This is a genomic window from Microcoleus sp. A003_D6, assembly GCF_036702825.1.
In the GTDB taxonomy this organism is placed as follows: Bacteria; Cyanobacteriota; Cyanobacteriia; order Cyanobacteriales; family Microcoleaceae; genus Microcoleus.
The window spans coordinates 1-40,820 of the sequence record NZ_JAUBWA010000064.1 but is presented as its reverse complement, the minus strand read 5'-3'; the positions used below and the strand labels follow the sequence as shown (position 1 = coordinate 40,820).

The window sequence follows — 40,820 nt, the reverse complement described above, 5'->3', positions numbered from 1 at the left end:
AGGGGAGAGGGGGAGAGGATTTGACGATTTTCGATCGGGACTCGAAATATACAATTTAAATGCACAACAGCTTATCACCCTCGGCACGATCGCACGATCGCCCAAATCTCAGTTTTGGGCCCAAAATCGAGTAAATGTTGAGCATAATTGCTGATTGACAAATGCTTTCTTAGCTTAACTTGTTACCAATGCAAAGAGCCTGATGAGTGGTCAATTACTTGTATTTTATTTGCTCCAAATGCTCCCCAACAGAATCCCGTTGAAGATATTTGGTTACAAGCTAAAAAATTTTTAAGAAAGTATTGGTATTTATGTAGATATTTTAATATTGTTAAATTTTTGTTGGAATTTTTTACTAACGAACATAAATTTGATTTCCCCAAAATACGTCAATATACTTACACAGAGAAAATCATTTAGGATTGCTCTAGATATAGAAAATCATTTAGGATTGCTATAGCAGAAGGAAGAAGGAAGATTAATGCCCAATGCCCCATTCCCAATGCCCCATTCCCAATGCCCCATTCCCAATTCCCATTTTTACTTTTTTTCTAGCAACCAATAAGTCATCATATTCCCCTTACCTTTTACCGGAATCACGCCTCGCCTCTCAAACAAATACTTATCTTTCAAAAGCTCATAAGTAACATCAGTAACTTGAATTCTGCCGGCATTCCCCGTAGCTTCCATCCTCGCCGCTACATTCACCGTATCTCCCCACAAATCATAGGTGAACTTGCTCACACCAATTACTCCCGCAACAACAGGCCCGGAATTGATGCCGACGCGAATTGCCAGTTTTTCCCCTGTGTCGGCGCACAACTTTGCTATTTTTGCCTGCATTCCCAGGGCCATTTGGGCGATCGCCTCGGCGTGGTCATTTCTCGGCGTAGGCAATCCCCCGACTACCATGTAAGCATCACCAATAGTCTTAATTTTCTCCACACCGTACTTTTCCGCTAACTGGTCGAAGTGGGAAAAAATTACGTTCAATCGCTTTACCAACTCCGTGGGAGACATTCTCGCCGACAACTCAGTAAAGCCAACAATATCAGCAAATAAAACACTTACTTCGGCAAAACTGTCCGCAATTGTAGTTTGCTGGGCCTTCAAGCGTTCTGCTATTGGTTTGGGTAAAATATTTAACAGCAACTTCTCGCTTTGTTCCTGTTGAATTTTCAGCTCTTCCTGCGCTAATTTCCGCTCTGTAATGTCAGAAACAGTACCCTCATAGTACATTAACGCACCTTTTGAATTCCGAACAGCCCGAACATTTTCTGATATCCAAATCCGGCATCCGTCTTTGCGTAATACCATAGATTCAAACCCCAAAACGGCATTGTCAGCATCCATAGCAGCCACGAATTCGAGGCGGCGTTCCGGGTCAACGTACAGTTGCTGAGAAATATTTTTAATGTCCGACATCAGTTCTTCTGGCGAGTCGTAACCGTATAATTTTGCCAAAGCTGGATTAGCGCTGAGGTAGCCTCCTGAAGGCGTGCTTTGAAAAATGCCTTCCATCGCATTTTCTACAATGCTGTGATATTTTTCTTGAGCAATGCGCAGCAATTCTTCTGCTTGTTTGCGCTGAATTAAAGAACCTAATTGAGTGCCGACCGCATTAAAAACGTCTATAAATCTGGCGTCTTTCCGAGAAGACGAAATTTTAAAGAAAACTAGCACTGCCAATACTTCATCGCCTACCAAAATCGGTACGCCAAAACCAACTTTGAATCCGAGTTCTAGTGCTATTTGACTTCGGAAAAAATGCGGGCAGCCCCTGGAAACATCTTCTACCCATTCCGGTTCCTTCGATGCCCAAACTCGTCCCGGTAGCCCTATATTCCGGGCAAATGTCAGTTGTTCGCTTTGGCTGCGGAACGATTCCAGGCTGGCGTTGCTGGCATACCAGCCCCGGGCAGATTGCAGGACAGTTCCTTCTGCATCGGGAATCCAAGCTTCTCCTACATCCCATCCGATTGTTTCGCCAACTTGGTGCAGAATTACTTCTAAAGCTGAGTGAAAGTCTACAGCTTCGCCGATCGCCCGCGTAGTTTCGAGCAAAAACCGGATTGACTCTTGGGCCCGCTGCCGTTCTGCGATTTCTTCCTCCAATCTAGAATTGCGATCGTGCAGTTCCCGGGCTTGCTGTTGCAGTTTCGATTGCAGCGAACGAAGGGAAAGTTGGTTTTCGACGCGGGCCAAAACTTCTTCTACTTGAAACGGCTTCGTAATATAATCTACTCCTCCTACTTGAAAAGCTTTAACTTTTTCCAGCACGTCATCTAGCGCACTAATAAAAATTACCGGAATATCTTTAGTTTTTTCACTTAATTTTAAGTTTTCACAAACTTCATATCCGTTCATTTTCGGCATATTAATATCTAGTAAGATTAGATCGGGAGGAGATGTTTGGGCCCCTTGCAGAGCCAGTTTTCCGTTAATAGCCTTCCTGACTTGATACCCGTAAGATGTTAGCATAGTGGATAAAAGTCGCAAATTGTCTGGCATATCGTCAACGATCAGAATGTCTCTAGGAGTCGCTGGTAATGGCTGGTCGTTCATCATAATATAATTGAGTTAAATCGATAATGATATCTATCCGAAAATTATCGACTAAATCTGTTAAAGCGTTAGCGAGATTTGCCTCAGTTTCGGGAATTTGCTCGATGAGTTCGAGGATGCGCTTGTCGTCAACGCAAAGTGCTGCTCGGTACAAATCGACCAGCCAGTCTGTGGGCATTACACTCAAATCCTCGGTGGTCAAACTTTTAAGCAGTGTCGGTGCTGACAAAGAAGTAGATGAGTTTTCTTCCTCATAAATATAACGCAGTTTCAGGTGATGTGCTATCTTTTCAAAGAGTACCTCTTCCCGAAACGGTTTACAGATCAAATCGTTACAACCAGCCGACAAAATTATTGGCCGCTGCTCGTCAAAAGCACTGGCAGTCAGGGCAATAATTATTGTTTCTCTACCTTCTGCGGTTTGCTTAATCAGTCTTGTCGCTTCGTACCCGTCCATCACTGGCATCAGCATATCCATTAAGATCAAGTGCGGCTTCCAAGTTGAGTGCAAAGCAACTCCTTCTTGACCGTTAGTTGCTTCGCGGACTTCAAATCCCAGCGGTACGAGGAGCTTGACCAGCAGTTGACGATTTTCCGCTACATCTTCAACTATTAATATCCGATAAGGTGGCTGTCCGGCTTCTAAAGCAATAACTTGTGTAACCGATGATGCTTCTTGTTCGTCACTTTCTGTTACTAAGTGAACGTGGATATTAAAGCTGAAAGTTGTGCCTCGATCGACTTCACTCTCAACAGCAATATCACCTCCCATAATTCGGACAAACTGTTGGCTGATAGGCAATCCCAGCCCGGTTCCCTGCATGGATTTTCGCCCTGTTTCCGTTTGTACGAATGGCTGGAATAATGAGTAAATTTCCGAGGGAGAAATGCCTGAACCAGTGTCGGCAATTTCAAAATACAATTGGGATTTGTTTTCTGCGGGGCTGCTGACGCGCAAAGTAACGGTTCCCTGTTGAGTAAATTTAATCGCATTGCCGAGCAGGTTAATTAAAACTTGCCGCAATTTTGCTTCGTCTGTTTGAATGTACTGCGGCAAATCGCCGATATTTTCAAAGATTAGGCGCAAGCCTTTTGAGTTGGCTTTTAGTTGCAGCATTTCTCTGAGGCTGTTGAGAAAGTTGTAAAGGTTGAAGCGGCTTTCAGTGATGGTAATTTGACCTGCTTCTATTTTGGACATTGACAAAACATCATTGATAAGTTCCAGCAAATGTTCGCCGCTGCGGTTGATAATTTCTATGTATTCTTTTTGTTCTTCCGTGATAGAACTGTTGCGAGCCATGACTTGGGAAAAACCGAGAATCGCGTTGAGAGGCGTGCGCAGTTCGTGGCTCATGGAAGCGAGAAATTGGCTTTTGGCGCGGTTGGCAACTTCGGCGTTTTCTTTTGATTTAAGCAGTTCCATTGACTGCCTTTGAGTGCGGGCGAGCAATTCGGCCTGCTGCAATGCTACTCCTAGCTGAGTGCCTACATGAACGGCAACGTTGATTTCAGCTTCGCTCCACTGGCGGGGAGCTGAATTTTGATAGGATGCTAGCAGTCCCCAGAGTTTTTCGCCGCAGAAGATGGGGACGGTAATGTAAGATTTGGCTTGAAATCTTTCTAAGAGTTGGATGTAACAATTATCGAAGCCTTGCTTGTAAATGTCTGGGACACAAAGGTAAGTTGTACCTCGGCTGTACGCTCCGCCTTCGGTTTCTTGCAAATAGGTATCGCGTACTTTTTGTGAGGTGCTATCGATTTTTTGGACGAGGCAATTTTCGCGGTCTAAAGCGCTTTCAGTAAAGTTAGCATCGATCTCCTGTACTTGAATGAAAGAAACCCACTTGCTATCCACGGATTCCGCTACAAATTCGCCGCTCCAGTCGGGATTGAAACGGTAAAGGGCGACTCGATCGCATTTCATGGTTTGGCGCAATTCTCTGGTTGTGGCGTGAAAAATTTCTCTGATATCTAAAGTCTGCCGCATTCTTTCAATGATGCGGGCGATCGCCCTTTGCAGCAAAGCACTTTCTTGCAGTTCTGTTTCTGCTTGCTTGCGTTCGGTAATATCTACAGCCATTAAAGCGATGCCGATCGCTCTACCGTTTTCATTAATTAGCGGAGTATTATACCATTCGCAAACGATACTTCTACCATCTTTTGTAAGAGTTTTGTACGTGGTGCAACTGGCAACAGACTCGGCATTAATTTTGTTGCTTAAAATTTGAAATATTTGGTAGTAGCAGTTGTGTGGAACGATAAAATCCGGGACATTCTGGCCGATAACTTCTTCTTTGCTGTAGCCAAAAAGTTTTTCGGTAGCCGGATTCCAAGTAATAACTTCTAAATTGAGATTTAATTCAATAATTGCGATCGGCGTTTGCTGCAATAAAAATGAGATTCTTTGCTGCGATTCTAGCAGTTTTTCGGCGGCTAATTTGCGGTCTGTGATGTCATTAGCCGTGCCGAGAATGTGTTTGGGTTTACCGTCAGTTGTTCTGAGAAATACTGTATCCCAACTGTGCATCCACCGCCATTTACCGTTTTTGTGTTTCATTCGGTATTGACATTCAATGACTTCGCCATCTTTGGCTCGCTCCACTTTTTGGACGCTTTCCAAAAACTCTGGCAAATCGTCGGGGTTGAGCAGATTTGACATCATTGCTGTACCCATATCTTTTATTTCTTGGGCGGTGTAGCCGAGCATCACCGCAATTTGGCGGTTGCTGTAAACATTCCGCTGTTCAATTACATCGTAAACGTACAATAGGTTGGGATTGGAATCGGCGATCGCCTGAATGAAGTGCTGGCTTTCTCGGAGTGCAGATTCTGCTAGTTTGCGATCGCTAATATCTCGCGCTACGATAATCACTGATTCTGGAGAAAGCGGAGAAACTTTAGCGTCGAGGCAAACTTCTCGCTCTCCAACTGTATAGCTATATTCAACATTGATGCTTTGCTGCGTTTTCAAAACTTGTTGGATGGCATTTAATACCAAATCTGCCACAGGTTCCGGCAAGACTTCGTGGGCAGTTCTGTTAATCATTTCGCTTGCAGGTTTCACCAAATTTGCCGTTCCTGTCGGGGCGATTTTGATGCAGCGCCCTTCTGCATTTCTCACTAAAACTGTGTCAGTCATGGCGGCAAAAATCGCCCGCAATTCTGCTTCAGATTCTTGCAGAGCTTGCTCAGCGCAGATGCGGGTGCGAATTTCTGCTTGCAGCAGTTTATTTTGCCGATCGAGCTGCACAAGCCGATTTTTTTCTCGATCTATCAGTTTACCTTGAGCGATCGCGATCCCTAGTTGAGCCGCCACAGCTTCTAACAAGTCGATTTCATCTTTCGTCCATTCCCGTTCGCGATCGCACTGGTGCAAGAAGATAGCGCCGTTTGCCCTGCCTTGGTAGGAAGTGCGAATTGCCAGCATTGATTTCAACCCAACCTTGTGGCAAATCGGTTGAACAGCTTGCAAAAGAGGATCTGAGTAAACATTGTTGGAGGCGATCGCCCGATCTTGTATCATCATTTGTACGACGTGAGGATTGCCCCAAATTGGAACGAGTACGTTCCCAATAGATTCGCATTCGGGTTCGAGATACTCGGCCACCAGAGGAATATCGACTTGAGGGCTAGTAACGTAAGTATGAATCAAACAGCGATTGACGCAGAATGCCTTACCGATTTGGGTTGCGGCTGTTTGAAATATTTGTTCGGGCTGCAAGCTCGATCGAATTTCTTGAGTTATTTTTGCAATCAGCAATTCTCCCTGAACTTGCCGTTCTAAAGCAGCTTTAGTCCTGGTCATTTCTATTTCTGCTTGCTTGCGATCGCTGATATCAAAAAGTACACCATACCAAACAATATCGCCCTTCTCGCGCATTTCTGGTCTAGAATTAGATTGCAGCCATTTGAGTTTACCCGACGGCGTAACAATCCGCCATTCAAAAGCAAAAGCTTCTAAACTTCTAGCGCTAGAAGAAATTTTTTCTACCAGATATTGCCCGTCATCTGGATGATTTTGAGCGAAGCACAATTCAGGATCTTTTAATATCTCCTCACTCTCTACTTCGTAAATTTCCCGACAAGCATAACTGATATATTCAAATTTGAAACTTCCATCGGGCTTTTTTATAAATTGATAAATAACTCCCGGTATATTGACCGCCAATTTCTGCAACAGCGCTTTGCTTTCTCGGAGTGCTTGTTCTGTTCGCTTGCGAAATTCTACCTCTCGTTGCAGTTGGGCATTTTGCTGTTTTAATTGTTTCGATAGCTGTTGTATAGTCAGTTGACTTTCGATCCGCACTAAAACTTCTTCCAATTGAAAAGGCTTAGTAATGTAGTCAACACCGCCGACTTCAAAAGCTTTGACTTTGTGAAAAGTTTCATTATAAACGCTCAAGAAAATCACCGGAATTTCCCGAGTATTTTCGTTAGCTTTCAGTCTTTCGCAGACTTCGTAGCCGTTCATTCTGGGCATGGCAATATCTAGCAAAATCAAGTCGGGGAGAACGGTAAATTTAGCATTGATCGCCATTTCTCCCGAAATCGCCCGCTGAACTTTATACCCCTCTTTCGTCAAGATATTGGATAAGAACCGGAGGTTGTTGGGCTGGTCATCAATAATTAAAATCTGAATACTATCTTTGTGTATCGCCATCTTTTGTCTAGCCATTTTAAAGTTAATAGTGTTAGCAGCAGATTAATATTTCAATGAATCGAGCGATTGTCTTCCAGCAAAACTCATTCATCAAACCTTTTCAACCTCAGCAAACAGAGGATTGTTTTTAAATATTGATTCATCGACTAACGCAGATTTTATTCGTTTCAAATTTTTTGCTGCTTGTCTTAAATTCGCAACTCAACTAAACCGCATTTTTGCCATATTTTATTGCAAAAACAAATCCCATTATTCGGTGGAAATATTAAATCTGCAAAAAAAATCATGACTCAGGCACTCCAGACCAAAGAAACCGGGGAGGATGGCGCAAGCTTCTTGACATTCTGCTGCCACCTTCAAAGGGTTTTAGCAGAGATACAGGTTTCGACGCACCCCGACACGAAGAAACGGGGGTTTTTATTCTTGCGATCGGGCTGTAACGCATCTTGCTGCGAATAAACCAAGGTGATGACGCACCCGCGCGCAAGTCTTCAGATATTTATAGGTAACTAAGAGTATAGATCGACGGGCCCGCACCCAAGGCCTGCCGTATAAACTCTTTTCTCGGTCTTTTCTAGGCAAGCAATTCCTTAAGTTTAGCAATATTTTCATTGCTGAGGGAGATTTTAATTTCAAGTTCTCGGTCAGCCTCCCACAGCAGCAGCATATTATCTTCGCCCAAGGCGATTTCGGGATTGTTTAATTCAAGTGTTTGATATTTAACTTCGGGAAATCCAATGCGAATTACCAATTCGGATTCCAACTGAGGATAGATGTACAATTGCTGTTGCAGGTTGTCTAGTTCTAGTTTGTGAACAGTGTTGTTACGTTGCACAGGAAAATCGGCTTTGTACCAATAGAGAGTTTCCTCGCGAATTTCGGGATTGACTATCACAAATGTTTCGTCAAAACGCTGGGGATGCCAGTGAATTTCGCTCAAACCGCCGATTTGCGGAATCAGTCGCTGTACCCAGCTAATTTCTTTGCCGTTGAGGTTTCCCCACCACTGACTGATATTATCGAGATTGTCAGCATTGTCGGGGTCGGTGCTGTCGGACTGCCAGACTGTTTTTAGTTGTTGCATATACAGATTCTCCATCGAATTTAAATTTGAGATTGCAGGCTTTCAATTTAAGATTCAATCGTTCTACAATCATCTTAATGGACTTACCAATTATCTACCACGAAGATTACGTTGCACCCCTGCCGCCGGATCACCGCTTCCCGATGGCAAAGTTTCGGATGCTTTACCAGATGCTGCTCGCGGACGGGGTAGCAGATAAATCCCAATTTCACGCTCCCGAACTTCCCCCTCAAGAATGGATTGAATTAGTCCACGACCACCGCTACGTTCAAGCTTACTGCAACGGGACGCTCGATCGCAAAGCGACTCGGCGAATAGGTCTGCCTTGGAGTCGGGCCCTTGCTAACCGTACTTGCACTGCGGTTGCAGGGACGGTACTAACTGCCAAGCTCGCTTTAGAGTGCGGTTTGGCTTGCAATACTGCGGGCGGAACTCATCACGCCTTCCCTGCTTTTGGGTCTGGTTTTTGTATTTTTAATGATTTGGCGATCGCCTCTCGCGTTTTGCAAAAAATTGGTTTAGTTCGCAAAGTTTTAATTGTCGATTTAGACGTGCACCAAGGAGACGGAACCGCCGTAATTTTCCAAGATGACAGCAGCGTTTTTACTTTCTCGATGCACTGCGAGGTGAATTTTCCCGGTACTAAACAAAAGGGCGATTTAGATGTACCTTTGCCTGTCGGTATGGAGGACGACGAATATTTACAAACCTTGGATAAATTCTTACCAGATTTGCTGTCAAATGTCAAGCCAGATTTAGTTTTGTACGATGCTGGAGTAGACCCTCATCAGGGTGACAAACTGGGAAAATTAGCTTTAACTGATACGGGTTTGTTTCGCCGGGAAATGCAAGTTTTGACGGCCTGTTTGGCTGGCGGCTATCCAGTTGCCTGCGTGATTGGCGGTGGCTATTCCGACGACATGAATGGGTTAGTTTACCGACATTCGCTGCTGCACCGAGCCGCAAGTCAAGCATACAGGCAATATAAACTTTGAGATTTGTAAATTTTGCGACAAAAATCTATATAAATTTAGTTAAGATCGCATAAATGAACGGCAGACAGCGCGAGCGATCGCAAAAATTTGGGAGCCATAGAATTTATATTTTATTATAGACTAAGCTGTTCGGCATTTAAAAGACGATTGTAGGGTGCGTCAGATAAGAAAGCGTTTCCCATGTCTAGTCAGTGTTCTAGCTGACGCACCCTACCTGGATCGTTAGTGGTTTAAATGCTCCACAGCTTAGAGTTTAATCAATAAATAGGATGTCGCGTATGCAAGTTAATTCAAACAACTCTGAACAACTAGGAAAAACACAGGATTTAGAGTTTCTAGAACCTATTACCAAGCGTTATTTGATGGTCATTAACGTCAGCTCCACCTGCGATGAAAAAGGTGACAGGTATATCCATCCGCTGTGGGCAAAAGACCTAACGGAACACTTCAGGTATCTTAAAAACTTCACCTTAGCAACTCCCTGCAAACAAGAAACATCCCCAGAAAATGCAATTGTCGTCACCCGCGAACCATCGTTTTCTAACGTTGAATTCATCGACCTTCCCTCCCCAAACAGCTACCGCGAGGCAATATTGACTCTGCCTGCTACAGTTGCTAAACTTTGGGGTGCGATCGGCAAAGCAGATATTGTACACAGTTGCGTATCAGGCTGGCCGATTCCTATGGGGTGGTTAGTGACACCAATAGCCCTGATTCAGGGAAAATTCTACGTACTCGTAGTCGAGTCCGCACCGTGGCGTCTGGAACCAGGCACAACCATAAAAATCAAAGACAGAATCATCGCTTACGTATCGGAAATAGTGAACCGCTGGTGCGTAAATAATGCTAACCTGACAATCTTCACACAATCGGAATACTTGCAGAGTTTACTGACAAAGCGACAAGAACGAGGTCACGTCATCCACGCTTCCTGGATAGATGAAGAAAATATAATTTCTGAAGCCGATGCAGCGGAAATATGGCACAAAAAGTTATCCCCATCAACCCAAAAACTCAAACTTCTATTTGCTGGCAGAGTGGAGTCCAGTAAAGGCGTGTTAGTTCTCTTAGAAGCGATGAAAATTTTGGATCGGAAAAACATTGCTGTCAATCTCGATATACTCGGGGATGGCACCTTGTTAAGCGAATGCAAAATACTTAGCAATCAACTGCAAAAATCGGTTAAAATCCAATTTTTGGGTACGGTTGCTTACGGCAAAGAATTCTTTCGGCTGCTGCAAGAATATCACGCTATTGTAGTTCCCAGTCTTTCAGATGAGCAGCCCCGGATTGTTTACGATGCTTATTCCCAAGCAGTACCGATACTCGCAAGTAACACAGACGGACTGCGCGACTGCATCCAAAACCATAAAACTGGTGTAATTGTTAATTCTAACGACCCTGTAGCCTTAGCAGATTCGATCGAATGGTCGGGGCAAAACTTGCCTCAGCTTCAAAGTATGGGCAAGGCATCTCTCCAGCAGGCTCACAGCATGACGCACCAAGAAATGCACCGTTCGCGGTGGCAGCTTTTATTGAAGATGTTGCAGTCATCCAAAGTTTGAATTTAGCTCGTGGCTTTGGGGAGTGCAACTTTTAATTGGAGTTGTTGTCTTTTACTCTCGGATTGGTTCGTGGCGGGGCGTTCCACTCCCCCGCCGAGAGTTTCGATTTGAAACTGCAAAATTTACTGTACGTCCCTTTACTGGTGGTAAAGTAGGAGGCAGATCCAATGTCGGGCGATCGCCCGACACTTGCAAAAAAAAATAAGCTGAGTTAGAAAAGTCAATAAAGAGTATTGCGCTTATGTCGAATGCCAGTGCGTCTAGTCAGCCGTACTCATTACTCGTAGTCATTGTTAATTACAGGACGCCCCGTCTGACAATCGACTGCTTGCACTCTCTAGTCGGTGAAATTCGATCGCTCCCAAATACCCGCGTTGCAATTGCCGACAATGCTTCAGGCGACAGTTCCGCCGAACAAATAGCAGCCGCCATCGAAGCAGAAGGCTGGAGCGAATGGGCATCCTTCGTGCCCCTAGACCGCAACGGCGGATTTGCTTTCGGCAACAACGCCCTCATCCGTCCCGTCCTGGAATCCACAAATCCCCCCCCTTACTTCCTACTGCTCAACCCAGACACGGTAGTTCGCCCCGGTGCCCTCAAAGCCCTCGTCGATTTCATGGATGCTCATCCCGAAGCAGGAATCGCTGGCAGCCGCTTGGAAAACCCCGATGGCACGCCCCAGGAGTCAGCGTTTCGGTTTCACAACGTTTTCACCGAACTCGATTTCGGCTGGCGTCTGGGCCCGGTGTCCAAGTTATTGAAAAACAAGGTCGCCGTACCTCCGATTTCCCAAGAAATCTGCCAGACTGATTGGGTAGCTGGAGCTAGTATGATTGTCCGTCGCGAAGTATTTGAAAAGGTGGGCTTGATTGATGAAGCTTATTTCATGTACTGCGAAGAAATGGACTTTTGCCTGCAAGCAAACAAAGCTGGCTGGAGTTGCTGGTACGTACCCGAAAGTCGCGTTGTCCACTTAGTAGGGCAAAGCTCGGGCGTCACAGACACCAAAGCAGTCCGCAAGCGGATGCCCCAGTATTGGTTTGATTCCCGGCGGCGCTACTTTATCAAAAACTATGGCTTTCTCTACGCAGCCTTAACTGATGTTTGCTGGGCTTCCGGTTTTGCTGCGTTCAAGGTGCGCCGGGCCATCCAAGGCAAGCCAGACAGCGACCCGCCAAACTACCTCCAGGATTTCTTGCTCAATAGTGTATTTTTTAAAGGAGGTGCGATCGAAGAATCTAAAAATATTTAAATGGTTTTTGTAAACAAGTCTAAGCTTGCTCAATCGTGTTAACGATCGCCAGTAAAACATTATCTAACAGACGGAAAAATGGTTAGGATTGTCAAGAAAGTAAACTTGGTACATTCTTGATTGAAAATTCTAAAAAGAGCAGATGTTTGTCAGAATGAGAGACAGATAAAATCAGACAGAGTGTTGAATAAATCTTATGGTAACGCAGACAGACTTAATTGCAAGTGAAAATCAAGTAGAAGCTCCTGCACTAGGGTTGTGGCAGCAGATTAAAGAAGATTGGATAGCTCACGGTCGTGATTGGACTAAGCCGGGATTTCGGGCCGTAGCAGTTCAACGCTTTGGTGTCTGGAGAATGCAGGTTGAACCTAAATTATTGCGTGCTCCTTTGAGCATTATCTATCGATCGCTCTACCGAAAAGTCCGCAATACCTACGGTATAGATTTGCCTTTCACTGTGAAGCTCGGTCGTCGCGTGGTGATCGAACATCAAGGTGCGATTATTATTCACGGATATTGTACGATCGGCGACGATTGCATTATCCGCCAAGGCGTAACTATGGGAAACCGATATTTGGACAAGCCGCTAGAATCGCCTCAATTGGGCGATCGGGTTAACGTCGGCGCAGGCGCAAAAATCCTCGGAAAAGTAAACCTGGGAGACGACGTAAATATCGGGGCAAACGCCGTAGTTTTATCAGACATTCCTGCCGGCAAAACAGCAGTGGGTATACCTGCCAAGATTCTTCAATCTACCAAAAACCAGGAAAATGCTTAGATCGACATTAGACCTCTTGCAAAAGTCCTTTTAATCAAATTTTGGAACGGGCTCTGGGGCCCATTCCACAAGAAAAAAACTTTTTGTGGGATGGGCATCTTGCCCGTCCCAGCTATTTTTGCAAGAGGTCTAATATAAAGATATTGTGAAGTTACTGTGAGTGTCACTAAAATATTAATATAACAGCTTGCAACTCGAATTTAAGAGGTAGTAGAAATTGAAACAAATTGGATTGGTGGCGATCGGACGCAATGAAGGCGAAAGGCTCGGATCGTGCTTGCGATCGGCGATCGGAAAAATAGCTTTGGTGGTTTATGTCGATTCCGGCTCAACAGACGGTAGCTTGGAATTAGCCCGATCGCTCGGAGCCGATACAGTTGAACTCGACCTATCTACACCTTTTACCGCAGCACGCGCCAGAAATGAAGGCTTTGCCCGTTTGCTGCAATTAGTTCCAGACATCGAATTTGTCCAATTTGTAGACGGTGACTGCGAAATTGTTGACGGCTGGCTCGAACTCGCCCAGCAAGAACTTGCAGCCAAACCAGAATTAGCTGTAGTGTGCGGACGCCGCCGCGAAAAATTCCCCGAAGCCACAGCATACAACCGACTCTGCGACATCGAGTGGGACACGCCTGTCGGCGAAGCCAAAGCCTGCGGAGGCGACTCCATGATGCGCGTCTGGGCGTTCGAGCAAGTCGGCGGTTTCAACCCCGCACTAATAGCCGGCGAAGAACCCGAACTGTGCGTCAGGCTGCGCCAAAACGGTTGGAAAATCGAGCGCTTAGATGCGGAAATGACCCTGCACGACGCCCAAATGACGGGTTTTGACCAGTGGTGGAAGCGCTCTCAAAGAGCAGGTCACGCCTACGCCGAAGGTTCCTGGCTGCACGGGAACACCCCCGAACGCCACTGGGTCAAAGACACGCTCCGCATCTGGTTCTGGGGATTTGTTTTGCCAGTGCTAGCATTGGGTACAGCCTGGTTCACAAATGGGTGGAGCCTGTTGTTGCTTTTCGGCTACCCGATACTTACCTACCGCATCTATCGCCGGATGCAACAAAACTTAAAATCAAAGGATGCAGCCCTCTACGCCGTATCTTGCGTGCTGGGGAGATTTCCTCAATTGCAAGGTCAGATGCTGTTTCACAAACGTCGATTGCTGGGACAGCGGATCAATTTGATTGAATACAAGACAGCAAACCCCATTAACTCAGCCAGTTCCAATTAGTGCTAATAGCTGGTAAGGCGTTGCTGAGTTAGAGTATGAATAGGAGGAATAATTTATGCAAAGCAAGCGAATGTAAATCAACCCATATCCGTAAAAATGGCAAGAAAAAAGGAAAACAGAACCACATTTGCGTGCAATGCGGTCGTCAATTCATCAATAGACCTCTTGCAAAAATCCTTTTAATCAAATTCTGGAACGGGCTCTGGGGCCCGTTCCACAAGAAAAAAAATTTTGTGGGATGGGCCCCAGAGCCCGTCCTAGTTATTTTTGCAAGAGGTCTAATACTTGAAATTTGACGATATTCCCATTCCTGGGGCATCCATACCTTGATTCAGCAACGCCATGAAATTATGGCAACTATGGATGGTGCCAGTTGGGTTTTCGATAAGATTGCTCAACCAACAATCGTGCAACAAAAAGCTTTGGATTTACTCGGCGTTTCTCTGATTTGTACTCAGTAAAACCGGAGCCAAAAATCTTTCAAAGGTAAGCTGTACATACTCAGAAGCCTTTATCAATGGGGGGACTTCAGTTTAGAGACTTTTTATTAGAAGTAAATGGTGATAAAGAGCCTGATGATTGGTCAATTACTTGTATTTTATTTGCTCCAAATGCCCCCCAACAGAATCCCGTTGAAGATATTTGGTTGCAAGCTAAAACTTTTTAAGAAAGTATTGGTATTTATGTAGGTCTTTTAAGATTGTCAAATTTTTGGAGAGAGTTTTTTACTAACGAACATAAATTTGATTTCCCCAAAATACGTCAATATACTTACACAGACAAAATAATTTAGGATTGCTCTAGATATAGAAAATAATTTAGGATTGCTATATAATGAAAGTAGTTAACGAAACTTTACATAATAACCGTGACAGCACAACAATTAGTATCTGCAACCAGCTTTGAAAAATTAATTTGGACTTGGAAAGGTCACAAAATCCAATATACCGTCCAAGGAACCGGCCGCCCTCTGATCTTGATTCACGGATTTGGGGCTTCGATCGGACATTGGCGGCAAAATATCCCCGCACTCGCGGCCGGCGGCTATCGCGTATTTGCGCTGGACTTGCTGGGATTCGGCGCTTCCGCCAAACCGGCCCTCGATTACACTCTGGAATTGTGGGAAGAATTGCTGACTGATTTCTGGGCGGATCTGGTACAAGAACCGGCGGTATTTGTCGGGAATTCGATCGGCGCTTTGCTGAGTTTGATGGTAGTCGCCAACCATCCAGAAATATCAGCAGGCGCAGTCTTAATCAACTGTGCCGGCGGGCTCAACCACCGACCCGAAGAACTTAGTTTTCCCCTGGGATTAGTCATGGGGACTTTTGCTAAATTAGTTCGATCGCCCATCATCGGCCCGTTTGTCTTCAACAACATCCGCCAAAAACACCGCATCCGCAACACCCTGCGCCAAGTCTACGGGAACCGCGAAGCCATCACCGACGAACTCGTAGAACTCCTCCACGCCCCCTCCTGCGAACCCGGAGCTCAACAGGTATTTGCCTCGATTCTCACGGCCCCAGCAGGCCCTCAGCCGTCAGAATTGCTGCCAAAGGTCGATCGTCCGTTATTGGTACTTTGGGGCGCAGACGACCCCTGGACGCCGATCGCCGGCAGCCAGATTTATCAAGAATTGGCCGCCAACGATAAACCCGTGAAATTTGTCTCAATTCCCAACACGGGCCACTGTCCCCACGACGAGCGGCCGAGTGCAGTCAACGCTCTGATTTTGGACTGGCTGGTGGAAGTGAAGTAAAATTTTTATGGTGAATGCAATTCTGGGGCGATCGGCTAAACCCCTGTATTACAAAGGTTATACCTCGCTCCACCGCAGCCGCATCCGAGCTTCGGCCGACTCCAAAAAAAACTTTTGTGAAAACCATTGACACAATCTACTGAGTCAGCTATATTGATGGACGTGTGAGGAGCGAACCAGAAAAAGCACCGAGACGAAACACGGCCAGTCGTCGGTGCTTTTTCTGTTGAAAGGCATTTTTAAAATCGGAATTATACTGTAAATAAGACGGCGGTTGAAACCGCGCCTACACAAACGAAGTCCGCACAACGCGAGACTGAAGAGAATAACTGCCCGGTCTTCAACCCGCGGAGGCGGGTTTGGCTTGTATAGACGCGGTTTCAACCGCCCAGTCTTCTGCGGAGCGAGCGAGACGCTCGCATTCGGAAAATTATTATTTCTACAAATATCAACGATCGCCCAAAACAAATTGTTCGATCGCAGCAGCCACCCCATCATCCTCCACATCCGGCGCCACCCAATTAGCAACAGCCTTCACGCCATCAGGAGCATTCCCCATCGCCACGCCCACACCCGCGTAGGAAATCATTTCTAGATCGTTAAAATTGTCGCCGATCGCCATCACATTCGCCGCCTGTAAACCCAAAATTTCCTCGGCTAAATACTGCACCGCATCTCCCTTATTCGCCGAAGGATGCGTAGCTTCAAAAAAAGTAGAAACCGATCGAGTTAAATAAAGTTCCGCAGGCGTGTAGCGCTCTCGCATACTGATGTGCAAGCCGTCGAGTACCGCCGGATTCTTGCACAAAGCCAAAATTTTCGTCGGTTCCCCCGGAATATCTCGCCGCAAATCTTTAATCGCGATCGGTTCAATGCCCGATCGTTCGGCATAAATTCGGGTAGCTGCGGTAATTTCCGGGACATAAAGTTTGTCGTCAATGTAGAAATGGATCGAAAGGAGCGGTCGCAAATCCGGTTCTTCAAAATAATCTAACAGTTGCAGAGCGGTTTGTTTCGACAGCGGCAAGTGACGCAGCCGCTTTTGAGCTGCTATGTCTTGAATCCACGCGCCCTGGTAGCAAATCAGCGGCAAAGTTGAGCCGATGTCCGAGTGAAAACGCAAAGCCGATCGGTACATCCTGCCCGTAGCCACGGCCACTTTCACCCCCCGCAACTCGGCTGCCAAAATTGCCTGCTTGACGGGTTCTCGGATGTCATTTGACAAACCTGCGATCGTGCCGTCGATATCCAGTACCAGTAGTTTAATCTCTGCGGTGCCCAAAGCGCGATCGGTCGCAGTCGCTGGATTTGAGGCCGTTATATTCTGCATGGTTTTTTGATTTTAGCTGTTGATTTGCACGCACCAGTTTATTTTGGCACTGCCCGGATAGCAAAGTGCGGCTTCTGATTTTTTGAATACAATATAGATAAGTGAGGAAACAAAAAAAAGTATCGAGCATCAGCCTTGGCGGGTTTGGCTAAGCTATATAATAAGCAGCCAATTTATTGCGGTAATAACCGCCTTATACCTGCGATCTTTATTTCCACTTACTTAATTAGGACTTACGCATGGGAGCCCAGAAACAGGTTTTTTTTACGAAAAGACGCGTTGCAGCCCGCAGATCGGTAACAAACCCAGTTTCTTTGGTCTGAATGCGTAAGTCCGGTTAATAATATGCGTTTAAAAAAAAATAATTCTGTAGGCCCGCAATCGAAACTCTTAGGCGATCGTTCATTCCCACTTCTTCAATCTCAAATATAAAATTTAAAATCTAAAATTGTATAACCTCACCTTTAAAACACCCCCAAACATCATGATTGCCATTCCGGGATACCGCATTGACGAAGAAATTTATACAAACCCTCACACAGTTATTTATCGAGGGATGCAGCTTGAGGAACAAAAACCAGTTATCCTCAAAACTCTCACGCCAACCTACCCTACCCCAGCCCAAATAGCGCAACTCCTGCACGAATGTGAAATTATTAAAAAATTAAATTTCCCTGGAATAGTCAAGTTTTACAAACTAGAAAACTACAATCACTTTCCTGTTTTAATTTTAGAAGATTTTGGCGGTATTTCCCTCAAAGAATATCTCAGCAACGGCCCGCTAGAGTTACAACAATTTCTGCAAATTGCCATAAAATTAGCAGAAACTATCGGGCAACTCCACGAACATCACATCATCCACAAAGATATTAAACCGAGCAATATTATTGTCAATAGTTCGACAGGGGATGTCAAAATTGCTGATTTTGCGATCGCCTCCCTGCTACCGGGCGAAAACCCCGCCCTGGGCCATCCCAATTTACTCGAAGGAACCCTCGCCTATATGTCTCCCGAACAAACGGGACGCATGAATCGGGCGATCGATTACCTGAGCGATTTTTATTCTTTAGGCGTCACCTTTTATGAAATGCTCTGCGGCGAATTGCCTTTTAATGCCACCGATCCGATGGAATTAGTACACTGCCATATTGCCAAAACCCCAGTTTCTCCTTGTGAAAATAGAAAGCAGAAAATAGAAAGCAGAATCAATCAAGCAGAAAGCGAGGAGATTCCTCAAGTCGTTTCCGACCTCGTGATGAAACTATTAGCAAAAACCGCCGAAGACAGGTATCAAAGTGCTTTCGGACTTTTGTACGACTTAGAAAAATGTCTCGCTCAACTGCAAACAACAGGCAAAATTTCTCACATCACCCTCGGTCAGCAAGATCGGTCAAGTCACCTGCAAATTTCCCAAAAAATTTACGGGCGAGAAGCCGAAGTTAAGATGCTTCTGGGTACGTTCGATCGGATGAGGCGGGGCAATACAGAAATCGCGATCGTTTCCGGTTGTGTCGGTCTGGGAAAATCGTGGTTAGTCTATAAAATTTACAAGCCGATTCGGCGTGAAAACGGGTATTTTATTGACAGCAAATGCGAGCAATTTAAGCGCGATATTCCCTACAGTTTTTTGCTCCAAGCTTTTCAAGAGTTGTTGCGGGAAATCCTCACAGAAACAGCCGCCCAAGTCCAAGTTTGGAGACAAAAAATCTTAAAGGCCCTCGGCGGCAACTGCCAAGTAATTATTGAAGTTATTCCCGAAGTAGAACTGATTGTCGGGCCGCAGCCCCCTGTGCCAGATTTAGGAGCAAGTGAATCTCAAAATCGCTTTAACTTAGTATTTCAAAAATTCATCCGCGTCTTTACTGAAAAAGAACACCCGCTGGTAATTTTCCTCGACGACTTGCAGTGGATCGATTCAGCATCGCTCAAGTTAATACAACTGCTAGCAACAGATATAGAAAGTCAATACTTATTAATAATTGGAGCATATCAAGAACAAGAAGTAGATGCCAATCATCCCGTAATGCTCGCGGCCAAAGCAATTAGAAAAGCAGGCGGGACTGTGAGCGCGATCGCCCTTTCACCTTTCGATATCAACAGCGTCAATCAATTCGTTGCTGATACTCTCAACTGCGCACCAGAAAAATCGCTAAATTTAGCACAATTACTTTTTCAAAAAACCGCAGGAAATCCATTTTTTTTAACTCAATTGTTGAAGTATCTTTACTCAAAAAAATTATTAGAATTTAAATTTGAACCGTCAGAAACTTCGGTCGAGCCGGCCGAACCTCCCCTTTCTGACTTTGCCAGACAAATCCCAGAGCGAGTTGTGAAAAAAAGCCAAATCACAGGCGAGTGGCAGTGGGATATCGAGCAAATACAACAAATGGAAATAACTGACAATGTTGTAGAATTAATGATAGACAACATTCAGAAACTTTCCGAGAATACGCAGGAACTGCTCAAATTAGCCGCTTGTATCGGCAACAGATTTGATTTGGGAATTCTCTCGATCATCGGCGAAAAACCTCTGGCGTTCGCAGCAACCGACCTCTGGGAAGCACTTCAGTCTGGTCTGATTGTGCCCGTGAATAGCGCCTGCAAAATTCCGATCGCGCTAGCAGCAACCACAGAAGTAACAGACAAAATATCTACAGACTTTACAGATGAATTTTCCCTACCAGTTGCTGATGCTGCTAGCACGAATTACAAATTTTTGCACGAGCGAGTACAGCAAGCAGCTTATGCTTTAATATCCGCATCTCAGAAACAAGAAACCCATCTCAAAATTGGCAGATATCTGCTGCAACACGCACATCCCGAGCAATCAGAAGAGCATATCTTTGATACAGTCAACCAACTAAATGCAGCCCAACAAATCATTAGCAGCGAATTAGAAAAATTTCAATTATGCCAATTAAATTTAATTGCAGGTCGCAAAGCAAAAGCAAGTGCAGCTTACGAACTCGCCGTCAAATATTTCACCGCAGGTATTGAACTGCTTCCCCCCGAAAGTTGGCAAACTGACTACGACTTGACTCTTGCACTCTACGAGTCAGCCGCAGAAGCAGCTTACCTCAATACCGAGTTTGAACTAATGGAAAAATGGGCCGAAGTTGTCCTGCAACACGCAAAAAATGAACTAGACAAAATCAAAGTTTTTGAAATCAGAATCACAGCTTGTGCGATGCAAACCAAACTCCAAGAATCGGTAAAAATTGGTCGGGAAGCACTAAAAATGTTAGGAATCAACTTCCCAGAAGCGCCGATTCCCCTCCACATTCAGCAAGCACTGGCTAAAACCGCAGCTTATTTAACCGGAAAAAAAATAGAAGATTTAATTAACTTGCCGGTGATGACAAATCCGCGAAAATTAGCAACTATGCGCGTGCTTTCCAGTATGTTTTCAGCTACGTTTATAGTCGAACCTGTGCTGCAACCGTTGATTGTGTGCGAGCAAGTTCATTTATCTATAAACTACGGAAATTCGGCTTTTTCGGCTTTCGGTTATGCTAATTACGGAGCAATTTTAAAAGGAATAGTTAGAGATATTGAATCCGGCGACCGCTTCGGTCAATTAGCTTTAAATTTGATCGCTAAACTCGATGCTTTAGAATTTAAAAGCAAGACGCTTAATTTAGTAGCATTCATTTTGATGCACGGAAAGCATCACGTTAAAGACACTTTACCGCTGTTAGAGGAAGCCTATCAAAGCGCGCTAGAGAATGGTGATTTAGAATGTGTCGGATATTCGACTGTAAATATTTGTCAATCTTTGTATTTCATCGGTCAAGAATTGCCACAACTGGAACGAAAGATGGCAAATTACAACCATTTGCTGTTCCAACTCAAGCAAGAAACGGTATTGAGTTGGAATCAAATATATCGGCAAACAGTTTTGCACTTGATGGGAAACTTGCCAAGTTCCGACATTTTATTAGGTGAAGCTTACAGCGAAGAAAAATTGCTGCCTCTGCTGTTAAAAGCTAACGATCGGGTGGGACTCCAGCACTTTTATTTGCAAAAATTAATATTATCGTATTTATTTGGAGATATCGAGCGAGCGCTAGAAAATGCAGCGCAAGCCGAAGTTTATTTAGACGGAGTTGCGGGCTTTATTAATGTTCCTGAATACCATTTTTACGATGCCCTCGCCCGACTAGCAGCATATCCATCTGCAACAAAAGAGGAACAAGAAGAGCATCTTTATTCCGCAACCAGCAACCGAAAAAAGCTGCAAAAAAAAGCGCTTTCTGCGCCAATGAATTTTCAACATCAATGCGACTTAATTACCGCAGAAAAAGCGCGAGTTTTAGGCAATATTGTGAGAGCAATGGAATATTACGACTGGGCAATTCAAGGAGCACAACAAAACGGATACATACAGGTACAAGCACTCGCGGCCGAATTGGCAGGAGCATTTTATTTATCCATAGGACGAGAAAAAATTGCTAAAACTTACTTGACAGAAGCGCGTTATTGCTATCAGCGTTGGGGAGCAAAAGCCAAAGCAGCGCATTTAGAATCAAAATACTCGCACTTGCTAGCTTCAGCCTCGATTTCAACTAATATCGAAACTCACAAATCTATCAGCAATGCTTCCACTACGAGCGACAGTGCAGGCGTGCTAGATTTGACAACAGCAGTCAAAGCATCGCACACATTAGCCGGCGAAATAGTTCTAGACAAACTGCTGGCAAAAATGATGAAAATTGTCATTGAAAATGCCGGGGGGCAAATAGGGTTTTTAATACTAGAAAAAGACGGTCAATGGGTGATTGAAGCATCAGGATCTGTAGATGTCGATCGCGTTGCTGTCATGCAATCAATTCCCATAGATTTTGTAGCAGACGATCGAGAAGTAACTTTGCTGGCAGTTGCAGTTGTCAACTATGTCGCCCGCACCCAAGAAAGCGTAGTTTTAAACGATGCCGCCCGCGAAGGACAATTTACTCGCACACCCTATATAATTGCCGTTCAACCTAAATCAATTCTTTGCACTCCTTTAATCAATCAAGGCCAACTCTGCGGCATTCTATATTTAGAAAACAATCTGACTACAGGCGCTTTTACGCCAGACAGGTTAGAAATATTAAAACTGCTGTCTTCTCAAATTTCTATCTCAATCAAAAACGCCCAACTTTACGCCAATTTGCACGAATTCAATCACAATCTCGAAAATTTAGTACAGCAGCGTACCTCCGAGCTCTCCCAAACTTTAGAAGATTTAAAATCTGCCCAAAATAAACTGGTAGAATCGGAAAAAATGGCTGCCCTCGGAGGGTTGGTTGCAGGTGTTGCCCATGAAATTAATACTCCCATCGGTATCGGCATCACCGCCGCTTCTCTGCTCGCTGAAAAAGCCACAAAATTTTTTGAGCTTTACACCAACGGCAAAATTAAACGCTCCGAGTTAGAAAAGTTTCTGGATACCGCCATGCAAAGCAGTAATATTATCTTATCCAACCTCACGCGGGCGGCGGAGTTGATTCACAGTTTTAAAGAAGTAGCAGTAGATCAGTCGAGCGAATTAAAACGCACGTTTAACTTGAAAAACTATCTAGAGGAAATTTTGACATCCTTAACTGTTAAACTCAAAAGAACTAAACACAAAATAGAGATTAAGTGCGATGAAAATATTGTACTGAACAGTTACCCCGGCGTGCTGTGTCAAATTGTGACAAATCTGGTGTTGAATTCCCTAATTCACGCTTACGATAGAGAAGACGAAGGAATTCTGACCTTTGATTTCAAACTAGAGGACGATCGCCTAATATTTGAATATGCCGATAACGGCAAAGGAATTGCCCCAGAAAATCTCAGTAAAATTTTTGAACCGTTTTTTACCACCAAAAGAGGTCAGGGCGGCACCGGATTGGGACTGCATATTATTTACAACCTCGTCACTCAAAAACTAAAAGGTACAATTTGCTGCGAAAGTCAAGTAGAAAAAGGCACAAAATTTATGATTGAATTTCCCGCTAAATTTACCAATTAGTTATTAGGCCGCCACTTTTAATAAAATTCTATTTAGGAGAACGATAAATGTCAGAAGCTAGTAAAAACCTGTTCGCTGCGGGCGATGACGAATTAATAGCGACGGGCGATGACGAATTAATATTTGCCGAAGAAGACGAGGCGGAAGAAAAACCCATAGAAGCCAGTTGGAAAATATTAATTGTAGATGATGAAATTGAGATTCACAATATTACCAAACTCGCCTTAAATGATTTTACTTTTGAAAATAAACTCATCACATTTATCAGCGCTTTCTCAGGCAAAGAAGCCAAAGAAATGATCCAAGCTCATCCAGATATAGCCTTGATTTTACTCGATGTAGTGATGGAAACAGAAGAGGCAGGCTTGGAAGTAGTAAAATACATCCGCGATATTTTAGACAATAAAATAGTGCGGATTATTTTGCGCACCGGACAGCCGGGACAAGTGCCAGAAGATGTAGTAATTGTCAGCTACGATATTAACGATTACAAAACTAAAACAGAACTGACAAACAAAAAGTTATTTACCACGGTAGTCACAGCACTGAGAGCATTTCGCGCACTCACTCAAATCGAAGCCAGCAAAAGCGAACTAGAAAAAATTGCAACAGCTTCCGCCCGCTTTGTCCCCCGCGAATTTTTAAGATTTCTCAAAATTGAAAGCATTGTTGATGCTAGATTGGGAGACTCTGTACAGGCAGAAATGACGATTATGTTTGCCGACATTCGCTTATTTACAAGTTTGTCAGAAACTATGTCTCCCCGAGAAAATTTTGAATTTCTAAACTCTTATTTAAGCCGAGTTGGTCCAGTTATCCGCCAGTACAATGGTTTTATAGATAAATACATAGGTGACGGGATTATGGCTTTGTTTCCTAACAGGGCTGAAGATGCCGTGCAAGCAGCAATTGAGATGCAGCAGCAAGTTAAAATTTATAACAGACACAGGCAAAATAGCGGTTATCAACCTATTTCGATAGGGATTGGTTTGCATACGGGAACTTTAATGTTGGGTACTATTGGCGAAGCGGAACGGATGGAAAGTACGGTAATTTCGGATGCTGTGAATTTAGCCGCCCGCGTGGAAGGATTGACAAAGCTTTACGGAGTTGGTATTCTAGCTAGCGTTCAAACCCTTTGCCGAATCGATGACCCCCAACATTACAAGTGCAGGTTTCTCGATCGCGTTCAAGTAAAAGGAAAACAAACACCTGTTGCTGTATTTGAAATTTACGACGGCGACTCGGATACAATGATCGAACTAAAAGCACAAACGCAAACTTATTTTGAACAGGGAATTTTTTTTCACTACCAGCAGCAATTCGCGCAAGCAAGGCAAATGTTTCTGCGCGTGTTGCAAGTCAACAAGTATGATAAGGCAGCAGCTTTTTATGCAGAACGCTGCGATATGTTGATGAAGAATGCAGTCATTATGACTTTGGAAGGAATAGAGATATAGGTAATGATTAATGATTAATGGTAATTGGTAATTGGTAATTGGTAATTGGTAATTGGTAATTTCGCAATTCTCCCCCTCTCCCATTCTCCCCCTCTCCCATTCTCCCCCTCTCCCATTCTCCCCCTCTCCGCTTCTCCCCCTCTCCCATTCTCCCCCTCTCCGCTTCTTCCTTCTCTCCATGCGCTTAAAATCCCTTGATGTTTTTCGCGGAATTGCGATCGCCTCCATGATTCTAGTCAACAACCCCGGCAGTTGGAAACAGGTTTATCCGCCACTAGATCACGCAGAATGGCACGGTTGCACCCCCACAGACTTAGTATTTCCCTTTTTTCTGTTCATCGTTGGCTGCGCGATGTCCTTTTCCCTGTCAAAATATACCCAAACTACTACAAAAATAAACACAAATATTTACTGGCGAATTGCGCGGCGCGCCACTATTTTGTTTGTATTAGGATTGCTGCTAAATACATCTTCGATCGCCCTTGACGTACTTCTCAACAGCGCCCCCGTGGAAAACTTCGGTAAAATCCGCATTATGGGAGTATTGCAGCGCATCGGCTTAGCTTATTTTATCAGTGCGATCGCCATTCTCAACCTCTCCCCGCGCAATCAAAAACTGCTAGCGATTGCCGTGCTTTTGGGCTATTTGGCTGCATTAACCGTAGTGCCTGTAGGGGGGTACAGCGCCGGCGAACTCACGCCAGAGGGGAATTTAGGAGGATATGTCGATCGGCTAATTCTCGGTAGCCAACACCTGTACAAAGGTGGCCCCTTCGATCCAGAAGGATTGTTGAGCACCTTACCAGCAGTTGTAACAGTCCTCATCGGCTACTTTACAGGAGAGTGGCTGCGCGTGCAGCCAATCAAAACCCGCACCAGTTTAAATTTAGCGATCGGCGGCCTCAGTTCTCTAGTAATCGGCCGTTTGTGGGGATTTTCCTTTCCGATCAACAAACAACTGTGGACAAGTTCCTATGTAGTGTTTACCGCTGGTTGGGCGTTGCTATTGCTAGCAGCTTGCTACGAAACAATAGAAGTGCGGAATTGGAAATGGGGTCGGCCGTTTGAAATCATGGGAGTGAATGCTATTTTCGTGTTTGTTGCTTCCGGGATTGTCGCTAGAATTTTGTTGAAAACTCATATCGGCAGCGGGGGGAATGCTCCAACAACTTACACTTGGATTTACGAAAACTGGTTTGTCCCGTGGGCGGGGCCGCTGAACGGTTCTCTAGCTTTTGCCGTGACTGCGGTATTATTTTGGTGGTTGATTTTGTATGGAATGTACCGCCGTGGTTGGGCTATAAAAATTTGAGTAGTTTAGTATGTAGTGGATATAACTCTTCTAACGATCTGAGATAAGGGGGATATTCCGATCGGGACGCCTGTTTGGGTTAAAATCGAAGGCAGGAGAATTTTTTATGCCGACTACTGCTCAAGAAATCTATATTCAAGTTGTCCGCACTTTGTCACCAACGGAGCGGTTACGCTTGGCAACTTTGATCCTCAACGAGTTATCACAGCATAATGTCGCTGTCGTCGAGCAAAGTGATTCCTGGAGTGAGGAAGATTGTTTCGATGTAACAACCTTTTCTTTGCAATACGCAGCTACACTTTTCCCGGAGAGTGAGGAGATGGATTAGTGAAATTCAATCCGGGTGATGTAGTAAGCTGTGTTGCATCTAGATTGCCTATGGTATTAGAGAGGGAGAGGGGGAGAAGGGGAGAGGGGGAGAGGATTTGACGATTGTTCGATCGGGACTCGAAATATACAATTTAAATGCACAACAGCTTAACAGCAGATTTTCCAGGTGTCACAGGTGTTAAACGTCGCCCTGTTGTGGTTTTGTCCTCGACTACTTATCATAAAAACCGCCCTGATTTCATAGTTGGGTTAATCACTACCCAGACAACAAATCTTGGCTCTACTGACTATACTCTGCAAGATTGGGCATCCGCCGGTTTGAGAACTGTATCTGTTTTCCGCAGTTTCATTCTTACTTTACCGCCTTCTGCCAACCTGATTTTGATTGGGCATTTATCCGAACGTGATTGGAGTGCTGTTCGCGCCTGTGTAAAAGTAGCTTTAGTAGAATTGGACGATCGCCCACCGTCATCAGATTCATGACTCCCGAAGATTTTTATATGACCCTAGTGTCAGCCACGAACAAGCGATTTCAGTTCTCGAATCGAGAAATTACGACGACCCAGATACCTCAATCCAGCCCAGATTCAGGATTTTGGTCGTAAAAGCCGATCGCCCGCCACCGCACCCTAACTATAAATGAGCCCAAATCGCTAAAATAAAAAAAAGATACGTAATAGGCAGGCTGGCGTCAATGATCCCAACAGTTATAGAACAATCCGGTCGCGGCGAACGCGCCTTTGACATCTACTCGCGACTCCTGCGCGATCGCATCGTCTTCTTGGGCCAACAGGTTGACTCTGACTTAGCCAACCTGATCGTTGCCCAACTGCTATTTTTAGACGCCGAAGACCCAGAGAAAGATATTTACCTCTATATCAACTCCCCAGGAGGTTCGGTATCAGCAGGTATGGGCATTTTTGACACGATGAACCACATCCGCCCCGACATTTGTACTATTTGTCTCGGTTTGGCCGCCAGCATGGGCGCTTTTCTGTTAAGTGCCGGCGCTAAAGGCAAGCGGATGAGTTTGCCTCACTCCCGGATTATGATCCACCAACCTCTAGGCGGTGCTCAAGGACAAGCAACCGATATTGAAATTCAGGCCAAAGAGATTTTGTACCACAAACGCCGCCTGAACCAATTTTTGGCAGATCATACCGGTCAGCCTCTATCGCGCATTGAAGAAGATACCGAACGGGATTTCTTCATGTCCGCCCAAGAAGCAAAGGATTACGGCTTAGTGGATCAAGTGATCGATCGCCGTCCTTCCGCCAGCCGCCCGATCGCCGCTGCCGTCGCTTAAATTAAAAGTTAAAAATCAAAAATGGGAAAATATTCTTCATTTTTGATTTTTAATTTTTAACGTTCAAAATAGCTTTTTAGTTCTGGATGGACTGGTGGCGAGAAACCGGGTTTTTTAACCAAATATTTCGTTCAAACCCTTAATCTCGGTAAAAAACCCGGTTTCTTGAGTTCTGGCCCCACGGGTTGTGGTGGCCGAATTACTAGGGTAAAGATTCGAGATATTGCAGGAAGTCGAGCAATTGTTCTTGCTTTAAGAAATGCCGCGCTTCTTGACCGTAAGCTTGTTTGAGATAATCTTTTCCTTGGTTGGGAGTCCAGCCCAACCGCTTGATTTCCTCAGTGGTTCTGCTGTAGATTTCCAGATATTCTAAGAAATCTACCAACTGTTCGCTCGAAAGCTCTCTCTGCGACGACTTGTTGTAATTGTGTTCGAGACAGTCGCTTTCCTGTTTTTTCTTCCATTGCAGGCGTTTGAGGATGGCGTCTATTTGGGCGATCGTATCAGAATCATCCTCGATCGCATCGCTCGGAATTCCCACCGCGATCGGTTGCAATTCCCTGACGGAGGCCGCACCCTGCTGCTGTTCACTTTGGCTAGCAGTCGGCACATCCAGTTCCGCCATCGGTTCGCCGTAGCTTGAAGAAAGCCAAGCGTCCGAGTCTAACTCCTTCGATCCAAAACCAGTCGCAGCCCGATCGACCGTTGGCGGCAGCGGTTCCGGTACAGGTGCGATCGCCTCGGAATCTAATTTCGCTTCAGTATTGACAAAATTGCTTTGATATGGTACTGCGATTTTATCGGTAACAGGCATTTCTAAAACAGGAAGAGGAACAGAGGCCGGCGGAACTGGAGCTGCAACAGCAGCAACCGGAACTGGAGCTGCAACAGCAGCAACCGGAGCCGGAGCCGGAACCGCAACAGCAGCAACTGGAGCCGGAACCGGAACAGGCTCGATCGCCTCCTGCGGCGCAGCAAATGCCAGGACAGCGAGCGAGCGCAACCGGGCGCGGTCTTCAGCCTCCTCAACAGACTCAGCAGCCGACATACCGGTAGCGAGAGTTTTGCCGTCAACCTGAACCAGACAGCGAACCACAAACTTACCGTGATGAATAGTCAGCAACTCACAGATTAACTGTCCAGCGGGATAAAAGGCACGAAATTCAGCAAACATAGTTTTGTGACCCCGAAACCAGAAGGGGCTTATGACTTAAGTTTAGTACACGATCGCGCAATAGTTGCTGGATTCTTCAACATTTGTGGAAACTGTATGGCGATCGTGCAAGCCCAGGCGCATCTCAATCAGACAGTCAAGTTTGATGAAATTCTTGTGGGCTGGGTTCTTGTAGCCCGCCCAAAAATACAATTTAAATACCCGACAGCTTAACAGAAAGCGACCGAGAGAGCTCGATCGTGCCAGAGAGCGCGAAAATTCAAAAAATTACCGTTCGTCGCGCTTGGCTCAAAAGCAGCCCAGAGAAAACAATTTTCTGAAAGCACGTATTCAACGTACAATAAATGAAAGGTGAATCATCCGCGAAACCTTTCACGCCACTCAACCCTATCCCACATCCGGCCGTTTAAGCTAACAAGCACCGGGCGTCATTTCTAGCTATAGGAGATGACACAGCAACTAGGCAAAAGTAGTAAAAGTCTCCGGTTTGCGTACCTGCACTTTCTACAGCACAGATTGCTCCCGACCCGCTCGTTGCACCTCTGTCCGCAAGGGCAGACCGCGTGCAAAAACAGGGGCATCGCAGCGGCGAGCTACTAGCAATTTTGCCTTGAGCCGGTAAATTCTTTGGCTTTAGCAAAAGGCAAGAGGCACTTCAAAAGGAAGAAGAAAGCAGGAAAAAGGCAGAAGGAAACAGGCAGGAGGCCCAAATGCAAATTTTATCCCTCTGCATCGAGCCATCTCCCCATCCCCGACTCAACCGGTCGCTTTCAGCATTGAGCCATCTTTTAAGCACCGACAGGGGCTTTCTAATTCGCGAAGAGCTCGGCGCTGAAAGCGAAAAGCAAAGGAACCAACGCTAAAAAATTGTATTGGGGAATAGGGTGCGGGGCATTTGTCAGCACCGTCATCTGTCAGTTGCAGACAGACAGCAGACAATTAGCAAAGTCGCCGGTGTCGGGAAAAATTTTGAAAAAATCCCCGCGCACGGGTAGCACCGACTGCGATCGCGTCTCCACCTACTAACCCGCGCATTTGTTGGGAAACAGGCACTGCGAGGGTTCGAGAGGCTGCGGCTGATTTCGCCAAAATTAGACTAATTGCTGGAAACAAGAGGATCGATCGCTACATGGAATTTTCTATCGCTGCACTGCTGGCAAATTTTACAGAAGACAAATTAGTGGCTCCCAAAGCATTGGAGAAAAAACTCGATTGCAACGACGCCACCAGTCAACTCAAACTTCAAATTGCATTAGAAGCTCTAGAGAAAATTGGCATATTAGTCAAAGACAAAGGCCGCTACCGCCGAGTAGCTGAAGACGACGTAGTAGAAGCAAAACTGCGCTGTTCGAGCAAAGGATTTTGCTTTGCAATTCAAGACGCCGAAGGCTCAGAAGACGTTTACGTGCGGGAAAGTCACCTCTCGACAGCTTGGAACGGCGATCGAGTCCTAGTCAAAATCATCAAAGAAGGCAGCCGCCGCCGATCGCCCGAAGGCGAAGTCATGCTCATCCTCGAACGCGCCAACCCTTCGGTACTCGCGCGAGTCAAGCAAACCGCCACCCCCACCGGCCGCGTCAGCTACAGAGCAATTCCCCTGGACGATCGCCTGTTGTTTGAACTAGACTTGCTCGCAAACGGCACCAACCTCCAAGAGGCGATCGACCACCTAGTACACGTCGAAGTCAAACGCTACCCCCTCGGCACCCACCGCCCAGTCGGCAAAGTAGTACAGGTACTCGGCTCCGACGCCGAAGCCGCTGACGACCTCGACATCGTATGCTGCAAACACGACTTGCCGCGATCCTTTCCGGCCGCCGTCATCAAAGCAGCCGAAAACTTGCCCAGCAAAGTCAAAAAAACCGACCTCAAAAAACGCCTAGATTTGCGTAACATCCTAACAGTTACCTTCAGCAAAAACGAACCCGGAACCACCAACAGCGAAAACGAGGCCCCTCAAGCCCAAGAGGAAAATCTCTCCGCCGAGGCAGCAGAAAACGAGTTCGACCCTGCCTCATTCCTCTCCGATCCGCCATTGGAACGCGCTTTGTCGATCGAAACCCTGAAGTCCGGCGGCTGGCAAGTAGGAATCCACATCACCGACGCCGCCGAGTACGTGCAGCCAGAAACCCCCCTAGACCGCGAAGCCCGCAAGCGAGGCACCGCCGCCCATCTGGGAGAAAAAATCATCGCCGTACTGCCAGAACTCCTGAACGAGCGCTGCTCCCTGCTGCTAGACACCGAACGGCTGGCATTTAGCATACTGCTAACCCTAGACGAATCAGGAGAACTGCTGGAATACGAAATTCAAACCAGCGTCATTCACATTGACTACCAGCTCAGCTACCAGCAAGCTCAAGCAATTCTCGAACCAGGCTCCGATGCCGAAGTTCACCCTTTGTCCTCCGCCCTCCGTCCTTTCCTCGATCAAATCTTAGCCGCCTCACAGGCTGCCAGACAGGCGAGGCTCAAGCGAGGAGCTTTTGAACTAAATTTACCCGACGCTAACTCTCACTTCGACGACGAAGGCGAATTAGGAGCTTTTGCAACGGCTCCCGCCGCCCAGTCGGCTGTCTCCGAGTTGGTGGTACTCGCCAACCAAGCTGTAGCCACCCACCTGCAAGCCTTGGGAGTCCCAGCAATCTACCGCGTCCAGCCGATGCCAGACCCGGCAGACATTCAAGAGTTCATCAAACTCTCCAACAACCTCGGAGGCGAACTTTATCTCGAAACCGAAGAAGAAGTTCTGCCCTTTGACTTTCAGCGATTTACCCAGCAGTTTGCCGGTCTCAAGTCCGAAAGAGTTCTTACCTACCTGCTTGAAGACACCATGAAGCCCGCTGTTTACAGCACCACTCCCAAGCCGCACTTCGGTTTGGCGCTGTCAGAGGGTTACACGCGCTGCACTTCGCCGCTTTCCCGCTACGCCGATTTGCTGGTGCTGCGATTGTTGCAAGCAGTGTTCGAGCAAGGCCGCAGCAGTCGCACAACTCGGGCTAAAGAAAAAGTTGACTTGCACCATTCCTCCTGTCACGGTCAAATTACTTGGAACGTTCTCCCGCCAGATTTGCACCACGAATTTGAGACAGAGTTTGCATCAGTAGTAGTACACCTGACGGAACGCGAAAGGGTTGCTGAAGATGCAGAAAGCGATTTGCAGGGATTGAAAAAAACTGGATTGATGAAAGAGCGCACCGGCCAAACTTTTCAGGGTTTGATTACAGGTGTACAATCTTACGGTTTCTTTGTGGAAATTGAGGTGCGGCCGCCTGAGAGCGACATTCTGCGAGTTGAAGGATTGGTGCACGTTTCTTCGCTTAAGGATGACTGGTACGAGTACCGATCGCGCCAGCAAACTCTGGTGGGTCGTAAAAACCGCAATCAGTACCGTTTGGGCGATCGGGTAGAAGTTCAAGTCAAGAGTGTTGACTACTACCGCCAGCAAATTGATTTAGTTGCAGTTGGCGGCGGCAGTCAAGCTTTTGATGATGATGAATAAAAGAAGGAAGAAGTTCGGCAACGGATTCTGTAACGGATGTAACGGATGTAACGGATGTAACGGATTTCAGGAAGAAGGTAATACAATTACTTTTTTGCTAGTCCTAGCAAAAAAGTAATTAGTTATGACTTTCTGATGCTTTTATTCCCAATTACTTCTAACTTTCTTGTTCTTTTTTCCCAATTCTCTAAACTCCGATCGATTCACGACGAATCAGGACACGGCAGTGCCGTGTCCCTACAGAAATGGAGTAGGGAAACGGCACTGCCGTGTCCTGAAAGACATCGAAACCCGTCCCGAAAGATATTACTCGTTACCAGGCTGAAGCCTGGTAACGCATATCCGGAGGCTATGCCGACCTTTTCCCAAGCGAGGCCGAGCATAAGAATCTGGGTTCTCAGGCTATGAGCCTGGGAACCAGTTACCAGTTAAGAGGTTTAAACCCCTGCTTTCCCTGCGGGTTTGACCTGGTTGTTGACACCAATTGGCAGTGTCGTGTCCCTACAGACATCAAGTAAGTTCGATCGAATATTAAAGTTTGGATAAGTGGGTTGTTTTATTGACAAAGTGTGGTACGCTCTAACGTTAGTTATAAAAACTTTATCCACAGCAAAACGTGCCGCCGATATACATACTTGGAGCTGGGCCAGCGGGTCTAGCTGCCGCTTATACGCTAACACAGCAAGGTCAAACAGTTGTCGTCGTTGAGCGAGACTCGCAAGTTGGCGGACTCGCTAAAAGCATTGAGTACCAAGGGTTTATTCTAGACCTCGGCCCCCACCGCTTTTACACAAAAATTCCCCCCGTCCTCAAACTCTGGAACGAAGTTTTGGGCACCGAACAAGTCACTGTCAGCCGCCTTACCCGCATTTACTATAACGGCAAATACTTTAGCTATCCTCTCAAAGCCTTAGAAGTCTTATTTGCCCTCGGTATAGTTGAAAATATACGCATCTTTTTTTCTTATTTAGCAGCAAAACTGTTACCCAACCGCCACCCGGAAAATTTTTCAGAATGGGTGAGAGCTAAATTTGGCAAGCGTTTATTTAAGATATTTTTTGAAGCTTATACAGAAAAACTTTGGGGGATTCCCTGCACTGAAATTAGTGCTGAATGGGCAGCCCAGCGGATTAAAGGACTTTCGCTGCTCAAAGCACTCCGCACCGCTTTTTTTGGTAGTGATGGCAAAGTTAAAAGCCTGATCGATCAATTTCAATTTCCCCGTTTAGGCTCAGGGCAATTATACGACAAAATCAGCGACTATCTACTGAGCAAAAATCAGGAAATTCTCCTGAATACAGAAGTAGTGCAGGTGCATAGCGACAATAGCCGCGTCACTCAACTCACTCTGAGAAATCGCCAAACCGGAGTAGAGTCAACGGTTTGCTGTAGTGCAGTCATTTCCTCAGTGCCACTCAATACATTAGTAAATCAAATGATTGCTCCCCCCCCCGTAAGCAAATCTTATCATTGGCGCGATCGCTCAAATTTCGCAACACAATTCTCGTTTATCTAATAGTTGAAGGCAGCCAGTTATTCCCTGACAACTGGCTTTATATCAATGAACCCAGTGTCAGCGTCGGGAGAGTGACTAATTTTGCTAATTGGTCGCCAGAGATGCTGCCGAACCAGCATCAAACGCCTTTATGCTGCGAATATTGGTGCAACTTTGACGAACCGATGTGGCAGCAGCCGGAAGCTGAACTTTTGAGTTTGGCAGAACAAGAATTGAGAAAAATTCAGTTGCTTCGCAATGAGAAAATTGCGGGAGGTTTTGTAGTTCGCTTGCCGCGTACTTATCCGATATATGCGGGCAATTACAAGTACATTTTATCAGAAATTCAAACTTATATCAAGCAATTTGAAAATTTGCAAGTTGTCGGTCGTTATGGTGCTTTTAAGTATAACAACCAAGACCACAGTTTGTTGATGGGAATTTTAGCGGCTGAGAATATCGGGAACCCAGGGAAACATAACCTTTGGGATGTGAATTCTGACAGTGAGTATGTGGAGGAAGCTAGTGTTGATGCTGCCACTACTCCCGCTAGGCGAGTTGCTGTTGGGATACGACAAAAAATCCTACATTTTTTGCAGAAACGGATATCAAAGAAGAAATTTGATCTGTAATTTCAATATCAAATAGTCCTGGACGCATTGGGACTGAGAAACCGGGTTTTTTACGACAATACTTCGTTGTAGCATCGCAGATTAGGTAAAAAACCCGGTTTCTGACTACCCCTGCGTAAGTCCCGATCAAATATGCAGTATTAACAGAGTATTTATTGCTTTCAATGAGGATTAAATAGGTGAAAAATAAAAAAATATATGGCTTTAATTTTACAATCTGGGGAGTGCTGACAATAGCTTTTTTGCTGAGGTGCTTACTGACAATTGTGGTTCTTGCTATTAACTACACATCAGGAGCCTACACTCTAGATACCGAATCATACCTGATAACAGCCAGAAAGTTAATAGAGGCAGGTCAATTTGTAACTGGCGTACAGCCTGAAATCTTCCGCACTCCTGGCTATTCCCTATTATTGATACCAGGAATTTTATTAGGTCAGCAAGAACTTGTGGCAATCTTCATTCAAATAATGCTGAGCTGCTTCACGATATTTATCATATATAAAATTGCATTGGCTATTTGGGGTGAAAGCAAAATTGCAACTTTTTGTGCCTTGCTGTACGCAGTTGAACCAGTGTCTATCCTATGGTTGATGCTGCTGATGCCTGAAACCCTTTTTACCGCCTTCATCACTTTATTCATGTATCTACTGATAAAATACTTTACTGAAAAGTCGTGGCAACATTTACTCTGTGCAGCAATTACTTTAGCGGCATCTATATATGTCCGACCTATAGGGTATTATTTACCTTTCCTTATCTCTGCTATCTTATTAATAGATAGCTTGACCAAGATTCAAAGAAATAAAATTTTGATTATTCATGCTTCCGTTTTCTTTATAGTCGCGATGGGTAGCGTTGGAATTTGGCAAGTTAGGAACTATGTAAAAACGGGATATTCGGGATTTGCGGCCGTTTCTGATTACAATCTATATTGCTATAATGGGGCATCTGTAATTGCCCAACAAAAAAATATAGCATTTGAAGAGATGTCTGAACAGCTTGGATGTAATAATCCCGCAAAGTATTTAAAACTTCATCCCGAACAACAAGAATGGAGTCAGAGCAAAATTTACCGTTACATGGGGAAAGAAGGAAAGAAAATGATTATGAGCAATACTTGGGATGCCTCAATCCTTCATTTAGAAGGAACTCTTAGAACCTTGATTGAGACACCCGCAAAGCTGTACCTAAAACGATTCACTAGGCAACGTAATCCTGCTCTAAGTCCTTCCTCTCAAATTCCTAAAGTTTTAACTGGTCAAACAAGCTGGAGAGCAATATTTAGTAATTTTCACCTTTCGCCTATACTTTTTTTTGCTGACTTAAGCTTGTTATTAATATTAGGAGTCTATCTGCTAGGTGTTACCGCAGCTTTACTATCCAGTAATTTCCTGAAAAATAGGGCAATGATAACGCTTGTCAGCATAGCCGCATACTTCCTTGCCGTATCCGGGGGCGTTGCAGGTGGCTATAGGTTTCGCCTTCCCATTATGCCAATAATCTGTCTGCTGGCTGGCTATGGCTTGTGGCTGATTTTAGATAATATCAAGCCCAAAAAAATTCAGGAGTAAGGCGACATTTGGTAACTTTAATATTAAGTCGGCAATGTTGGGGAAATTCGATCGCGATATAATTAGTGAGCTTATTCCTGGATAATTGCCCATGACTAATTCTGTTTCAGTCCCCGCCCAACCGCTAATTGTAGGAGTTACTGGTGCATCGGGACTGATTTATGCGGTGCGAACTCTGAAATATCTCTTGGAGGCCGATCGCGCGATCGAACTGGTGGCTTCCAAGTCTACCTACATGGTTTGGCAAAGCGAACAGAACATCCGAATGCCGGCAGAACCGACTCTGCAAGAAGAATTCTGGCGGGAACAAGCAGGAGTAGCCACAATGGGCAAACTCCGGTGCCATCCCTGGCAAGATGTCGGTGCTAATATTGCTAGCGGCTCGTTTCGCACCCAAGGGATGATGATTATTCCCTGTAGCATGAGTACACTAGGCAAGTTGGCGGCTGGCTTGAGCTCGGATTTGCTCGAAAGAGCGGCCGATGTTCAGCTCAAGGAAGGGCGAAAATTGGTACTGGTACCCAGGGAAACCCCTTTTAGCTTGATTCACCTGCGGAATTTGACTGCGTTGGCAGAAGCGGGAGCTAGAATTGTACCAGCGATTCCCGCTTGGTATCACAATCCCCAAACTATTGAAGATTTAGTAGACTTTGTGGTGGCTCGCGCTTTAGACCAGTTGGAGATTGATTGCGTTCCTCTCAAACGCTGGAAGGAAGAAGAGTAGTCATTAGTCATTAGTCATTAGTCATTAGTTATTAGTCATTTACAAATTACCAATTACCAATTACCAATATTTTTAATATGCGACCTGTATTTTTGCTAGTAATTGTGGTAGGGCTGACTATTTTTGCCCTGCAAAATGTGGAGCCGGCATTATCGCTGGTATTTTTGGGAGTTCGATCGCCCGCTTTGCCCTTATCTATCTGGATTTTGCTGAGCATGGCGGTGGGAGCTCTCACATCTTTATTGATTTCTGGTTTGGTCGCTTTTTCAAATTATCTATCTCCAACGCGAGACCGCACCGGCCGATCCAGTCGCAGCCGTCCCGATACTTTCGCAGAGGACAGCAGAACGCCTTACACGCCGCCTCCCTCTCCTAGAAAACAGGAAATTGACCCGGATCTGAATAGGCAAAATAGCCAAACTCAGGCTGCTGCTTCCTATCGAACTGAGTACGGGACATCGGCGGGTTACAGTTCCCGGACTTTCCTGCAAGAAACTCCGAATCCTGCTGGGGCGCAGGATTACGCTCAAGCGGGGACTTATGCAGCCGCAGATGATGAGGACGATTGGGTTTCTGATGGCTCAAAATCCGGCTCTGTTGGCAGCGATGACGATTGGGGGGACGATCGCGATTTGCCCGCCGAACCTCCGGTAAATGACGTTGCAGGGGCAAATCCGAGGGATTACGAAGCTAAACAGGAACCGAAAAGCCAGTCTTGGGCTGGCTCGGTATACTCTTACGGCTATCGAGATCCAAACCAGTCTGGGGTGGGGCAAACTGAGTCTGTCTACGATGCAGACTATCGGGTGATCGTTCCCCCGCAAGATCCGATACCTAAACCCGCCGATGGAGCACCGAACAATCCTAGTGTAGAGGCAGAGGATGATTGGGGATTGGATGAAGATGATGTATTTGATGAGGACGATCGCCCCAGTGGACCGATTAACCTGAAAAAATAGAAAAATATGGGAGGATTTGGCAGTGGATTGGTTGAGGGGAGTGAATATCTATCTCGTCGGGATGATGGGTGCGGGAAAAACAACGGTGGGGCGGATTTTGGCAAGGGAATTAAAATACCGTTTTTTTGATACTGATGAACTGATTGTTCGAGTTGCTAATCAGTCAATTGCTGAGATTTTCGATCGAGAAGGGGAAGAGGCATTTCGGGAACTAGAAACTAAAATCCTCGGCGAATTGTGTGCTTATAAAAATTCGGTGGTGGCTACGGGCGGCGGTATTGTTGCCCGATCGGTGAATTGGGGTTATTTGCACTACGGTATAGTGGTTTGGCTGGATGTGCCTGTAGATCGACTGTACAATCGACTGGGTTCGGACACCGCTCGACCCCTACTGCGGGAGGGCGAGCTCAAATCTAAGCTGCAAAGCCTTTTGAACGAGCGAGAGCGTTTCTACGCTCAAGCAGATGTCCGAGTTTGCATTCGTGGAGGCGAAAGGCCTGAAGAAGTGGCGCGTCGGGCGATCGAGGAAATCCAAAAAGTTATCAAATCAGAAACTGCACAGGATATCAATTAATACACTCAGAAACCCGGTTTCTGGAAAAATAAGAGGTTTCTGAGGACTTTTGATACCAGTTCCCAAAAATAATGCGACCGTAGGCCCGCGATCCAAATCACCAGCTTCATCAGTCATTCCCAAATCAAAAATCAAAAATCAAAAATCAAAAATGGTATGACCCGTAAAAATACTGTTTTCTGCCTGAGTGTGTTTGTTTAACCGTCAAATGTTTGGGAATCAGCCGGGTTTGAGAGGATGCGATGCGTAAGTTTGATAAGTATGAGGATGTGGCGGTGCGGAGGTTTTGTGCAGAAACTAATGGCAGACTCGTCTGAAGCATTAAAGTCGCCTATTGAGTTCTCTCTAAAAATAAAATGGCCCCACCGCTGAAGGGCTGTAGGGCGCAAGGACAGTTAAACGCTAACTTAATTGTCGGAAAATTTAGCATCAATGCTCTCTTCCTATGTGACGATTTTACGATCGTCCATTCACTCATCAACTCTCCCGTATCAAAAAATGTAACCCAAGACCGATCGAATTTAAGCTGTCCTATTCTAAGAACAATACCTCATGCATTCTGACGAGCAGCTCCCTAAAGCTGCTTTTTTATTGCGATCTAGTTTTTGGCTGCCGGACTTGCGGGCACTTGGGAATAATATTTTGAGCAACAGATATATTTGACCCGGAAAAATCAGGCTTATTCCTGATTTTTCTGTGTATGGCACAATCTTCCACGAAAGGAGAACAGAAGATTCGGATAGTTTTCGGCTAAACATCCGTTGCGAGTTATATAATTTGGTTGGGTGAATTTCCTGTTCCCAATTAATATAATACGAGCCTGCCTGTTTTTAATAAAAACTCGCTCGCTCCGCCCAACCCCACACCAGTTAAAGAAATGGTAATTAATACCACAAAAGCCCGCCAATTTTTCCAACCACATATTTGAATATCGAGTCTTGCCAAAGCTCCGGCTGAAATCAAGACTAAACAAGTAGCAAAAAGGTGCATCCACGCAACTACTACCACAGCCACAAAAGCTCCTAAAATAATAGAAATAAAAGCACCCGCATCACTTGAAAACCACCGCATAATTAAGGCTTTTATGTCTTTCAGCGGGAATGACAAGCCGACAGATAATAGTAAAATAGAAGCTAGGGCTAAAAACCAAACAATGTGGGGGGGAACATCAAACTCGGATAACTTCCAGCCAAAAATGAAATAAGTAACGAAAAGTAGAGTTAGTGAAAGCCAAGGGTTTTTTTTCATCTTAACCGATCTGTGGACTCAATCTCAAATCTCAAATCTCAAATCTCAAATCGACTGACGGATGCCTTTAGATGACCCCGATGAGTTTGTACGCGGCCTAGAGGTTAGTAGAAATAGCTTGCACGGGACAAGTAGGGATGCACTGCTCGCACACGATACAGCGCGATCGAGCAAACGTTAGTTTAAAGCTTTCTGGGTCAAGGGTCAAGGCTTCTGTCGGGCAAACCCCCGTACACAAGCCGCAGTGAACGCAAATATCTTCGTCTATGAGTATTTCCCGGCTGGCTAGGGAAACGCCGATGTTTTGCGATCGCATCCAGTCGATCGCCGCTTCTAGTTGGTCGATGTCCCCTGATAACTCTAGCACCAGTTTGCCCACTTGGTTCGGAGCCACCTGAGCGCGGATAATGTTGGCAGCAACATTAAAATCCTTTGCCAGTCGATAGGTGACAGGCATTTGGATCGATCGTTGCGGAAACGTCAGCGTCACCCGTTTTTTCACCCTGCAAGTCCTCGGTAATTTACAAACAATCTTTGTTATCTTATGTTTTAGCGCACTTGGTCTAATTACTGCCTTTAGCACAAATTTTTATGAGATGGGTCTGATTATCTCAAAATGTGCTATAATCTGAATCTATTATTTAAAATAAAAACATAGAAATCAAAGCGCAATTTATTTTATGACCCAGAATTCCCCCAAGTCAACAGTCGTCCCCGAAGCCAAAAATCCCGAAACAAAAGTCGCCGCGCGCCTCAGAAACTTATTGATCGTGTTAGCAGCGATCGCCCTTTCGGTATCCATCTTCTTCGGAGTGCGAACTCAAACGCCGTCAAGCAGTCTCACCGAAATGGCAAAAGCTTCGACGCCATTAGAAACAGCTTTGGTAAACGGCAAACCGACACTCATGGAATTTTATGCTAATTGGTGCGGTAGCTGTCAGGCAATGGCTAACGACCTGAGCGAAATCAAACAGAAATATGCCGAACCTCTAAATTTTGTAATGCTGAATGTAGACAATGACAAATGGCTGCCAGAAATCACCAAATATCGGGTAGACGGCATTCCGCACTTTGTCTATTTGAACGATAAAGGCAGCGCCGTTGCTGAAACGATGGGCGAAATGCCGCGCAGTATTATGGAAGCTAACTTAGAAGCTTTAATTGCAGGAAAACCTCTGCCAAACGTCCAAGCAGCAGGTCAAGTTTCTAATTTTACTCCCCCCACAGGGCCAGTGAAAACGGGTGCATCTCACTTTGGCGAGTATGCCAAAAAAGGGTTAAAATGAAAAAGCCAGTAAAATCGCCAAATAAAAATA

Annotated in this window: 31 protein-coding genes and 1 pseudogene; 25 read left to right on the top strand and 7 right to left on the bottom strand. The window is 45.4% G+C overall.

The window, feature by feature from the left end:
• Positions 1-540: 540 nt before the first annotated feature.
• The 3 genes from QUB70_RS18510 to QUB70_RS18500 form a co-directional block, all read right to left on the bottom strand.
• The gene (locus QUB70_RS18510) at positions 541-2,568 is read right to left on the bottom strand and encodes an adenylate/guanylate cyclase domain-containing protein (RefSeq protein WP_332982570.1); all 2,028 of its coding nucleotides are present in this window, start codon (positions 2,566-2,568) and stop codon (positions 541-543) included.
• Complete coding sequence (locus QUB70_RS18505) at positions 2,534-7,225, bottom strand: PAS domain S-box protein (protein ID WP_332982569.1); 4,692 nt, start codon at positions 7,223-7,225, stop codon at positions 2,534-2,536. Before QUB70_RS18505 ends, QUB70_RS18510 begins: the two co-directional genes overlap by 35 nt.
• A gap of 574 nt (positions 7,226-7,799) precedes the next feature.
• On the bottom strand, positions 7,800-8,309 hold the full coding sequence (locus QUB70_RS18500; protein ID WP_332982566.1) for a hypothetical protein: 510 nt from the start codon (positions 8,307-8,309) through the stop codon (positions 7,800-7,802).
• 77 nt (positions 8,310-8,386) lie between these two features.
• On the opposite strand from QUB70_RS18500, the gene QUB70_RS18495 reads away from it, so the two are divergent.
• The 10 genes and pseudogenes from QUB70_RS18495 to QUB70_RS18455 all read left to right on the top strand — a co-directional run bounded on the left by QUB70_RS18495 (position 8,387) and on the right by QUB70_RS18455 (position 16,019).
• Positions 8,387-9,304, top strand: coding sequence for a histone deacetylase family protein (locus QUB70_RS18495; protein WP_332982565.1), 918 nt, complete (start codon positions 8,387-8,389; stop codon positions 9,302-9,304).
• A 278-nt stretch (positions 9,305-9,582) separates the two neighbouring features.
• Entirely contained in the window at positions 9,583-10,869 is a 1,287-nt protein-coding gene (locus tag QUB70_RS18490) for a glycosyltransferase (protein ID WP_332982562.1), read from the top strand.
• Between the two features lie 241 nt (positions 10,870-11,110).
• Positions 11,111-12,121: a glycosyltransferase family 2 protein gene (locus QUB70_RS18485; protein WP_332982560.1), complete on the top strand. Its 1,011-nt coding sequence runs from the start codon at positions 11,111-11,113 to the stop codon at positions 12,119-12,121.
• Positions 12,122-12,317: 196 nt separating this feature from the next.
• Positions 12,318-12,899: a serine O-acetyltransferase gene (locus QUB70_RS18480; protein ID WP_332982558.1), complete on the top strand. Its 582-nt coding sequence runs from the start codon at positions 12,318-12,320 to the stop codon at positions 12,897-12,899.
• Between the two features lie 217 nt (positions 12,900-13,116).
• Positions 13,117-14,130: a glycosyltransferase gene (locus QUB70_RS18475; protein ID WP_332982555.1), complete on the top strand. Its 1,014-nt coding sequence runs from the start codon at positions 13,117-13,119 to the stop codon at positions 14,128-14,130.
• Positions 14,131-14,165: 35 nt separating this feature from the next.
• Positions 14,166-14,288, top strand: a pseudogene (locus QUB70_RS32730) (IS1/IS1595 family N-terminal zinc-binding domain-containing protein); the annotation flags it as partial.
• Positions 14,289-14,456: 168 nt separating this feature from the next.
• On the top strand, positions 14,457-14,591 hold the full coding sequence (locus tag QUB70_RS18470) for a hypothetical protein (protein WP_332982554.1): 135 nt from the start codon (positions 14,457-14,459) through the stop codon (positions 14,589-14,591).
• 56 nt (positions 14,592-14,647) lie between these two features.
• Entirely contained in the window at positions 14,648-14,797 is a 150-nt protein-coding gene (locus tag QUB70_RS18465; RefSeq protein ID WP_332982572.1) for a hypothetical protein, read from the top strand.
• A 201-nt stretch (positions 14,798-14,998) separates the two neighbouring features.
• Positions 14,999-15,889 (top strand): alpha/beta fold hydrolase, encoded by an 891-nt coding sequence (locus QUB70_RS18460; protein WP_332982553.1) that lies wholly within the window; start codon positions 14,999-15,001, stop codon positions 15,887-15,889.
• Positions 15,890-15,896: 7 nt separating this feature from the next.
• A complete protein-coding gene (locus tag QUB70_RS18455) occupies positions 15,897-16,019 on the top strand; it encodes a hypothetical protein (protein WP_332982551.1) in 123 nt (40 codons plus the stop codon).
• Between the two features lie 318 nt (positions 16,020-16,337).
• On the opposite strand, the gene QUB70_RS18450 is transcribed toward QUB70_RS18455, so the two are convergent.
• On the bottom strand, positions 16,338-17,219 hold the full coding sequence (locus QUB70_RS18450; RefSeq protein WP_332982550.1) for a Cof-type HAD-IIB family hydrolase: 882 nt from the start codon (positions 17,217-17,219) through the stop codon (positions 16,338-16,340).
• A 484-nt stretch (positions 17,220-17,703) separates the two neighbouring features.
• Here QUB70_RS18450 and QUB70_RS18445 point away from each other — a divergent pair, with 484 nt between their 5' ends.
• The 6 genes from QUB70_RS18445 (at position 17,704) to clpP (ending at position 27,625) form a co-directional block, all read left to right on the top strand.
• The gene (locus QUB70_RS18445; RefSeq protein ID WP_332982549.1) at positions 17,704-23,217 is read left to right on the top strand and encodes a trifunctional serine/threonine-protein kinase/ATP-binding protein/sensor histidine kinase; all 5,514 of its coding nucleotides are present in this window, start codon (positions 17,704-17,706) and stop codon (positions 23,215-23,217) included.
• 47 nt (positions 23,218-23,264) lie between these two features.
• The gene (locus tag QUB70_RS18440; RefSeq protein WP_332982548.1) at positions 23,265-24,677 is read left to right on the top strand and encodes an adenylate/guanylate cyclase domain-containing protein; all 1,413 of its coding nucleotides are present in this window, start codon (positions 23,265-23,267) and stop codon (positions 24,675-24,677) included.
• 178 nt (positions 24,678-24,855) lie between these two features.
• A complete protein-coding gene (locus QUB70_RS18435) occupies positions 24,856-25,989 on the top strand; it encodes an acyltransferase family protein (RefSeq protein WP_332982546.1) in 1,134 nt (377 codons plus the stop codon).
• 106 nt (positions 25,990-26,095) lie between these two features.
• Entirely contained in the window at positions 26,096-26,317 is a 222-nt protein-coding gene (locus QUB70_RS18430) for a hypothetical protein (protein ID WP_332982543.1), read from the top strand.
• Between the two features lie 137 nt (positions 26,318-26,454).
• Entirely contained in the window at positions 26,455-26,802 is a 348-nt protein-coding gene (locus tag QUB70_RS18425) for a type II toxin-antitoxin system PemK/MazF family toxin (RefSeq protein ID WP_332982541.1), read from the top strand.
• A gap of 211 nt (positions 26,803-27,013) precedes the next feature.
• The gene (gene clpP / locus QUB70_RS18420) at positions 27,014-27,625 is read left to right on the top strand and encodes an ATP-dependent Clp endopeptidase proteolytic subunit ClpP (protein ID WP_332982540.1); all 612 of its coding nucleotides are present in this window, start codon (positions 27,014-27,016) and stop codon (positions 27,623-27,625) included.
• Positions 27,626-27,827: 202 nt separating this feature from the next.
• On the opposite strand, the gene QUB70_RS18415 is transcribed toward clpP, so the two are convergent.
• Complete coding sequence (locus tag QUB70_RS18415; protein ID WP_332982538.1) at positions 27,828-28,799, bottom strand: hypothetical protein; 972 nt, start codon at positions 28,797-28,799, stop codon at positions 27,828-27,830.
• 6 nt (positions 28,800-28,805) lie between these two features.
• On the opposite strand from QUB70_RS18415, the gene QUB70_RS18410 reads away from it, so the two are divergent.
• From QUB70_RS18410 to QUB70_RS18375, 8 genes are all read left to right on the top strand, one after another.
• Positions 28,806-29,012, top strand: coding sequence for a hypothetical protein (locus QUB70_RS18410; protein ID WP_332982537.1), 207 nt, complete (start codon positions 28,806-28,808; stop codon positions 29,010-29,012).
• Positions 29,013-29,928: 916 nt separating this feature from the next.
• Complete coding sequence (locus QUB70_RS18405) at positions 29,929-32,298, top strand: ribonuclease R family protein (protein WP_332982536.1); 2,370 nt, start codon at positions 29,929-29,931, stop codon at positions 32,296-32,298.
• A 616-nt stretch (positions 32,299-32,914) separates the two neighbouring features.
• The gene (locus QUB70_RS18400; RefSeq protein ID WP_332982533.1) at positions 32,915-33,814 is read left to right on the top strand and encodes an FAD-dependent oxidoreductase; all 900 of its coding nucleotides are present in this window, start codon (positions 32,915-32,917) and stop codon (positions 33,812-33,814) included.
• Positions 33,769-34,425 carry a hypothetical protein gene (locus QUB70_RS18395; protein ID WP_332982530.1) on the top strand — a complete coding sequence of 219 codons (657 nt, stop codon included), beginning with the start codon at positions 33,769-33,771 and terminating at the stop codon, positions 34,423-34,425. The genes QUB70_RS18400 and QUB70_RS18395 overlap by 46 nt, the downstream gene beginning before the upstream one ends.
• Positions 34,426-34,604: 179 nt before the next feature.
• Positions 34,605-35,999, top strand: coding sequence for an ArnT family glycosyltransferase (locus QUB70_RS18390; RefSeq protein ID WP_332982528.1), 1,395 nt, complete (start codon positions 34,605-34,607; stop codon positions 35,997-35,999).
• Between the two features lie 91 nt (positions 36,000-36,090).
• Positions 36,091-36,723 carry a flavin prenyltransferase UbiX gene (locus QUB70_RS18385; protein WP_332982525.1) on the top strand — a complete coding sequence of 211 codons (633 nt, stop codon included), beginning with the start codon at positions 36,091-36,093 and terminating at the stop codon, positions 36,721-36,723.
• A 77-nt stretch (positions 36,724-36,800) separates the two neighbouring features.
• Complete coding sequence (locus QUB70_RS18380; RefSeq protein ID WP_332982523.1) at positions 36,801-37,682, top strand: LapA family protein; 882 nt, start codon at positions 36,801-36,803, stop codon at positions 37,680-37,682.
• 22 nt (positions 37,683-37,704) lie between these two features.
• Positions 37,705-38,256: a shikimate kinase gene (locus QUB70_RS18375; RefSeq protein ID WP_332982521.1), complete on the top strand. Its 552-nt coding sequence runs from the start codon at positions 37,705-37,707 to the stop codon at positions 38,254-38,256.
• A gap of 804 nt (positions 38,257-39,060) precedes the next feature.
• On the opposite strand, the gene QUB70_RS18370 is transcribed toward QUB70_RS18375, so the two are convergent.
• Positions 39,061-39,504, bottom strand: coding sequence for a hypothetical protein (locus tag QUB70_RS18370; protein ID WP_332982520.1), 444 nt, complete (start codon positions 39,502-39,504; stop codon positions 39,061-39,063).
• 97 nt (positions 39,505-39,601) lie between these two features.
• The gene (locus tag QUB70_RS18365) at positions 39,602-40,006 is read right to left on the bottom strand and encodes an NIL domain-containing protein (RefSeq protein ID WP_293126164.1); all 405 of its coding nucleotides are present in this window, start codon (positions 40,004-40,006) and stop codon (positions 39,602-39,604) included.
• Between the two features lie 178 nt (positions 40,007-40,184).
• On the opposite strand from QUB70_RS18365, the gene QUB70_RS18360 reads away from it, so the two are divergent.
• A complete protein-coding gene (locus tag QUB70_RS18360) occupies positions 40,185-40,790 on the top strand; it encodes a thioredoxin family protein (RefSeq protein WP_332982514.1) in 606 nt (201 codons plus the stop codon).
• The last annotated feature ends 30 nt before the right edge of the window (positions 40,791-40,820 follow it).

Excerpts from the sequence above, each read along its gene's own strand:
- QUB70_RS18435 (WP_332982546.1), top strand. The coding sequence starts at position 24,856 with ATGCGCTTAAAATCCCTTGATGTTTTTCGCGGAATTGCGATCGCCTCC.
- QUB70_RS18490 (WP_332982562.1), top strand. The coding sequence starts at position 9,583 with ATGCAAGTTAATTCAAACAACTCTGAACAACTAGGAAAAACACAGGAT.
- QUB70_RS18485 (WP_332982560.1), top strand. The coding sequence starts at position 11,111 with ATGTCGAATGCCAGTGCGTCTAGTCAGCCGTACTCATTACTCGTAGTC.
- QUB70_RS18385 (WP_332982525.1), top strand. The coding sequence starts at position 36,091 with ATGACTAATTCTGTTTCAGTCCCCGCCCAACCGCTAATTGTAGGAGTT.
- QUB70_RS18450 (WP_332982550.1), bottom strand. The coding sequence starts at position 17,219 with ATGCAGAATATAACGGCCTCAAATCCAGCGACTGCGACCGATCGCGCT.
- QUB70_RS18500 (WP_332982566.1), bottom strand. The coding sequence starts at position 8,309 with ATGCAACAACTAAAAACAGTCTGGCAGTCCGACAGCACCGACCCCGAC.
- QUB70_RS18455 (WP_332982551.1), top strand. The coding sequence starts at position 15,897 with ATGGTGAATGCAATTCTGGGGCGATCGGCTAAACCCCTGTATTACAAA.
- QUB70_RS18360 (WP_332982514.1), top strand. The coding sequence starts at position 40,185 with ATGACCCAGAATTCCCCCAAGTCAACAGTCGTCCCCGAAGCCAAAAAT.
- QUB70_RS18405 (WP_332982536.1), top strand. The coding sequence starts at position 29,929 with ATGGAATTTTCTATCGCTGCACTGCTGGCAAATTTTACAGAAGACAAA.
- QUB70_RS18495 (WP_332982565.1), top strand. The coding sequence starts at position 8,387 with ATGGACTTACCAATTATCTACCACGAAGATTACGTTGCACCCCTGCCG.
- QUB70_RS18510 (WP_332982570.1), bottom strand. The coding sequence starts at position 2,568 with ATGATGAACGACCAGCCATTACCAGCGACTCCTAGAGACATTCTGATC.
- QUB70_RS18430 (WP_332982543.1), top strand. The coding sequence starts at position 26,096 with ATGCCGACTACTGCTCAAGAAATCTATATTCAAGTTGTCCGCACTTTG.
- clpP (WP_332982540.1), top strand. The coding sequence starts at position 27,014 with ATGATCCCAACAGTTATAGAACAATCCGGTCGCGGCGAACGCGCCTTT.
- QUB70_RS18415 (WP_332982538.1), bottom strand. The coding sequence starts at position 28,799 with ATGTTTGCTGAATTTCGTGCCTTTTATCCCGCTGGACAGTTAATCTGT.
- QUB70_RS18480 (WP_332982558.1), top strand. The coding sequence starts at position 12,318 with ATGGTAACGCAGACAGACTTAATTGCAAGTGAAAATCAAGTAGAAGCT.
- QUB70_RS18445 (WP_332982549.1), top strand. The coding sequence starts at position 17,704 with ATGATTGCCATTCCGGGATACCGCATTGACGAAGAAATTTATACAAAC.
- QUB70_RS18380 (WP_332982523.1), top strand. The coding sequence starts at position 36,801 with ATGCGACCTGTATTTTTGCTAGTAATTGTGGTAGGGCTGACTATTTTT.
- QUB70_RS18370 (WP_332982520.1), bottom strand. The coding sequence starts at position 39,504 with ATGAAAAAAAACCCTTGGCTTTCACTAACTCTACTTTTCGTTACTTAT.
- QUB70_RS18440 (WP_332982548.1), top strand. The coding sequence starts at position 23,265 with ATGTCAGAAGCTAGTAAAAACCTGTTCGCTGCGGGCGATGACGAATTA.
- QUB70_RS18465 (WP_332982572.1), top strand. The coding sequence starts at position 14,648 with ATGGGGGGACTTCAGTTTAGAGACTTTTTATTAGAAGTAAATGGTGAT.
- QUB70_RS18425 (WP_332982541.1), top strand. The coding sequence starts at position 26,455 with ATGCACAACAGCTTAACAGCAGATTTTCCAGGTGTCACAGGTGTTAAA.
- QUB70_RS18505 (WP_332982569.1), bottom strand. The coding sequence starts at position 7,225 with ATGGCGATACACAAAGATAGTATTCAGATTTTAATTATTGATGACCAG.